The sequence below is a fragment of the Parasutterella secunda genome (assembly GCF_023336895.1).
Lineage (GTDB): Bacteria > Pseudomonadota > Gammaproteobacteria > Burkholderiales > Burkholderiaceae_F > Aphodousia > Aphodousia faecalis.
In genome coordinates this window covers 460,403-516,636 of the sequence record NZ_JAMBLT010000001.1, presented here as the reverse complement: position 1 = coordinate 516,636, position 56,234 = coordinate 460,403, and the positions used below count along the sequence as shown (strand labels likewise).

69 protein-coding genes and 1 tRNA gene (1 of these 70 cut by a window edge) are annotated in these 56,234 nt (G+C 49.2%); 8 read left to right on the top strand and 62 right to left on the bottom strand.

The features are described from left to right. Nucleotides 1–957, top strand: partial view of a 2-aminoethylphosphonate--pyruvate transaminase gene (gene phnW / locus M3080_RS02530; protein WP_249091732.1) — the 3' portion only. It extends 162 nt beyond the left edge of the window; the window shows 957 of its 1,119 coding nt (coding positions 163–1,119); its start codon lies off the left edge, out of view; it ends in the stop codon at nt 955–957. Continuing rightward, complete coding sequence (gene phnX / locus M3080_RS02525; protein WP_249091731.1) at nt 950–1,744, top strand: phosphonoacetaldehyde hydrolase; 795 nt, start codon at nt 950–952, stop codon at nt 1,742–1,744. Before phnW ends, phnX begins: the two co-directional genes overlap by 8 nt. 22 nt (nt 1,745–1,766) lie before the next feature. Here phnX and M3080_RS02520 read toward each other — a convergent pair whose 3' ends face one another. The 23 genes from M3080_RS02520 to M3080_RS02410 form a co-directional block, all read right to left on the bottom strand. Further along, nucleotides 1,767–2,522: an EFR1 family ferrodoxin gene (locus tag M3080_RS02520; protein ID WP_022472655.1), complete on the bottom strand. Its 756-nt coding sequence runs from the start codon at nt 2,520–2,522 to the stop codon at nt 1,767–1,769. A 72-nt stretch (nt 2,523–2,594) separates the two neighbouring features. After that, nucleotides 2,595–3,167 (bottom strand): flavodoxin, encoded by a 573-nt coding sequence (locus M3080_RS02515; protein ID WP_249091729.1) that lies wholly within the window; start codon nt 3,165–3,167, stop codon nt 2,595–2,597. Nucleotides 3,168–3,271: 104 nt separating this feature from the next. After that, entirely contained in the window at nt 3,272–3,703 is a 432-nt protein-coding gene (locus M3080_RS02510) for a DUF805 domain-containing protein (RefSeq protein ID WP_249091727.1), read from the bottom strand. 71 nt (nt 3,704–3,774) lie between these two features. Beyond that, nucleotides 3,775–5,460, bottom strand: coding sequence for a putative transporter (locus M3080_RS02505; RefSeq protein WP_022472652.1), 1,686 nt, complete (start codon nt 5,458–5,460; stop codon nt 3,775–3,777). A 334-nt stretch (nt 5,461–5,794) separates the two neighbouring features. Then, nucleotides 5,795–6,187, bottom strand: a complete 393-nt coding sequence (locus M3080_RS02500) for a GNAT family N-acetyltransferase (protein ID WP_249091726.1) — start codon at nt 6,185–6,187, stop codon at nt 5,795–5,797. Nucleotides 6,188–6,875: 688 nt separating this feature from the next. After that, nucleotides 6,876–7,205, bottom strand: a complete 330-nt coding sequence (locus tag M3080_RS02495) for a DMT family transporter (protein WP_205050099.1) — start codon at nt 7,203–7,205, stop codon at nt 6,876–6,878. A gap of 226 nt (nt 7,206–7,431) precedes the next feature. Continuing rightward, nucleotides 7,432–7,980: a metallophosphoesterase family protein gene (locus tag M3080_RS02490; RefSeq protein ID WP_249091723.1), complete on the bottom strand. Its 549-nt coding sequence runs from the start codon at nt 7,978–7,980 to the stop codon at nt 7,432–7,434. A 71-nt stretch (nt 7,981–8,051) separates the two neighbouring features. Beyond that, nucleotides 8,052–8,127, bottom strand: a tRNA-Thr gene (locus M3080_RS02485). Nucleotides 8,128–8,140: 13 nt separating this feature from the next. Continuing rightward, nucleotides 8,141–8,521: a stringent starvation protein B gene (locus M3080_RS02480; RefSeq protein ID WP_022472195.1), complete on the bottom strand. Its 381-nt coding sequence runs from the start codon at nt 8,519–8,521 to the stop codon at nt 8,141–8,143. A gap of 21 nt (nt 8,522–8,542) precedes the next feature. After that, entirely contained in the window at nt 8,543–9,145 is a 603-nt protein-coding gene (locus M3080_RS02475) for a glutathione S-transferase N-terminal domain-containing protein (RefSeq protein ID WP_022472196.1), read from the bottom strand. 147 nt (nt 9,146–9,292) lie between these two features. Further along, entirely contained in the window at nt 9,293–10,036 is a 744-nt protein-coding gene (locus M3080_RS02470; protein ID WP_249091722.1) for a Nif3-like dinuclear metal center hexameric protein, read from the bottom strand. A 42-nt stretch (nt 10,037–10,078) separates the two neighbouring features. Continuing rightward, nucleotides 10,079–10,858 (bottom strand): twin-arginine translocase subunit TatC, encoded by a 780-nt coding sequence (gene tatC, locus M3080_RS02465; protein ID WP_022472198.1) that lies wholly within the window; start codon nt 10,856–10,858, stop codon nt 10,079–10,081. An 8-nt stretch (nt 10,859–10,866) separates the two neighbouring features. Continuing rightward, nucleotides 10,867–11,475 carry a Sec-independent protein translocase protein TatB gene (gene tatB, locus M3080_RS02460; protein WP_249091719.1) on the bottom strand — a complete coding sequence of 203 codons (609 nt, stop codon included), beginning with the start codon at nt 11,473–11,475 and terminating at the stop codon, nt 10,867–10,869. A 58-nt stretch (nt 11,476–11,533) separates the two neighbouring features. Continuing rightward, complete coding sequence (gene tatA, locus M3080_RS02455; protein WP_022472200.1) at nt 11,534–11,761, bottom strand: Sec-independent protein translocase subunit TatA; 228 nt, start codon at nt 11,759–11,761, stop codon at nt 11,534–11,536. A gap of 3 nt (nt 11,762–11,764) precedes the next feature. Next, nucleotides 11,765–12,106, bottom strand: coding sequence for a histidine triad nucleotide-binding protein (locus M3080_RS02450; RefSeq protein ID WP_022472201.1), 342 nt, complete (start codon nt 12,104–12,106; stop codon nt 11,765–11,767). A gap of 27 nt (nt 12,107–12,133) precedes the next feature. Next, nucleotides 12,134–13,390: a UDP-N-acetylglucosamine 1-carboxyvinyltransferase gene (gene murA / locus M3080_RS02445; RefSeq protein ID WP_022472202.1), complete on the bottom strand. Its 1,257-nt coding sequence runs from the start codon at nt 13,388–13,390 to the stop codon at nt 12,134–12,136. Nucleotides 13,391–13,502: 112 nt separating this feature from the next. Further along, nucleotides 13,503–13,790 carry an STAS domain-containing protein gene (locus M3080_RS02440; protein WP_022472203.1) on the bottom strand — a complete coding sequence of 96 codons (288 nt, stop codon included), beginning with the start codon at nt 13,788–13,790 and terminating at the stop codon, nt 13,503–13,505. 51 nt (nt 13,791–13,841) lie between these two features. After that, on the bottom strand, nt 13,842–14,483 hold the full coding sequence (locus M3080_RS02435) for an MlaC/ttg2D family ABC transporter substrate-binding protein (protein ID WP_022472204.1): 642 nt from the start codon (nt 14,481–14,483) through the stop codon (nt 13,842–13,844). Between the two features lie 13 nt (nt 14,484–14,496). Beyond that, nucleotides 14,497–15,255 (bottom strand): MlaA family lipoprotein, encoded by a 759-nt coding sequence (locus tag M3080_RS02430; RefSeq protein ID WP_022472205.1) that lies wholly within the window; start codon nt 15,253–15,255, stop codon nt 14,497–14,499. Between the two features lie 7 nt (nt 15,256–15,262). Continuing rightward, nucleotides 15,263–15,748 (bottom strand): outer membrane lipid asymmetry maintenance protein MlaD, encoded by a 486-nt coding sequence (gene mlaD / locus M3080_RS02425; RefSeq protein WP_022472206.1) that lies wholly within the window; start codon nt 15,746–15,748, stop codon nt 15,263–15,265. Between the two features lie 13 nt (nt 15,749–15,761). Continuing rightward, nucleotides 15,762–16,538, bottom strand: a complete 777-nt coding sequence (gene mlaE / locus M3080_RS02420) for a lipid asymmetry maintenance ABC transporter permease subunit MlaE (RefSeq protein ID WP_022472207.1) — start codon at nt 16,536–16,538, stop codon at nt 15,762–15,764. Beyond that, nucleotides 16,535–17,335, bottom strand: a complete 801-nt coding sequence (locus M3080_RS02415; protein WP_022472208.1) for an ABC transporter ATP-binding protein — start codon at nt 17,333–17,335, stop codon at nt 16,535–16,537. The genes mlaE and M3080_RS02415 overlap by 4 nt, the downstream gene beginning before the upstream one ends. 89 nt (nt 17,336–17,424) lie before the next feature. Next, nucleotides 17,425–17,892, bottom strand: a complete 468-nt coding sequence (locus M3080_RS02410) for an acyl-CoA thioesterase (protein WP_249091717.1) — start codon at nt 17,890–17,892, stop codon at nt 17,425–17,427. A 243-nt stretch (nt 17,893–18,135) separates the two neighbouring features. On the opposite strand from M3080_RS02410, the gene M3080_RS02405 reads away from it, so the two are divergent. Next, nucleotides 18,136–20,499, top strand: a complete 2,364-nt coding sequence (locus tag M3080_RS02405) for a penicillin-binding protein 1A (protein WP_249091716.1) — start codon at nt 18,136–18,138, stop codon at nt 20,497–20,499. A gap of 12 nt (nt 20,500–20,511) precedes the next feature. Here M3080_RS02405 and cyaY read toward each other — a convergent pair whose 3' ends face one another. Next, nucleotides 20,512–20,829, bottom strand: coding sequence for an iron donor protein CyaY (gene cyaY / locus M3080_RS02400; RefSeq protein ID WP_022472211.1), 318 nt, complete (start codon nt 20,827–20,829; stop codon nt 20,512–20,514). A 25-nt stretch (nt 20,830–20,854) separates the two neighbouring features. On the opposite strand from cyaY, the gene lptM reads away from it, so the two are divergent. The 5 genes from lptM to hemB all read left to right on the top strand — a co-directional run bounded on the left by lptM (nt 20,855) and on the right by hemB (nt 25,873). After that, nucleotides 20,855–21,001, top strand: coding sequence for an LPS translocon maturation chaperone LptM (gene lptM, locus M3080_RS02395; RefSeq protein WP_249091715.1), 147 nt, complete (start codon nt 20,855–20,857; stop codon nt 20,999–21,001). Nucleotides 21,002–21,010: 9 nt separating this feature from the next. After that, nucleotides 21,011–22,285 carry a diaminopimelate decarboxylase gene (lysA, locus tag M3080_RS02390; RefSeq protein ID WP_249091714.1) on the top strand — a complete coding sequence of 425 codons (1,275 nt, stop codon included), beginning with the start codon at nt 21,011–21,013 and terminating at the stop codon, nt 22,283–22,285. A gap of 115 nt (nt 22,286–22,400) precedes the next feature. Beyond that, entirely contained in the window at nt 22,401–24,086 is a 1,686-nt protein-coding gene (locus M3080_RS02385; protein WP_249091713.1) for a putative transporter, read from the top strand. 108 nt (nt 24,087–24,194) lie between these two features. Continuing rightward, nucleotides 24,195–24,830 carry a ribosome biogenesis GTP-binding protein YihA/YsxC gene (gene yihA / locus M3080_RS02380; protein WP_249091712.1) on the top strand — a complete coding sequence of 212 codons (636 nt, stop codon included), beginning with the start codon at nt 24,195–24,197 and terminating at the stop codon, nt 24,828–24,830. A gap of 26 nt (nt 24,831–24,856) precedes the next feature. Then, complete coding sequence (gene hemB / locus M3080_RS02375; RefSeq protein ID WP_249091711.1) at nt 24,857–25,873, top strand: porphobilinogen synthase; 1,017 nt, start codon at nt 24,857–24,859, stop codon at nt 25,871–25,873. Between the two features lie 46 nt (nt 25,874–25,919). Here the strand turns inward: hemB and M3080_RS02370 are convergent, their stop codons facing one another. From M3080_RS02370 to rplJ, 38 genes are all read right to left on the bottom strand, one after another. Further along, nucleotides 25,920–26,312 carry an RNA-binding S4 domain-containing protein gene (locus M3080_RS02370; protein WP_249091710.1) on the bottom strand — a complete coding sequence of 131 codons (393 nt, stop codon included), beginning with the start codon at nt 26,310–26,312 and terminating at the stop codon, nt 25,920–25,922. An 18-nt stretch (nt 26,313–26,330) separates the two neighbouring features. Further along, complete coding sequence (locus M3080_RS02365) at nt 26,331–26,975, bottom strand: YczE/YyaS/YitT family protein (RefSeq protein WP_022472218.1); 645 nt, start codon at nt 26,973–26,975, stop codon at nt 26,331–26,333. A gap of 76 nt (nt 26,976–27,051) precedes the next feature. Beyond that, nucleotides 27,052–27,453 carry a 50S ribosomal protein L17 gene (rplQ, locus tag M3080_RS02360; RefSeq protein WP_022472219.1) on the bottom strand — a complete coding sequence of 134 codons (402 nt, stop codon included), beginning with the start codon at nt 27,451–27,453 and terminating at the stop codon, nt 27,052–27,054. Nucleotides 27,454–27,617: 164 nt separating this feature from the next. Next, nucleotides 27,618–28,622 (bottom strand): DNA-directed RNA polymerase subunit alpha, encoded by a 1,005-nt coding sequence (locus tag M3080_RS02355; protein ID WP_022472408.1) that lies wholly within the window; start codon nt 28,620–28,622, stop codon nt 27,618–27,620. A 173-nt stretch (nt 28,623–28,795) separates the two neighbouring features. Then, on the bottom strand, nt 28,796–29,431 hold the full coding sequence (gene rpsD / locus M3080_RS02350; protein ID WP_022472409.1) for a 30S ribosomal protein S4: 636 nt from the start codon (nt 29,429–29,431) through the stop codon (nt 28,796–28,798). Nucleotides 29,432–29,514: 83 nt separating this feature from the next. Then, complete coding sequence (rpsK, locus tag M3080_RS02345) at nt 29,515–29,928, bottom strand: 30S ribosomal protein S11 (protein WP_022472410.1); 414 nt, start codon at nt 29,926–29,928, stop codon at nt 29,515–29,517. A gap of 16 nt (nt 29,929–29,944) precedes the next feature. Beyond that, the gene (rpsM, locus tag M3080_RS02340; protein ID WP_022472411.1) at nt 29,945–30,310 is read right to left on the bottom strand and encodes a 30S ribosomal protein S13; all 366 of its coding nucleotides are present in this window, start codon (nt 30,308–30,310) and stop codon (nt 29,945–29,947) included. An 11-nt stretch (nt 30,311–30,321) separates the two neighbouring features. Then, complete coding sequence (gene rpmJ, locus M3080_RS02335) at nt 30,322–30,435, bottom strand: 50S ribosomal protein L36 (protein WP_008810441.1); 114 nt, start codon at nt 30,433–30,435, stop codon at nt 30,322–30,324. Between the two features lie 226 nt (nt 30,436–30,661). Then, a complete protein-coding gene (gene secY, locus M3080_RS02330; protein ID WP_022472412.1) occupies nt 30,662–31,990 on the bottom strand; it encodes a preprotein translocase subunit SecY in 1,329 nt (442 codons plus the stop codon). Nucleotides 31,991–32,012: 22 nt separating this feature from the next. Then, nucleotides 32,013–32,447 (bottom strand): 50S ribosomal protein L15, encoded by a 435-nt coding sequence (gene rplO / locus M3080_RS02325; protein WP_022472413.1) that lies wholly within the window; start codon nt 32,445–32,447, stop codon nt 32,013–32,015. A 13-nt stretch (nt 32,448–32,460) separates the two neighbouring features. Next, a complete protein-coding gene (gene rpmD, locus M3080_RS02320; protein WP_022472414.1) occupies nt 32,461–32,640 on the bottom strand; it encodes a 50S ribosomal protein L30 in 180 nt (59 codons plus the stop codon). Nucleotides 32,641–32,660: 20 nt separating this feature from the next. Then, entirely contained in the window at nt 32,661–33,182 is a 522-nt protein-coding gene (gene rpsE, locus M3080_RS02315) for a 30S ribosomal protein S5 (protein ID WP_022472415.1), read from the bottom strand. 9 nt (nt 33,183–33,191) lie between these two features. Next, nucleotides 33,192–33,560: a 50S ribosomal protein L18 gene (gene rplR, locus M3080_RS02310; RefSeq protein WP_022472416.1), complete on the bottom strand. Its 369-nt coding sequence runs from the start codon at nt 33,558–33,560 to the stop codon at nt 33,192–33,194. A 17-nt stretch (nt 33,561–33,577) separates the two neighbouring features. Continuing rightward, nucleotides 33,578–34,111: a 50S ribosomal protein L6 gene (rplF, locus tag M3080_RS02305; protein ID WP_022472417.1), complete on the bottom strand. Its 534-nt coding sequence runs from the start codon at nt 34,109–34,111 to the stop codon at nt 33,578–33,580. Between the two features lie 18 nt (nt 34,112–34,129). Continuing rightward, nucleotides 34,130–34,525, bottom strand: a complete 396-nt coding sequence (gene rpsH, locus M3080_RS02300; protein WP_022472418.1) for a 30S ribosomal protein S8 — start codon at nt 34,523–34,525, stop codon at nt 34,130–34,132. A 14-nt stretch (nt 34,526–34,539) separates the two neighbouring features. Beyond that, entirely contained in the window at nt 34,540–34,845 is a 306-nt protein-coding gene (gene rpsN, locus M3080_RS02295; RefSeq protein WP_022472419.1) for a 30S ribosomal protein S14, read from the bottom strand. 13 nt (nt 34,846–34,858) lie between these two features. After that, nucleotides 34,859–35,398: a 50S ribosomal protein L5 gene (gene rplE / locus M3080_RS02290; protein WP_022472420.1), complete on the bottom strand. Its 540-nt coding sequence runs from the start codon at nt 35,396–35,398 to the stop codon at nt 34,859–34,861. 14 nt (nt 35,399–35,412) lie between these two features. Continuing rightward, nucleotides 35,413–35,733 (bottom strand): 50S ribosomal protein L24, encoded by a 321-nt coding sequence (gene rplX / locus M3080_RS02285; protein ID WP_022472421.1) that lies wholly within the window; start codon nt 35,731–35,733, stop codon nt 35,413–35,415. An 11-nt stretch (nt 35,734–35,744) separates the two neighbouring features. Next, on the bottom strand, nt 35,745–36,113 hold the full coding sequence (gene rplN / locus M3080_RS02280; protein WP_022472422.1) for a 50S ribosomal protein L14: 369 nt from the start codon (nt 36,111–36,113) through the stop codon (nt 35,745–35,747). Nucleotides 36,114–36,331: 218 nt separating this feature from the next. Beyond that, entirely contained in the window at nt 36,332–36,607 is a 276-nt protein-coding gene (rpsQ, locus tag M3080_RS02275; protein ID WP_022472423.1) for a 30S ribosomal protein S17, read from the bottom strand. Beyond that, nucleotides 36,604–36,798, bottom strand: coding sequence for a 50S ribosomal protein L29 (gene rpmC / locus M3080_RS02270; RefSeq protein WP_022472424.1), 195 nt, complete (start codon nt 36,796–36,798; stop codon nt 36,604–36,606). Before rpmC ends, rpsQ begins: the two co-directional genes overlap by 4 nt. 12 nt (nt 36,799–36,810) lie before the next feature. Further along, the gene (gene rplP / locus M3080_RS02265) at nt 36,811–37,227 is read right to left on the bottom strand and encodes a 50S ribosomal protein L16 (RefSeq protein WP_022472425.1); all 417 of its coding nucleotides are present in this window, start codon (nt 37,225–37,227) and stop codon (nt 36,811–36,813) included. A 3-nt stretch (nt 37,228–37,230) separates the two neighbouring features. Further along, nucleotides 37,231–38,061 (bottom strand): 30S ribosomal protein S3, encoded by an 831-nt coding sequence (gene rpsC / locus M3080_RS02260; protein ID WP_022472426.1) that lies wholly within the window; start codon nt 38,059–38,061, stop codon nt 37,231–37,233. A gap of 9 nt (nt 38,062–38,070) precedes the next feature. After that, on the bottom strand, nt 38,071–38,418 hold the full coding sequence (rplV, locus tag M3080_RS02255; protein ID WP_205050165.1) for a 50S ribosomal protein L22: 348 nt from the start codon (nt 38,416–38,418) through the stop codon (nt 38,071–38,073). A gap of 14 nt (nt 38,419–38,432) precedes the next feature. Beyond that, nucleotides 38,433–38,699 carry a 30S ribosomal protein S19 gene (gene rpsS / locus M3080_RS02250; protein ID WP_022472428.1) on the bottom strand — a complete coding sequence of 89 codons (267 nt, stop codon included), beginning with the start codon at nt 38,697–38,699 and terminating at the stop codon, nt 38,433–38,435. A 9-nt stretch (nt 38,700–38,708) separates the two neighbouring features. Next, entirely contained in the window at nt 38,709–39,536 is an 828-nt protein-coding gene (gene rplB, locus M3080_RS02245; RefSeq protein WP_022472429.1) for a 50S ribosomal protein L2, read from the bottom strand. Further along, nucleotides 39,536–39,832 (bottom strand): 50S ribosomal protein L23, encoded by a 297-nt coding sequence (gene rplW / locus M3080_RS02240; RefSeq protein WP_249091784.1) that lies wholly within the window; start codon nt 39,830–39,832, stop codon nt 39,536–39,538. Before rplW ends, rplB begins: the two co-directional genes overlap by 1 nt. Next, the gene (gene rplD, locus M3080_RS02235; protein ID WP_022472431.1) at nt 39,832–40,452 is read right to left on the bottom strand and encodes a 50S ribosomal protein L4; all 621 of its coding nucleotides are present in this window, start codon (nt 40,450–40,452) and stop codon (nt 39,832–39,834) included. Before rplD ends, rplW begins: the two co-directional genes overlap by 1 nt. 10 nt (nt 40,453–40,462) lie before the next feature. Continuing rightward, nucleotides 40,463–41,107: a 50S ribosomal protein L3 gene (gene rplC, locus M3080_RS02230; RefSeq protein WP_022472432.1), complete on the bottom strand. Its 645-nt coding sequence runs from the start codon at nt 41,105–41,107 to the stop codon at nt 40,463–40,465. A 136-nt stretch (nt 41,108–41,243) separates the two neighbouring features. Further along, entirely contained in the window at nt 41,244–41,555 is a 312-nt protein-coding gene (gene rpsJ, locus M3080_RS02225; RefSeq protein ID WP_022472433.1) for a 30S ribosomal protein S10, read from the bottom strand. Between the two features lie 108 nt (nt 41,556–41,663). Continuing rightward, nucleotides 41,664–42,854, bottom strand: a complete 1,191-nt coding sequence (tuf, locus tag M3080_RS02220) for an elongation factor Tu (RefSeq protein WP_249091705.1) — start codon at nt 42,852–42,854, stop codon at nt 41,664–41,666. A gap of 59 nt (nt 42,855–42,913) precedes the next feature. Next, nucleotides 42,914–45,016 carry an elongation factor G gene (gene fusA, locus M3080_RS02215; RefSeq protein ID WP_022472441.1) on the bottom strand — a complete coding sequence of 701 codons (2,103 nt, stop codon included), beginning with the start codon at nt 45,014–45,016 and terminating at the stop codon, nt 42,914–42,916. Between the two features lie 66 nt (nt 45,017–45,082). Then, complete coding sequence (gene rpsG / locus M3080_RS02210; protein ID WP_022472440.1) at nt 45,083–45,553, bottom strand: 30S ribosomal protein S7; 471 nt, start codon at nt 45,551–45,553, stop codon at nt 45,083–45,085. A gap of 128 nt (nt 45,554–45,681) precedes the next feature. After that, entirely contained in the window at nt 45,682–46,059 is a 378-nt protein-coding gene (gene rpsL, locus M3080_RS02205; RefSeq protein ID WP_022472439.1) for a 30S ribosomal protein S12, read from the bottom strand. A gap of 301 nt (nt 46,060–46,360) precedes the next feature. Beyond that, nucleotides 46,361–50,605, bottom strand: coding sequence for a DNA-directed RNA polymerase subunit beta' (gene rpoC, locus M3080_RS02200; RefSeq protein WP_249091709.1), 4,245 nt, complete (start codon nt 50,603–50,605; stop codon nt 46,361–46,363). 13 nt (nt 50,606–50,618) lie between these two features. After that, the gene (rpoB, locus tag M3080_RS02195) at nt 50,619–54,716 is read right to left on the bottom strand and encodes a DNA-directed RNA polymerase subunit beta (RefSeq protein ID WP_249091708.1); all 4,098 of its coding nucleotides are present in this window, start codon (nt 54,714–54,716) and stop codon (nt 50,619–50,621) included. Nucleotides 54,717–55,000: 284 nt separating this feature from the next. Further along, the gene (rplL, locus tag M3080_RS02190; protein WP_022472610.1) at nt 55,001–55,381 is read right to left on the bottom strand and encodes a 50S ribosomal protein L7/L12; all 381 of its coding nucleotides are present in this window, start codon (nt 55,379–55,381) and stop codon (nt 55,001–55,003) included. Nucleotides 55,382–55,423: 42 nt separating this feature from the next. Then, the gene (rplJ, locus tag M3080_RS02185; RefSeq protein WP_022472609.1) at nt 55,424–55,954 is read right to left on the bottom strand and encodes a 50S ribosomal protein L10; all 531 of its coding nucleotides are present in this window, start codon (nt 55,952–55,954) and stop codon (nt 55,424–55,426) included. Nucleotides 55,955–56,234 lie beyond the last annotated feature (280 nt).

The following is a 56,234-nucleotide window of genomic DNA, read 5'->3' as shown; positions in this document are numbered from 1 at the left end:
GCCGATCCTAATGAATATACAACTGTTTTGATGCAAGGCAGCGGCACATTTGGTGTTGAATCCGTGCTCTCGTCCATCCCTGGAGCCGATGATTGTGTTTTGGTCCTTGTCAATGGCGCCTACACCGAACGCATGTGCCAAATCCTTACCTACCACCACATCCATTTCAAACGGTTGGATTTTGCTTGGGACAGTATTCCGGATGCTAAAAAAGTTGACGAATTTCTAGCGAATAATCCTGATGTGACGATGGTTGCCATGGTGCACAGCGAAACCACAACCGGCATTTTAAATGACATCGCTGCCGTGGGTTCAGTTGTAAAGGCGGCCGGTAAAACCTTTGTTGTTGATGCCATGAGTTCCTTTGGCGGCGTGGATATCAACGTGCCCGAAGTCGGCATTGACTTCCTTATTTCTTCGGCCAATAAATGCATTCAAGGCGTCCCTGGTTTCTCGTTTATCATCGCCAATATTGAGAAACTGCAAGCCAGCAAAGGCAATGCCCGCTCTTTGTCTTTGGATCTTTATGATCAATGGCGCGTGATGGAAAAAGACGGCGGTAAATGGCGCTTTACCTCTCCGACTCATGTCGTTGCGGCATTTCATCGAGCTATCGCCGAATTGAAGGCAGAAGGCGGCATCGCCGCTCGTCACGCTCGCTATGCTCAATGCAACAAGATGCTTCGTGATGGAATGAAAGATCTTGGATTTGATGCTTATATTGACGTCGCTCATCAAGGACCGATCATCACAACGTTCTTCTACCCTGAGAACGCTAATTTCACATTTGCCGGTATGTACGACTACCTTAAGTCCCATGGTTACGTCATCTATCCGGGAAAACTTACCGAACGTGACACCTTCCGTTTGGGCAACATCGGTGAAATTTACGAAGAAGACGTTAAACGTGTTTTAGCGATTTTCAAAGCTTATTTAGACGAGGTTAACCATGCCTAACATTCAAGCTGTGATTTTTGACTGGGCCGGTACAACCGTTGATTTCGGCTCAACAAGTCCTGTCAGCGCTTTTATGGAAGCTTTTCGTCGTGCGGGCATTGAAGTCACCGACGAAGAAACTCGCGCCCCAATGGGTCTTTTAAAACGTGACCATATTCGCACGATGTTGCGCATGCCGCGCATTGAAAAAGCCTGGGAAGAACGCTACAAGCGCACTCCCGATTCCGATGACGTTGAAGCCCTTTATGCTGACTTTGAGCCGGCGTTGATGGCCGTGTTGCCTCAGCATTGTGACATTAAGCCTTATGTCTTGGACACTGTTGCCGCTTTGCGTCAAAAGGGCATCAAGATTGGTTCGACCACCGGTTTTACCGCTTCCATGATGGAAGTCGTCGCTCGTGAAGCATCGAAGGCTGGCTATAACCCTGACATGCTTGTAACCGCAGATGACACCGGCGGTTTTGGCCGCCCTTGGCCTTACATGGTATTTGAAAATATGAAGCGCCTCGGGCTTCAAGACGTTCGTCGCATTGTTAAAGTCGGTGATACTGTATCTGACATGCGCGAAGGTAAAAATGCCGGGTTAATTGCCGTTGGCGTCACGGAAGGCAGTTCTATCATTGGCTTAGACAAAGCCTCCTGGGATAAATTGCCCTCTCTGGAACAATTTGCCCTTCGTAAAAAAGCTCGTGAAATGTTCTTTGCCAACGGTGCTGATTTTGTTATTGACACCATGGAAGAACTGCCCAAATTAATTGAAGCCATTGAAAATGGCGAGAAAGCCTAAAAAGCTTAAATTCTGAGCTTTGTTAGAAGAAAAACTCGTTCTCACGCGTTAATTTCGCAACAGGAGCGAGTTTTTTTTCAATGGCCTGTTGTGCGGCAGGCGGTAAACTTCTTGCTCCTTGCGGGCACATTGCTACACACCTCATACACAAAATACATTTAGATGGATCAGTTTTCTTGGGATCAGTAATCCAAATAGCCATTGTCGGACATCGCTGAATACACATGCCACATCGAACACACTTACCACTGACTACGGGAGTAACCGGCATTTTGCTCCAAGCTCGATAGGGACGGTTGCCCGGCACTTCAACCGGAACAGCGTGCATATCATCGTATTTTTGTAGCGCGAAACGAGCAAACACCGAAAGATTTTGGAAATCAATTTCTGTCGGTCGATTGGCTGCCACAGTAGGCACCATCGAATGCTGCGTTACAACGGCGGCACTGGCAATTGGAATGCCGCCTCTGACTAGAATCGTGTCATTTAATTCCAATAAGGCATCTTCATATGCTCTATTGCCATAAGTTACAAGCGTAATCACGCGAGTTGACTCAAATGTTACTTTCCGAAGCCGCTCAACCACAAGCCCCGGTATCCGACCTCCATAAACGGGACAAGCAATAATTACCCGCTCATCTTTTCCGAAGGTGCACTCCTTTAAGAACGGATCGGACAAATCTACCGTCCTATCTACTCCTCCCATCTGCTCAGCAACGTGACGGATAACCTTTAACGTGTGACCAGCCGCACTAAAAAATACAATCGAAAAACGCATGGGGCACCTCATTTTTTCTTTTCATCATAGCGCAAAAAAACGCATCTACAAGTTGCCCCCAACACATAAATATCACGGATTTGCCTCTTTTAGCCAACGAAGGATCTGTTCATCTAAATCACTATCTCCATTTCCGTAAACCGTCAAACTTTGCGTTACTGTCGATTTCGGACACATTTGAACAAAATCATCCCTCGTTTGCATAAGACCACCACCCCCATGGGTATTAAAAGGCATGATGACTTTCCCGGAAAGATCGGTTTGACTTAGCCATGAAGCGACGGGACGAGCGATGTGATGCCACCATGTCGGCGTACCTATGATGAGAACATCGAAATTATTCAAATCAATGGATGGAGCATGAATTGGCGGCAAATAACCTTTTTGCATTTCCTCTCGCACTTGATTTGTTGTCGGGCGATAGGCGTTTGGATAAGGCGTTTGAGGAACAATTTCAAACACTGGAGCCGCTGTCAAAGCAGAAATACGAGATGCCACAGTTCGGGTGTTCCCGCTATGGCTATAGTAAACAATAGCGGTTCGTTTCATCGGAAATTGAGCGGCTTCTTTGGCTAGGCTTGAATGCGTTCCAACGAGTGTTGTGAGTCCAACAACAGCTTTCAAGAATTCTCTTTTTGACAACATGTCTATAACCTCCCACTATTCTGCTTCTAATTTACTGGGAGAAGTAACGTTTTATTGACTCAAAAATGCCGAATTATTGTTTATTTAAAGCAAGTTGCAGAAAACTAAACGCGAAAGCGATTATTTTCTTTCTTAGAAGGCAAAAGCATTACAAAAATACCAAACACAACTAAGGCATTGACAATCCAGGTCTGCACCTCAAGACCTGTCATTAAGGGAGGAAGGAAATAACAGAGACACCACCATCCGCTCACACCGATATCATGCAACCGTCTGACCGTCAGGGCCAGGCCTGGAACAAAGGAGTAAAGAGCAAAAACAAAAACTAAGGAAGTGGTTAAATAAATCGGCCAGGTTATAACTTCATCGGCTGTCACAACAAGCAAATTACAGACCACACCCAAAGCAATAAAAGTGCAATAAGCAATGATCTGAAATAGGATCAGCCCAAGCCATTCCTTTCGATCTGAACAGCTTTTGAAATCAGCATATCGCTCACGTCCATAAGCTTGAGTGAGCCAATGAACAATTGACAATCTGTGTTCCTTTTTTCAGTTTATCCAGGATAAGAATACTCAAACCTCTCCTTCTTATCAGTCACTTTTCTTTAAACCAAAGAAACATACGACCACATCGCGACCAAAATAATTTGACCGGTAACCACACGCAAGAACATCGCCAGAGGATAGACCGTGGAATAGGCCACGGCCGTTGCACTTTTTTCTGAAAGCGAAGCCGCGTAGGCCAATATCGGCGAATTTGTACAGGCACCGATCAACAATCCCAAAATGGTGTGATAGTTCATTTTGAGGAAAAGACGAGAAATAACACCGACCAAAATTTGCGGTACAAACGTAATAATAAAGCCGATGCCTACGTACAAAAGACCGTTACCGGCAACGAGGCTATCGACAAAGGTGCCGCCAGCCGTCAAGCCGACGCTCGCTAAAAAGAGCGAAATACCAATCTCTCTGACGGCCAAATTAGCCGCATTGGTGGTGTACGTTGCCAAGTGAAGTGTTGCTCCGAAGCGCCCCAACAAAATAGAGATAACCAAAGGGCCGCCGGCCAAACCCAATTTAATCGGCGTGGGCATCCCGGGAACCATCAAGGGAATAGAGCCGACCAAAACCCCTAAGGTAATACCCAGGAAAATAGCGGCCAAATTGGGCTGCTCCAACACCTTGGGACGATTACCCACAATACCGGCTAACCGCTTAATGGCATTAATCGGACCGACGCACTGCAAGATATCACCAACTTGCAAATGCATTTTGTCGTATGGGAATAATTCCATACCGGCTCGCCAAACGCGTGTAATGTGCACGCCATCGGTATTACTCAACTCCAAGTCACCAACAGTTCGTCCATTCATTTCATTGCGCGTAACAATGACACGCTGCCGCTCAATCGGAGAGTGCTCTGTTGCCAAATCAATGCGATTGTCTTCCTGACCAAAAGCCGCCACAATATCCATCTTCTGTTCGGGAGTGGCCACTACACGAATCGTATCTCCGTAATGCAATACCGTATCGGCGAATGGACTGGTTATCTCGCCTTTGTGCAAAAGGCGAGAACAAATAAAGGGCCTAGGAATACGACGGCGACATTCTCGAATGGTTAGTCCGTCAAGCATATGGTTTGTGATGTATATGTGGAAAACCACAGGGGCTTGATTAATTTCTTTTTCTTCATCTTCCCATTGGCGATCTTCTTGTTCCAAATCCACCCGGAACATCACACGTAAAAGAATAGCGATACCAATAATCGTCACCAAACCCAACGGATAGGCGCAGGCATAAGCAATAGCGATATCTTCACCATGGTATCCCATATCTGCCAAAGCTTCTTTTGTAGCGCCCAACCCTGGTGTACAAGTAATGGCCCCGTAGTGCACACCCAAAATTTGCGCCAGTGAAACATGGTCGCTGAATATGAAGTACAAAATAACCGTTAAGGCAATACCCGTGAGAACTGTAAAAAGCATCAGCCCATTTAAAACTAAGCCGACACTTTTAAAGGATGAAAAAAATGACGGTCCCACCTGAAGACCGACAAAGAAAATAAAAACAATCAGACCGAAGTCTCTGGTAAATCCCAAAACATCCGGATTAATTTTGACACCGAAGTGCGCGAACAAAAGACCTACGAACAAAACACCAATGACGCCCAGAGAAATTCCCTTGACTTTTATTCGCCCGACCGCCAGCCCAATAGTGATAATAGCCGCATAAATCAGCGCAATATGGGCAATTGAATTTGTATCGGTGAGGAGCGAATGGAACCATTCCATAGTGTTCGTTGCCTTTATCAAAAGACCGTATGAACGGAGAAATAAGCAGAATTACTTACAGGCGTAAGTGTATGCGTTCAAAACAAATTTCTCGATTAATGAATTCCCTTATATGGCAAGCGGATTAGTCAAAAAAACTGCAATCTTTTATCCATTCACTTTAATGTCTTGTTCTTCCGCTCTAGGTACGATTTTCATTAGGAAATGGCTTTGCGGATGTTCTCGGAGTATCTGTCGAAGCAACTTACGCAAAGAACTTTCTCTCACTGAGTCAAGGAGGCCTAATTGGATCAGCCTTGATCACTCATTTTTGCAAAGCCTCCACACTCAGACTTTATGGTTTTCTCATAAACAAAATGGGGAAAGTTCCCCCGTGTTCATCTATCGCCGATCGATCGTAAACTTCAAATCCCATGTGCTCATAAAATCCTATTGCCTGCTGATTTTGCTCGTTAACCACCACATCGGTAATTGGATAAAGGGACATGGTCTCTTGTATCAATTTCTTGCCAAGACCGTGTCCGCGATAGTGAGTAGCAATAAAAAGCATTTCAATCTTTTGACCGGAAATTCCAAGAAAACCGTGTATTGAACCCGTATTTTCTCGCGCGACAAATAAATGTGGAACTGCCTTTATGGCATGGGGAACATAGAGTTTGATTGTTTCAATATCTGCATGTGTTAAGAAAGAATGAGTAGCCCGCACAGAATCTTCCCAAATATCCACTATCTGTTCTTTGGTTGTTTTTTAATTCGCAAATGATCATTCTTCAATTAAAAAAAAATTCCGCATCAGTCTTAACTGTGCGGAAAGTTGCTTGGTGCCCGTTGACCGAGGAATTTATCAATAAAAATCACATAGTTATCGCAATTTTAGGCCAAATTATGTCGATTGCTGTGGTTTGGCTTGATGTTGCAATTTGAAACAAGATTGCTGCTAATTAATCATTCTGCCCGCTGTTCGAATTGCTTTTTTGAATCCATGGACTCGAACAGTGACCAATCGCATTGAAGAACTTCCTGTCAATTGCAAAGCTTCAAACAAGCTCAAACTTTGCCATCTTCATTTACCTACTGCAATAAGAGGCTTGGGCAACTTCCCCTGCACTACCCAATTAGAAAGCGTCTTCGGGTTTCGAACCCACAGATTTTACAGGCTTGGTATTTATCCAGATGATAGAAGTTTTTATACCAATCCTCTGGAACGTGTGCCTGATGTTTTTTTCTAAGATGTGCACCACACGGTACCCATAATTGATTTAATTACAGATACCGTACTATTAACGTGAAGTAAAAATAGTTAACAAACTGTCGCGTAGCAAACTTGCTGAGTTTCAAAAATTAGTTTGAGACGGCGAGTGCTACGCGCCATCTTTTTTTATATTGCTCCTTAGGTGCCTTTAACTTATCAATAATTATCCTTTGGAGCAAAGGTGCAGGCCGACAACACCAACGATACATACTCCAATAAAAAAAATTTGTCCCTTAGTAAGGCTTTCATTGAAGAGTAAAGCACCTGCTACGAGTACACCAACAGCACCAAGCGTTGTCCAAATGGCATATGTGAGTCCTGAAGGCAGAGTCCTCATCACACGCGCTAAAAGATACATGTTCGCACAAGTGAGAGCTATAGGTATAAGTGCAAAAAATCGACTAAGTGAAAAGTAGGATAATGCTTTGAGGCTGCATCCCCAAGCGATTTCAGTCACAACAGCGACCATCAACAGAGCCCAAGTTGAAAGCATCTTGAATTTCCTTTATTTTGGGCTCATGATGAAATATCCCTTCTGTCTGCATGGAAACCCACAGATGCAGGCAGAAGCGAGACGGTTACGAACTCCCATCAGGTGTGCTCATTTTAACAAATCTCTGCTTGAAGTTTGACCGCTTGATCATCACTTCTGTTTTATTCTTAAGTGGTAGTTTGTTAATTATTTTTATTTCGCCCTAATAACTTGCACTTTAATCCGATTACTCGTCTGGATTAATGGTGTTGACAAACGGCCAGGGGCCGCTGAAGTCACTCTGGAAAGGCAGTTGACCGAAATGAGTCACCCAACCATCTTCCAAGAAGGTATGCATCGCATAGCCCGGCGTTTCAAATACAAATTCATCACCACCTTTAGGCGTCAAGTCCAGGAGCATTTGCAGCGAAACGGACGGAGCAGTCACAACGACAGTTCCTGTCTTTGTTAAAGTGGTTACTGGACGGTGTAGGTGCCCCGTGCACATGCGCACATTCTTGTGGCGTTTCAAAATGTCTAGAAGACGCTCAGCGTTACCAAAGGGCTCATCCATGTAACCCATTCCAGGTTTGACCGGTGTGTGATGTGAAAAAACCAACGTCGGTTTGTTTACTTTTTCAAGTTCAGTTTCCAACTTATCTAACACCGCATCGGGCACAGCCCCCCAGTGAATGCCCGGCTGCAACGTATCCAAAAGAAATAGGAAGTAATCACCCAAGTCCACAGAAAAACTTAAATTTTGCTCACTGAAATAACCGGGGCAGAAAGAACTCAACGATTCCCTTTAAAATCAGGGCGTAGAAGTAAAAAAAGCACACAACAAGAATTGTGTGCTTTTGTCGTTGTTGGTGCCCGTTGACTGACTCGAACAGACGACCTACCGCTTACAAGGCGGTTGCTCTACCAACTGAGCTAAACGGGCATCAAAGAAGCGCTTATTTTACACGAGAAAAAACCGGTTTGGGAGGGGGCGGTTTAATTTCTTCATCCTCGGGTTCATCACTATTAGGACTGAACATCATTCCTTTATTCGGTTCTTCTTGCGGGAACATTCCGGCAATGTTGCGATAAGGAACCCGACACCGCAGCGCCTTCTCTCCAAAACGGGCTTCAAAACTAATTTCTCGATCGTCAAATGTTAAGTTATGAGTAGCCTCAGAGGATATGTCGAAAATAATTTGTCCATCTTCAACAAACTCCTGAGGCACTACGCAATTATCATCGACCCGCACGAGAACATAGGGTGTCAGCCCCACGTCCGTGCACCAATTCCAAATGGCTTGAACCAAATAGGACTTAATGGATGGTCTTGACATAATCGAAAAACCTTTCTTTATTTAGCGGCGCATCACTTTTTCTGACGGCGTCATGGAGTCAATAAAAGACTGACGCGAGAAAAGTCGCTCGGCGTACTTATGCAACGGAGCTGCAGACTTGGGCAACTCAATACCGTAAACACCCAAACGCCACAACAACGGAGCCATCACGACATCTAACATCGTGAAGTCTTCACCGAAGATGTATTTATTCTTCGTGAAAATCGGAGCCATCGCCGTCAATTGGTCGCGAATATTTGTACGTGCGATTTCTTTGGCAGCCTCGTCAGCCTGACGGGATTCAAGTGTCTTCACATGAGTGAACAGCTCACGTTCAAAATTGAACATAAACAGACGAACCCGAGCACGCAATACGGGCTCAGCCGGCATCAATTGCGGGTGCGGGAAACGTTCATCCAAATATTCACAGATGATATTGGCTTCGTAGAGGAAAAATTCACGTTCGACCAAAACCGGTACTTCACCGTAAGGATTCATCGTGAGGATATCGGCCGGAATGTTATTAACGTCAACATCACGAACTTCAAAGTCCATTCCCTTTTCATACAAAAGGAAACGGCAACGGTGAGAAAACGGGCACGTCGTACCGGAATACAAAATCATCTCTAACTCCTTGGTGTGCAAAAAACTTAATCACAACAAATCGTTAATCTGTGCTCCAAACACAAAAAAGCACACCGTTTTTTAATTTTAAAAGGTTCAGCGAAAAAACGCCATCGAAAAGCCATTTTTCCCTTAAAAATCATTTAATTAGATTGGATTTTCATCGTCGACAAAAATACACTCCAATCCATGGTTTTCACCAAGCCAATCGCTAAGCGCCTTTATGCCCAAACGTTCAGTGGCATGATGCCCGCAAACCAAAAACGGAACATGCATTTCTCGGGCTAAATGGGTGGTCCGCTCAGTTGCTTCCCCACTTATATAAGCATCAGCCCCCATGGCAATCGCTTCTTCAAAGAAGTCTTCCGCCGCACCAGAGCACCAGGCCAATCGAGAAACGGTCTTGGTTTGATCACCCAACACCAAAGGTGAACGGTTCAAACTTTTTTCTAAATGAGAAGCTAGCGCCTGTACCGTGATCGGCGGCACAAGACCACTCCAAATAAAGTTATTCTCCCCACCCTGGGCTACATCCGTGGCCGCTAACAATTGGGCCATCTGAGCGTTATTGCCCAAAGTGATGTGAGCATCAAGCGGCAAGTGATAGGCTATTAAATTGATATCCCCGCTCATGAGTGTTTTCAGACGACGATACTTCGTTGCGACGACTGCCGGATTTTCACCTCGCCAAAACCAGCCATGGTGCACCAATAAAGCGTCTGCTTTCAAAGCAAGAGCCTGATCCAAAACGTTTTGTGTAGCAGAAACCGCCGTCACAATACGTGATATCTCGCCTTTTCCCTCAACCTGCAAACCATTGGGCGCGTAATCCTTAAAAAGTTCAGGGTGCAAAAGATCGTTGAGAATTTCAATCAGATGTTGTCTTTGCATAGGACTTCTCCGCTTATCATTTGGAGAAAAAACAAGCTGTGGCTAAGACTCGCCGGAGTCTTCCTTCTTACCGAAAAGTTTTACGCACCACAAGCCTACTTGATAGAGTACAACCAAGGGAACAGCCAATAAACACTGACTCATCACATCAGGAGGAGTCACGATTGCCGCTACCACAAAGGCGCCCACAATAACGTAAGGACGTATTTTGCACATACGCTCGTAACTGGCCACACCCATTCGATTTAGGACCATCACGACGATAGGCACTTCAAAGGTAATCCCAAAAGCCACAAACATGGTGATGACGAAACTGAAATAGGCATCAATGTCAGGGGCAAAATTGACGCTTTCCGGACTAAAGCCTGCGATAAACATAAAGACCATCCGGAAAACAATGAAGTAACAGTAAAGCATCCCCAAGGCAAACATTACAATGCTTGAGGCAAGAATCGGGAAAATTAAACGTTTTTCTCGCTTGTAAAGCCCCGGCGCAATAAAAGCCCAAACCTGATACAACACATAGGGCAACGCGATCAAAAAAGCCAAAAACAGAGTGACTTTCAACGGGACAAAAAAGGGAGCGACGACGCCTGTTGACAACATTTTGACACCTTGAGGCAAAGCCGCCATCAGCGGCTGACTCAAAAGGTCAAAAATGTGCTTCATGAATGGAGAAAGCACGGCAAAAACAACAAGCACACTCACCGCAGCCCGCACCAGTCGGCTTCTGAGCTCCAGCAAATGCGACATTAGAGGTTGTTCACGATCAACCTCTTCGTCTTCCGGGCTTTCATAGGTTAACTTTTTGTTGTCAGCCATCTGTTTTCTCATCGGTAAATACGCGGACGGTTGACTCGGGCTCTCGGCGCATAACGCCTGTTATAGCCTCCGAGAGTCTTACGCGGTAACGCCATTTCACGGCGAAGCTCTTCCAATTCCGCAATCACATCATCAAGTGAGGGACTGGGTTTGTAACGGCGAGGGACATATTGCGAGCGATAAGCATCGGAGCTGCTCGGGTCAGCTTCCCAACTGAAAGGACTTGGCGATTCGTTGCGGGAGGCTTCTAGAGTTGCCTCTGCTTGATTAAATTGCGTGTAGGGATCCGCTGACTCAGACGCTTGAACTGAAGAAGTACCGGAAACCTCGTCAAGAGCGTGATTGACGTCTTTTGCTTGTTCGGTCAACGCCGTTTGCACATCGCTGACTGACTGCCTCAACCCTGCTGCAGAAGAGGCGATATCATCCCGAAGCTTCTTAATTTCAGCTAACTGAGATTCTCTCTCGAACTCCCCTTTTACCTGTGAAATATAGCTCTGAGCTTTGGCAAAAAAACGCCCTGCAGCCCTAGCTACCTCAGGCATTTTTTCAGGCCCAAGAACAACCAGAGCAACCACTCCGATAACAAGAATTTCCGTAAAACCGAGATCAAACATATCAAACAAAAAGCGGGCGAAGAACCTTCAGATCCCCGCCCAGAGCTTTCCGTTAAATCTATTTTTTAGCTTCGGTCTTTTCCTTAGCGGTCACATCAACCGTATTAGCGTTGGCATCATTGGCGACTTTCTTCGGCTCTTCTTCCTGACCTTCCTTGAGGCCTTCTTTAAAGCCCTTAATGCCGCCACCTAAGTCACGTCCCAAGTTTTTCAACTTGCTCGTACCAAAAACCAACACGACGATCACTAAAACGATCAACCAATGCCAAATGGAAAAACTTCCCATCTTTTAACTCCTACGCGGCCACGGTTGCGGGCCACCCATGACATGAATATGCAAATGGCCGACTTCCTGACCGCCATCACGACCCGTATTGATCACGACACGGAAACCATTCTGGCAGCCCTGCTCCTTGGCCAACTGAGGTACCAAAGCAAGCATTTTACCCAAAAGGGGCGTGTCTTCGGGTTGAGCTTCAGCCAAAGACACCAAATGTTTTTTCGGAATCAACAAAAAATGAATCGGCGCAGAAGGATTAATATCATGAAACGCCAACACGTCCTCATCTTCATAAACCTTCTTGCAAGGGATCTCTCCCTTGATGATTTTGCAAAAGATGCAGTCTTGCATAGTGTTTTCCTTTTTTAAATCCTTGCATCAGGCAATACGCTCAATCTGAGCACCCAATGCTGCCAATTTTACTTCCATATGGTCGTATCCACGATCCAAATGATAGATACGATCGACTATTGTTTCGCCCTTGGCGACAAGACCGGCAATGACAAGCGAGGCGGAAGCGCGCAAATCCGTAGCCATTACATTAGCCCCTGACAACGCTTCTACACCCGTTACCACAGCCGTATGACCATCGACCGTAATATTGGCTCCAAGTCGCTGAAGCTCTGGGACATGCATGAAACGATTTTCAAAAATGGTTTCAGTAATTCGACCGGTACCTTCGGCGATGGTATCAAGAGCCATAAATTGCGCTTGCATGTCTGTCGGGAATCCCGGGTGAGGAACTGTTCGTACGCTCACAGCCTTGGGGCGCTTATCAATACTTACTCGGATCCAATCATCACCAGTTTGAACAGTCGCGCCCGCTTCTCTTAATTTTTCCAACACAATGTCAAGCGTGTGGGGAGCGGCATGTGTTACCGTCACATCGCCTCTGGTCATCAACGCAGCCACCAAAAAACTTCCCGTCTCAATACGGTCCGGTAAAACAGAATGAGTTGCGCCGTGCAGCTCTGAGACGCCTTCCACTTCAATAACCGGCGTTCCGGCTCCTCGGATTTTCGCGCCCATGGCAATCAGGCAGTTGGCCAAATCAACCACTTCCGGTTCACGGGCGGCATTTTCAATAACCGTTGTCCCTTCCGCAAGCGTGGCGGCCATCAAAAGATTTTCTGTACCGGTTACTGTCACCATGTCGGTAACAATATGAGCACCTTTCAATCGTTTGGCTTTCGCAACCACATAACCGTGATCAATAACGACTTCAGCTCCTAAGGTTTGCAGGCCTTTAATATGCTGATCGACCGGTCTGGCACCAATAGCGCAGCCGCCTGGCAGCGACACTCTTGCCTCACCGAAACGGGCAAGCATCGGTCCTAAAGTAACGATGGAAGCTCGCATCGTTTTCACAAGTTCATAGGGAGCCGTCAGTGTCGTCAAACTCTTCGCATTAAGTCTCACCGTTTCTGTATCTGACGGACGTTCAACGGTCATTCCTAAGCCGCTTAGCAATTTGCCCATTGTCCGAATATCCGACAGATGCGGCACGTTATGCAAGACCAAATCATCGGCCGTTAAAAGAGAAGCCGCCAAAATCGGCAAAGCCGCATTTTTTGCTCCCGATGCCTTTACTTCACCTTTGAGGCGGCAGCCGCCTGTAACTTTCAGTTTTTCCATAGCTTTTCGATTTATCTCAGAGCCGCCAACGACGTACCTGTTCAATCATAATAAAAAATGATTTTTTATCTGCCTTCCAACGGATAATTTTGTTGCCAAAATTTTCAATTGATTAGATCTGGGCAGTGGAAGTCTTTTCACAATACGGGCGAATCAGTTCTCGAACACCGTAAAGCTTAGCCAAACTCCACATGCCTTCAGGCAAATTGACAATTTTTGCTTGTAACTTCTGCTGTTGAGCTTGTTGAAGCCACTTCAGGATCAAGGCCAAAAGAGCACTGTCGGCATTTCGGACCCCGGAACAATCAAACACTGCATCCGATTGCCCCAGAGCTCGCTTGGCCAGCTCTTCCCAATGTCCAATATCCTCAAACGTTACCGTTTCTTGATCAATTTTCATATTAAATTTCATCACCCGAGGTTTCACCCTCGGGCAACTTCCACATTTTTCTTACTTTTTGGCCGTTTCAGGGTGATCTACACGGTCCTGCATTCGACGAATCAACCCTTCAATGCCTTCCTGTGCAGCGATATTGCCGTACTGGTTACGGTAATTGCTGACAAGCCACACGCCTTCGACATTAACATCAATAACCTTCCAGCCCTGATCTTTGATATTGCGAAGACGGTAAACCATCTGCACTTCCGGTTTACCGGGATCAGAAATAGAACTCATCCCCGTTCTGACAATGGCTTCGGTTCCATCATTTTGTCCGCGAGGCAAAATACGAACTTTTTGATCTTTAGCCATGCTCAGCCCGCCGGAATAAACCTGGATGAGCGTTTCGCGGAATAAATGCTGCAATTGTTCACGCTGCTCAGGCGTTGCTTGGCGCCATTTCGGACCAACGGCCATACGAGTCATTCTCAGGAAATCGACAGCAGGCATCATTTTTTCATCAACCAAGGCTTCCACAGCCTTTTTTTCGCCTTGCTGCAGTTTAGGATCTTTCTTAATTGCATCCAAAATTTCGTTGGAAACCTTAAGAACGAACTCTTCGGGAGATTGTGTACTCGGAGCTGAGGCTGCAGGCAATGCAGCACAAGTCAGCGCCAAACACCCGACAAACGCCATAAAAACACGACGCAACATAGGATTTTCTCCTTTAATCTTCGTAATCCTCGTCTTCGAACTCGTCTTCAATCAACACCAACGGAGGGTTGCCGTCCCAGACGAGATTCTCACGATTTTGCAGATAGGCTTCACGCACTGCAACATAGGGATCCAATGCTGTTTGTAGCATTGCATCCGTAGCCAACAATTTTGCTCGAGTATCAATGACCTTCAGAGCACCCAAGCCCACAGCATACGGATAGCGTTCACTTCTATCCCAGAAAATATATGTCGTCGGATCCGTAGCCCAATCCACAGGAATAGAGGCGGTATCTCGAGCAGTACTCGGTCCCAAGAATGGCCAAACAATGTAGGGACCTGGTCCCACTCCCCATGTGCCCAACGTTTCACCGAAATCTTCCGGGGCGTATTCCAAGTTCATGTGAGAGGCCACATCAAAAAGCCCGGCAATACCGACCGTTGAATTGATCAGGAAACGCGCAAAGCTCACCGCGCCTTCTTTAAATTTCCCTTGCAGGAAATTGTTGAGCATATTGCCTGGTTCACCCAAATTGGAGAAAAAGTTACTGACACCGTCTTGAACAGGAGTCGGTACATAATCCGCGTAACTTTGGGCAATAGGATGAAGCACATACTCGTCCATCGTCATGTTGAAAGCATGAGTCTGACGATTAAATGTTTCCCAAGGATCGTTGGGATTTTCACCAGAATTCGGCGGCACCACCGCACAGGAGGCCAGGGCCGAACTCAGCGCGATAGCTATAAGAGAGCGTTTGAGCGTAGTCTTCATAGCCGGATTATTCCTTATCTTTATTTTCTACAAAACTGTACATGAATTTGCTGATCATCTGCTCAAGCACCATAGCCGACTGCGTACGACGAATCTTGCCGCCCGTTTCCAAAACTTCTTCATCGGCACCGGCAACAAATCCGATGTATTGTTCGCCCAGAAGACCGGAAGTTAAAATTTGTGCTTCCGTATCCGTTGGGAACTGATATTGCGAGTCAATTGTCATTGTCACGCGAGCTTGGAAGAGTTCGTTATCAAAATTCACGCTCTCAACGCGGCCGATGACAACACCAGCGCTTTTTACCGGCGCTCTGGGTTTCAGACCACCGATATTGTCAAACATTGCCTCCACCGTATAGGTTTTCTGAGACCATGAAAAACTTCCCAAATTGGCGGCCTGAAGTGCCGTAAAAAGCAACGCGGCAAAGCCGGCAACAACAAAAAGCCCCACCATGAGCTCAACTCCGCGTTTGCGATCTGCTTTTCGTTCCATCGAAAACCCCTTTCTAAACCGAGAACATCAGGGCTGTCATAATGAAGTCGAGCCCTAAAACCATCAACGAAGAAATGACCACCGTACGAGTCGTCGCACGTGAGACGCCCTCCGGAGTCGGCCTTGCGTTGTAGCCTTGATAAAGAGAAATTAATCCTACTGCAACAGCGAAAACCACAGATTTGATAACACTATTGCCTACGTCTGAAAACACATCCACGCCGGCTTGCATCTGTGACCAGAATGCACCGCCATCGACCCCAATCATCACAACACCGACGATCCAAGCGCCGAAAATACCGACAGCGGTAAAAATACAAGCCAATAGCGGCAATGAAATCAGTACCCCCCAGAAACGAGGCGCCAACACACGACGAACGGGATCCACACCCATCATTTCCATGGCGGCCACCTGTTCTCCGGCTCGCATCAAACCGATTTCTGCAGTAAGCGACGTACCGGCCCGTCCGGCAAAAAGCAATGCCGCCACAACCGGGCCCAATTCACGAGCCAATGACAAAGCAACCATGACACCCAAGGCTTGCTCACTGCCGTAACTGACCAAAATGTAGTAACCCTGAAGCGCCAAGACAAATCCGACAAACAACCCTGAAACAGCAATAATCAGCAGGGAGTAGTTACCGATGAAGTGAATTTGTTGAACCACAAGCCAAAAACGGGCCAAAGAGGCGGGCAACTCTTTAAAAAGCTGCAGCGCAAAAATGGCCATTCGTCCGACATGGCGGACTTGTTCCAGAGTCCAGGCGCCTAAATCAATCAATGCATTCATGGTGCGTGTACTCCAAATTCTTCTGCAATCGGCTCGGCCGGATAATGGAAAGCCACCGGACCGTCCGGAGCACCATCAATAAATTGACGAACGTAAGGATCAGTCGAAGCGGATAACTCCTGCGGAGTTCCTTCTGCAGCGATCCGTCCTGACGAAATCATGTAGACATAATCGGCGATAGCAAAAGTCTCCGGTACATCGTGCGTGACAATGATGCTCGTCGCATTGAGAGCATCATTTAAATCACGGATCAGCCGAGCAGTCACCCCCATAGAAATCGGATCCAACCCGGCAAACGGTTCGTCATACATGATAAGTTCTGGATCCAGGGCCGTTGCACGAGCCAGTGCCACACGACGCGACATCCCGCCAGAAATTTCGCTGGGCATCAAATCAGCCGCACCACGAAGGCCGACGGCATTTAATTTCATCAACGCCATACGAATAATCAATTCTTCACTGAGCTTTGTCTGCTCGCGCAACGGAAAGGCAACGTTATCCAAAACGGACATATCGGTAAAGAGTGCTCCAAATTGAAAGAGCATCCCCATGCGGCGACGTTGCGCGTAAAGTTTTTCCTTATCTGACGTATCCAGCGGTTCGCCATCGATTAAAATTGTGCCTTTATCTGGGGTTTCAATTCCGCCAATTAACTTTAAAAGCGTTGTTTTCCCCATGCCAGAGCCGCCCATAATGGCAACAACCTGCCCACGGCCGAAATGCAGCGTCACATCATCGAGAATGACACGGCGACCGTATCCAAAAGTTACGTCTTGAACTGTTACAAAATCACTCACTCGTGATTCCTTTTTCGGCAATCAATATCAATAGACTGAATAAGCATTCAGAATTTTTCAATTATACGCTGAGATCAGCCCTATCCCACTTAATAATGCGGTTCAAATCGAACACTGCGGGCAATCCCTAAATCCGTCAACCGTTGGTCATCGTTAGCGATGATTTTGAAGTGTTCGGCGACATCATCGGGCACATCCATAACATGACCGGTTTTATAGTTGATATAAACCCATTCCGTTGCGCCGAGGCTAACCACGCGGGAGCCGCGTTTAATCGCGTAACGGCGAAGCGATCGAGGACCGGAAAGGTTTTCAACCCAAGAATAAATTGTCAATTCATCGCCTTCATAGCACGGTCTCAAATACTCGATCCAATGTTCTCTGGCGACCCAGACTTCGCCACGCTCCAAACATTCCTTCGCTCCGCACCCTAAAGAAGCGGCGTGAGCCATCGCTGCTTTTTCCATCCAACGAAGGTATTCCCGATTATTGACATGTTTCAAAATATCAATGGATTCCGGACCAACCTTAAAACTGTGTTGATAAATATCGATCATTTTTCTGTACTAATCTTGAAAAGAAAGTTGAAAGCATAGCGAATTTTGGCAAAAAGGCGCTCGCTTCGTCGACATTTTTTCATATCTCCTTAAATTTGTTACGGTATTTTTTCGTTAAGTGCTCGCAAAATACCCCCTAAAACGGTAGTATTCTGTCCGTTCGGTTGCTGGTTCAAGATCGGTTTATTTATTCCCCCTTTTCATTTTTTCTCCTTGGCCCAACTGTCCCGAATTCTGACTGATATGAAGACAAATAAAACTCAAAAATCTTGGTTCAAAAAAGCGTTGAAGTGGCTGGCCATCTCCGGTTTCTGCGGTGCAGGAGCGGCTATTGGCATGGGACTTGTTGTCTTTTCTGTTGTCTACTATCAACTGCCGCCCATTGACGCATTAACACAGTATCGTCCCAAAGTGCCCCTGCGCATTTACACCGCCGACGGTGATCTAATCGGCGAATTTGGTGAAGAACGCCGTGATTACGTCCCGTTTGACGAAATTCCCCGGCACGTCAAGTTGGCAATCCTTGCTGCTGAAGATAATGGTTTTTATGAGCACTCCGGCATTGAATTCATGGGAATTGCACGCGCCGCGCTCGCCAACCTCATCACTGGCCGTCGCGGACAAGGTGGCAGCACCATCACGATGCAGGTAGCAAGAAACTTTTTCTTGAGTTCTGAAAGAAGCTACACCCGCAAGCTTTACGAAGTAGCCTTAGCTTTCAAAATTGAACAAAATCTCTCCAAAGACAAGATTTTTGAGGTCTATGCCAACCAGATCTTCTTAGGTCACCGCTCCTACGGGTTCGGCAGTGCCGCAAAAACCTACTTTGGAAAAGATCTCCGGGATCTTTCCATTTCGGAAGCCGCCGTCTTGGCCGGTCTGCCCGTTGCGCCGAGTGCTTATAACCCGTTGGTGAATATGCGCCGTGCTACGATGCGCCGCAACTATGTTTTGGGACGAATGTTCAATCTGGGCTACATTGATGAGATCACCTATGCTTCGGCCATAGCTCAGCCGATTGAAGTTCGTCAAAGCACCGCCGAACAGCAAAAAACGCAACTGCAAACTCAGGAGCTGCACGCCGGCTACATTGCTGAACTTGCGCGCATGCTGATGCTACCTTATTTCAAGGACACCATTTATGATCAAGGCATCAATGTCTACACGACCATCAGAAGCCGCGATCAATTAATTGCCAGCAACACCGTTCGACAGAACATGATTGAGTACGATCGTCGCTACGGTTATCGCGGTGTGGAAGGCTATGCCGATATTTCCCATGAAGACACGCGTGAAGCTAATATCCGAATGGCCTTATCAAAGGTGATATCCAGCTCCAACCTTTTGCCGGGGGTAGTCACGCAATTAACACCAAAATTGATGACTGTTCAACTCTATAACGGTGAAACGGTCTCTTTGGATGCTAAGGGCTTTGCCTTTGCCCAACGCTTTATCGCTCAAAAGGGTAAAACGCTTAAAGGCCGCTACAAGGAAAAAGAATTGCGAGTCGGAGCCGTGGTGCGTGTCACTCAGGACAACAAAGGCAAATGGTCTTTGGGACAAATTCCTGCTGTAGAAAGCGCCTTTATTTCGGCTAACTTTAATACCGGTGCCATTTATTCACTGGTGGGTGGATTTGACTTTAAGATCAATCAATTCAATCACGTCACTCAAGCTTGGCGTCAACCGGGTTCGAGTTTCAAACCCTTTATCTATTCTGCGGCTCTCGATAAGGGCTTTACTCCAGCCACGATCATCAATGATGCTCCGCTTTCCATTGATCCGCGTTTAACCGGCGGCAAACTGTGGGAACCAAGAAATGATGATCGTAAATACGACGGTCCGATGACACTGGCCGATGCAATCGCCCGTTCCAAGAACTTGGTCTCGATTAGAATCGTCCAGGCCATTGATCCTTATTACGCCCAGCAATACATTTCTCGGTTTGGCTTTGACCCGAAGAACCATCCGCCGCTTCTGACCTTGGCTTTGGGGGTTGGCTCCGTTACGCCCTGGGAAATGGTAGCCGGCTACTCCGTTTTCGCCAACGGTGGTTATTTAGTGCAACCCTACTTGATTGAAAAAGTAACCGACTCCGAAGGCAACGTACTCATGCAGGCGCACAATGCCAAGGTTGGTGACGGTGCACCGCGCACCATTGATGCTAGAAACGCTTACGTGATGAATTCTTTGTTGCACGGTGTGGCCGTTCGCGGAACGGGTCGCCGTGCCGGAAACGCCTTAAAGCGTGAAGACATGGGGGTTAAAACCGGTACGACCAACGATGCTCTTGACGCGTGGTTCGCGGGCTACGCCGGTGAAATCACCGCGGTGGGTTGGATGGGTTACGACCAACCGAAATCGCTTGGCGCCAATGCTTACGGTGCTGGACTTGTCTTGCCTGTGTGGGTCAATTACATGAAGGCCGTTTTAAAGAATGCGCCAGAATACTACCGACCTCAACCGGCTGACGTCGCCGAAATCAACGGTCAGCCCTTCTATGCGGATCAGGTTGGCGATACAGTCCAAACCCTAGGACTTGGAGAAACAAGCACTCCGGGCGAAGTCGATCCGATCACAGAAACCATCCGTGATCAGATTTTCTAACGTATAACCGTCTTACGCGATAAGCTCGACCGCTCGGCCGAGCTTTTGCGTCAATAGCGAGGACAGATCTTTAAAAATGCTTCGTCTGGTGCAAGTGTCAAGCCACTCTCCGGCATTTCGTTCGTAGTGATGGCCACCTTTTACGCTTGCAAGCCACAACTGTTGAGTCGGTGTCTGACTATTGATGACAATTTGAAAGCCGTCATCAAATTCTATGGTCAAAACATTACCCTGACGATCAACGTCTAAATCGTCATCGACCGCTTCGACAGCCGATTGGATTCGTTGTAAAGTTGACTCTGCGAGTTCGATAAACTCCGTTTCCGTCATTTTTAACCGTTAATACATGCAAAACATGAGACAGATTTTAGCGATTTTGGCTGCCGCCGTTCTTTTGACGGCCTGCGGCATTAAAGGTGATCTTTATTTACCCGACCGCGGACAGGCTCCGCAGGAATCGGTTTCGGATATCGAAGCCGATCCCCTCAACGTACCTGAATAGTCAAGTACCATGGGTTCTCTGCCGTCCGCTCATTTTTCCTACCGCGCCTCGTCACTATACTGTGAGGAGGTGGCGCTCTGTGACTTGGCTAGCCAATACGGCACGCCTTTGTACGTCTACTCACGTCAAACCATTGAAGAGGCTACGCAAAAGTATGAGACGGCTTTCTGCAATATAGCCCACAAGTTGTGTTACGCCGTCAAGGCGAATTCCAACCTGGCCATTCTGAAAATTCTTCAAAAGAGAGGATGGGGATTTGACATTGTCTCTCTGGGAGAATTGGCTAGAGTTCTGCAGATCGGAGCTGATCCTAAAAAAATCGTTTTTAGCGGAGTGGGAAAAACTGAGGAAGAAATTCGAGTGGCGTTGTCCGCTGGGGTTGGGGTTTTCAACATTGAAAGTGAACCGGAATTTGAACGCCTGGCAAAAATTGCCGCTCAGATGCATTGCAGACCTCGGGTTTATTTCCGAGTTAACCCGGATGTTGACGCGCACACTCACCCCTATATTTCCACGGGATTAAAGACCAATAAGTTTGGCGTTGATTTTTACAGTGCCTTCGGCTTATTGAAACGAGCCGCTGTTTGTGAATCTGTTGAACTTGCCGGAATAGACTGTCATATCGGCTCTCAACTGACCTCTTTTGAGCCGTATTTTGATGCCTGCGACAGGCTATTGGATTTACTAAAGAAGCTTCGTGCCGCCGGAATTGAACTAAAAGACATTGATTTCGGGGGCGGCGTCGGCGTCTGTTATCGGGATGAAACAGTCGAACCCATTGAAAATCTTGTTCTCGGTTTAAAAAGCCGATTGACCCAAAGCGGTTTTGATCACTTGAGAATCGTCATGGAGCCGGGCCGTTCCATTGTCGCGGCTGCCGGTCTTCTTTTGTGTTCTGTGCAATATGTCAAGACAACGCCGGTTAAACACTTTCTGATTACCGATGCCGGCATGAACGATCTGATTCGTCCGGCTCTTTATGCCGCTTGGATGCCGGTGTTGCCCATCCGCCAGAGTGATTGTCCCGAAGTACTCTTTGATGTTGTAGGACCGGTTTGTGAATCCAGCGACTGGCTCGCCAGAGACCGCGTCCTGCCCGCTCAAGCCGGAGAACTTTTAGCCGTAACAATGGCAGGCGCCTATGGCATGAGTATGGCTTCGCGTTATAACTCCAGAAGACTGCCCGCTGAAGTCCTGGTTAGTGGCAAAACATCGCAATTAATTCGCAGACGGGATTCCTTGGAAGATCTTTGGACAAACGAAATCGTCCCTGCCGATATCTAATCTGCCTTAAGTCTTTTAACTTATTGAGAAATTAGGGATTTTTTCTATATACGAGCTAGTTCATCAGTGGTAAATTGCTTTGCAGCTTTTTTGTATTAATAGCTGATTTACCACCATGGATTGGCTTATTGCATTATTTTCCACCCCGAATTCGATCGCTCATATTTTGCTAGCCTATTCCATCGTTATTGCGTTGGGAATGGCGCTGGGCAAAATAAAAATTTTCGGGGTCTCTCTCGGTGTTACCTTTGTTTTATTTACAGGCCTTTTGCTCAACTATCTCGGCATGAAGGTCGATCCCACTGTTCTGGGTTTTATTCGTGACTTCGGACTCATTCTCTTTGTCTTTTTTATCGGTTTGCAAGTGGGGCCGTCTTTCTTTTCATCCTTTAAAAGTGGAGGAATCGTTTTAAACGGACTGATGGTGCTCGCAGTCGTTTTAAGCGTCATCGTTACGATTGTCCTTTACTTTTGCTTCTCTGACACGCTTTCCCTGGCTCAGATGCTCGGAGTTCATTACGGTGCCGTCACAAACACGCCGGGTTTGGGTGCCACCCAAGAGGCCCTTGCTCAACTCAATTACCAAGGTGAAGACATTGCGGTGGCTTATGCGTGTGCCTACCCGCTTGGTGTGGTGAGTATCATCGGTACCGCCATTGCCCTCCGTTTTATCTTCAAAATTGACATGAAGGAAGAAGACCAGCATTGGGAAGCGGAAGAAAAAGCCTCCAACCACGTTTCTATTTTCTTTCACGTGTGCGTCACAAACCGGGCGCTAGAAGGTCGAAGCATTGGAGACATCCGCGCCTTTATTGCTCGTCCGTTTATCTGTTCACGCATTTTGCATGACGGAGTTATTTCCAGCCCCAGTTCTGAATCTCTGGTTCATGTGGGCGACGTTGTGCGCATCGTCTCCGGGGAAGAAAATAAGGACGCCATTGTGGCGTTTTTCGGCGAAGAAGATAAAAAGGCAGATCTGGCAACGGAGCACTCCCCCATCACCAGCAAACGCCTATCGGTTACTCGTACGGAAATAAACGGACTGACCGTTGCCGATTTGCATTTAAGTCATTCTGACGGAGTCAATATCACCCGCGTTTATCGAGCAGGTATGCAGCTTTTCCCGTATCAAAATCTGCATATTCAAATGGGCGATGAACTGTATTGCGTAGGCCCAGTCAATTCCATCAAACGATTGGAAGATCGTTTAGGCAATAAGATCAAGCGATTGGAACACCCCAATCTGATTGCTATCTTCATTGGCATTGCCGTGGGCATTCTCTTTGGCTCTCTTCCAATTGTCATCCCCGGTATGCCCGTTCCGTTAAAACTTGGCTTAGCGGGCGGTCCGCTTATTATTGCGATTTTGTTTGGGCGGTTCGGTTCTTTATTCCGTCTGGTCACTTATACGACTTCTTCGGCCAACCTAATGCTACGCGAATTAGGCATTTCTCTTTTCCTTGCCAGCGTGGGACTGGCTGCCGGTGAAAATTTTGTGGACGCGCTTTTAGTTGGTAACGGCCCTCTTTATGTTGTTTTAGGTCTGTTGGTGACAATCATTCCGCTTTTAACAGTGGGCTGTATTGCCAGACACTTTTTTCACATCAACTACCATAGCATTGTGGGTTTAATGGCAGGTGCAACGACTGATCCGCCCACCCTTGCCTACGCAGCCACATTGTCAGAGAAAAACTCTTCTGCTGTTGCCTACTCAACGGTTTACCCCTTGGCTATGTTTTTGAGAATTTTGACCGGACAGCTCGTCTTACTGATCATGTGGTCCTTTGTCAGCGTTGCCTGAGTCTAAAACCCGAAGTTTAGCTTCGGGTTTTATTTGCCCAAAACTTAAACTACGCATAAGATTGGCGATCTAATATGTCAACCCAATAAAAATTACGAGGAACACGTTTTGAGTTTATTCGATAGCGCCCGATTTCGCCTTTCTGTCTCTCAGCTTCAAGGCTTGCCCGTCGGAGACGTTCCGGAGATTGCCTTTGCCGGACGCTCTAATGCGGGGAAATCGACCACCATTAACGTTCTGACACGTCAGGGACGTCTGGCTTTTGCCTCAAAGACTCCAGGACGCACACAACTGATCAATTTTTTTGATCTCAGTAAAAAAGACGAACACGGTCACCGACAACGCGTTGCCTCGCTTGTGGACCTACCCGGCTACGGCTTTGCCAAAGCCGCCGAAGGTACACGAAAGACCTGGTCGGAATTAATTGGCGGTTATTTAGCCTCTCGGGATACGCTCACTGGTATCGTGGTTGTCATGGATGCCCGACGTCCTTTTATGCCCACCGATGAATGGGTTATTGATTTTTTAAATACCCGCCCGGTTAGGATGCACTTTTTACTCAATAAAAGTGATCAGCTCAACAACCAGGCAAAAAAAGAAACACTATACAAAGTAAGAGCCCGCGCAGCAGAAATCGGACCCCATGTTTCTGTTCAGCTTTTTTCAGGTTTGAAACGGGAAGGTGTTGACGAATTGCGCGAAACACTTTTGCGTTGGATTCGTCGCGAAGAACTTTCCGCCTGACGTTATTTTTAATAGGACACTGATAAATGCACGTCTTAGGTCATTATCCTCAAAAGCGTATGCGTCGCATGCGTCATGATGAATTCTCTCGCCGCTTAATGCGCGAAAACACGCTGACGGCTTCAGATTTGATTTTGCCGGTTTTTGTCATGGAAGGTGAAGGCCGTCGCCAAGCCGTTCCGACCATGCCGGGAGTCGAACGAATGACGCCTGATGAACTTTGCAAAGTGGCTCAGGAAATGGTTGATCTGGGCATTCCTATGATCGCTCTTTTCCCGGCAATCGAAGATCATCTGAAAACACCCGATGGCCGCGAAGCCGCCAATCCTGACGGTTTGATTCCAAGAGTCGTTCGTATGCTCAAGGAAAAATTCCCGCAATTGGGAGTTATGTGTGACGTAGCACTTGACCCCTACACAACCCACGGCCAAGACGGTTTAATTGACGAAACGGGCTATATTCTCAATGACGAAACCATTGAAATGCTCGTTCAGCAATCGCTTGCTCAAGCCCGAGCAGGCGCTGACGTAGTAGCTCCTAGTGACATGATGGACGGTCGCATCGGCGTTATCCGCGAAGCTTTGGATAAAGAGGGTTTCATCCATACCCGTATCATGGCTTATTCGGCTAAATATGCCAGTGCTTTCTATGGCCCCTTCCGTGATGCCGTAGGCTCTGCTGCCAACCTTGGTAAGAGCAATAAAGCGGTCTACCAAATGGATCCTGCCAACAGCGATGAAGCTCTCTGGGAAGTGGGTTTAGATTTGGAAGAGGGTGCCGACATGGTTATGGTCAAACCGGGCCTACCCTACTTAGATGTTCTGCGTCGTGTCAAGGATGAATTCCAAGCGCCGACTTTTGCCTATCACGTCAGCGGCGAATATGCCCTTTTGAAAGCCGCAGCCGCTGCAGGCTATATCGATGAAAAGAAGTTCACGCTTGAAACCATGATGTGCTTTAAGCGCGCCGGCGCCGACGGTATCCTCACGTATTGTGCATTGGATGTCGCTCGTTGGCTCAAAGACACACCGGTTAGTCTCTAAAACGACCTTTTAACAATGCCGCCTGAAATTTCCAGGCGGCATTATTTTAATAGCCTCTCAAGCGTCTTAATTCGCGCCCCTCGCGCTTCGTAGGTCGTCCTTTGGAGGTTCTGTCCAAAGCGGGTTCAACAGCCAATTTACGAAGCGCCGCTCGCTCCTCACGTCGACGCTGTCCTTCTTCGGTCTCCATATAAAGCTCTCGGGCAACTGAAGCCGGTCCTCTTTGTAGACTGAAACCGGCCACCAACACCTCGAAAACATCCTCTCCGCGATGAATTTCCAACTTATCTGACAGTTTGACTTCTTTAGCGGGTTTAATGCGTTCACCATTGAGCTTTACCCGCCCTAGCTCGACGGCTTCCTGCGCCAAACTTCTCGTTTTGAAAAATCGTGCGGCCCACAGCCATTTGTCAATTCTTTCACTTGTGAGTTCTGTCATATCCATGTCTAAACAAAATTATTTTATGGGCCAAATCCGATCAAGGAATTTAGAAATAAATTTCACGAGGATACCAACCAAAAAAGCCGATATCACAGTACCTTCGCGAATTCCATAAATTTCATTAAGGAAGAACCATCCAAGAATCGCGGCTAAAACGACCATCGTGACATCATTGCCGATTTTAATGCGGTAAAAAGGCTGACGACTGACCACTGATACTGCAATCACGAGACCCTCACCCGGCAGAGGAATACTTTTTGACCGAATTTCAAAAGCAACGCCCAAAGCCAAAAATGCATTACCGACAAGCGACAACAAGAGTAACAACCAATAGCTATCGGAATGGATACCGGACAAAAACCACATCCAAAAGTCAGTACATAAGCTAAACAGAAAAACCAATGGAATTTGTAAAAAATTCAGTTTCGAAAATTCTTTACGCAGCAAAAGAATTTGGATGCACAGAAAAACAATATTGCATAAAAAGGTAGTCGTTCCAAATGTTAAGCCGCTGATTTTAGAGAGTGCCCAAGGCAGACTGCTAATTGGCGTTGTACCAAGGTGTACGGCTGAAATTAAACAGATTCCAAACGACATGAAAACAATACCGAGCAGAAGTTGCCCAACATTGCCTAAAGCAGGAGGTAAATTCAGTTTCATTTGAGAGGTGAGAACGAAAAAAGGGAAGTTCTACAGCGAACTCCCCTTCCATTAACCTGAACGTTTAGCGTTCAAATTATTCAGCTTTCTTAGCTTCTTCGGTGGCTTCTACAACCGGGGCGGTCTTTTCAACCAATTCCATGTAAGCCATCGGGGCGTTATCGCCAACGCGGAAACCCATCTTCAAGATGCGGGTATAACCGCCGTTGCGAGCTGCAAAGCGCGGGCCGAGAACGGTAAAGAGCTTCGTAACCATTTCGCGATCGCGCAAACGAGCGAAAGCCAAACGGCGGTTAGCAACCGTGTCAACCTTAGCGAGCGTGATCATCGGTTCAACGACGCGACGCAATTCTTTAGCCTTGGGCAACGTGGTCTTGATGGCTTCGTGACGCAACAAAGAATTCATCATGTTGCGGAGCATAGCCAAACGGTGGGCGCTGGTACGATTCAGCTTACGTAAACCATGACGGTGACGCATTTTTATTTTTTCCTATAAAAGTTAGTCTTTCAGCTCCATTGACGGAGCTCTTTCCCATCTTCTTCTATCCGAGACATCTCGGCGGGCGGGTATATACGGATCAAAGAAGACCCGAAGGACGAGATTTTATTCTCTCGTCCTTCATTTGGCAAGTGATGCCAAAATTAGTGTTGGTCAAGACCGGCGGGAGGCCAGTTTTCCAACTTCATGCCCAAGGTCAAACCGTGAGCAGCCAACACTTCCTTGATTTCATTCAAGGACTTGCGGCCAAGATTCGGCGTCTTGAGCAATTCGTTTTCAGTGCGTTGAATCAAGTCACCAATATAGAAGACTTGTTCACCCTTCAAGCAGTTGGCAGAACGAACCGTCAACTCGAGGTCATCAACCGGACGCATGAGAATCGGATCAAGCGGCGGCGGGTTGTTAACATCTTCTTCCTGAGCGACCTTACCGGCTTGTTCGCTCTTGATGGAACCGAAGACCGTCAATTGGTCTTGCAAGATGTAAACGGCTTCGCGCAAAGCTTCTTCCGGTTCAATAGCACCGTTGGTTTCGATCGTCATGACGAGTTTATCAAGGTCAGTGCGTTGAGCCACACGAGCTGCGCTCACTTCATAGGCGACACGGCGGATCGGGCTAAAGGAGGCATCCATGATGATACGACCGATTGTGGTCTTGGAATAGTCATCACGGAAGGCACGCATATCACCAGGTTGGTAACCGCGACCCTTTTCCACCTTCACTTGCATATCCAACTTACCATTGGCAGCCAAGTGAGCAATAACATGATCCGGATTGATAACGGTCACGTCATGGGGCAAATCAAAATCAGCAGCCGTCACAACACCTTCGGTGCTCTTGCGAAGCGTCAAGGTCACTTCGTCGCGACCTTCAAGCTTGAAAACCACTCCCTTTAAGTTCAAGAGGATATCAACGACATCTTCGAGAACGCCATCAATTTGGGAGTATTCATGAACAACACCCGCAATTTGAGCTTCCGTGGGAGCATAGCCGACCATGCTAGCGAGCAAAATACGGCGAAGTGCATTACCCAACGTATGACCGTAGCCACGTTCAAAAGGTTCAAGGGTGATAACTGCAAGATTAGGATTGTTTTCGTCAACCACAGCTTCAATGGTGGTCGGCTTCAACAAAGTAGTATTGGCCATTTTGTAGACTGTCCTTTTCAATACCCTCGGCTCGTTACACCGATAAGGCTGATGGATGGTCTGGGGCTATGTAGATGAAATGCGATCGGCGCCCCAACAGGACCGATCGCACGAATTTTAGCAGGATCGACACATTCGCGCGCACTACACCGAATGTGCCGTCCGACTGACTATTAACGAGAATAGAATTCGACGACCAAGGATTCGTCAACGTCTTGACAAATTTCGTCGCGGGCCGGAAGGGCCTTAAACGTGCCTTCGAACTTCTTCGCGTCAACAGAAACCCAAGACGGGAAACCGACTTGAGCAGCCAGTTCCAAAGCTTCCGTAATACGGGCTTGCTTTTGGGACTTTTCGCGAATAGAGATAACATCACCGGGTTTGACACGGTAAGAAGGAATATTCACCTTGTTACCATTGACCAAAACGGCGCAGTGGCTCACCAATTGGCGAGCTTCAGCACGGGTAGAACCGAAACCCATGCGATAAACAACGTTGTCCAAACGGCTTTCGAGCAAGTCGAGAAGCACTTCACCGGTATGGCCCTGTTCACGTTGGGCTTCGGCGAAGTAACGACGGAATTGGCGTTCGAGAACACCATACATGCGACGCACCTTTTGCTTTTCACGCAATTGGGCGGCGTAACCCGATTGACGAGCACCGGAAGTTTTACCGTGCTGGCCCGGTTTGGTGATCGTATCGGTACCCTTGCCGACTTTGCTCGACAAGGAACGGCGCGCGCTCTTCAAATTAAGGTCACAACCCTCGCGGCGCGCGAGCTTGAGTTTGGGACCGGTATATCGTGCCATTTAAAATGCCTCTCTTATCCTGTGATCACAGTCACATTCAGTCTGTCTATCCTCATAAACAGACGCGGGATTAGAAAAAGTAGTTAGACGCGACGACGCTTGGACGGACGCACACCATTGTGAGGAATGGGGGTCACGTCTTGAATCGACGTCACACGAATGCCAAGCGCATTGAGCGCACGCACGCTGGATTCACGGCCGGGGCCAGGACCCATGATGCGAACTTCGACATTCTTCAAACCATATTCAAGAGCAATACGACCAGCATGTTCGGCTGCAACTTGTGCGGCGAACGGAGTGGATTTACGAGAGCCCTTAAAACCTTGTGCGCCAGAAGACGACGCGGCAATCGCGTTGCCTTGGCGGTCGGTGATCGTGATGATCGTGTTGTTGAAGGAAGCGTGAACGTGCGCGATCCCTTCCGTAACGACCTTCTTCACCTTCTTGCGAGCACGTTGCTGAGCAACTTGCTGACTGCTAGGAGTTTTGCCAGCCATTGTTATCCTTTAATGTTTACTTCTTAAGCGCGACGCCAACCTTCTTCGGGCCCTTACGCGTACGAGCATTCGTACGAGTACGTTGGCCACGCACGGGCAGGCCGCGACGATGACGCATACCACGATAAGTGCCTAAGTCGATGAGGCGCTTAATCGAGAGTTGAACTTCACGACGCAAGTCACCTTCAATGGTGTACTGACTGATCGCATCACGGATGCGTTCGAGTTCAGCGTCGTCGAGATCCTTGATTTTCTTGGTGTATTCCACGCCAACTTTAGACAAAATGTCGCGAGCGCGAGAACGGCCGATACCATAAATGGCAGTCAAACCGATTTCGGCATGTTGGTTCGGCGGAATGTTAATACCGGCAATACGAGCCATCTTTTACCTCTTTAGCCTTGACGCTGTTTGTGACGCGGATCAGAGCAGATCACACGGACAACGCCTTTGCGCTTAATGATCTTGCACTTGCGGCACATTTTTTTGACCGAAGCGTTAACCTTCATTGTTATCTCCAACCGTGTTTTACACGGATCATTGCTGTCCACACGACAGGAAGTTCGAGAGGATACTCTCTTTTTCCCGACTCTTCAAGTTTTACCCTGACGTAGTGCACCAGAGTTCACTTTTCTGAGACAGAATCGGGAGAAGATCGCTCTCCTCCTCATTCTGCGTGCCCTCAAGGCGTGAAGTATGGCCTTGAGCGGACTCATTCATTTGTCCAACCGGAAATTACATTCCGGCAGAACCAAAGCCCTTGAAGTTAGTCTTCTTGAGCAAATTCTCATACTGTTGCGACATCATGTATGCCTGAACCTGGCTCATGAAGTCCATCGTCACGACCACAACGATCAACAACGATGTACCGCCGAAGTAGAACGGAACGTTGAAACGCATGTTCAAGAATTCCGGCACCAAGCAGACAAACACCAAGTAAATCGCACCGCCAAGCGTCAAACGCAACAACACTTTATCGATGTAGCGAGACGTTTGTTCACCGGGGCGAATACCAGGGACGAACGCACCACTCTTTTTCAAATTCTCTGCCGTTTCACGCGGATTGAAAACCAAAGCCGTGTAGAAATAGGCAAAGAAAACAATCATTGCAGCGTAAAGCAATGTGTACAGCGGTTGACCAGGTGACAAGGCCGCAGCCAAGTCACGAATCCAACGGGTAGAGTCTCCGCTTGTAAACCAACCAGCCAAAGTCGCCGGGAACAAAATCAATGAAGAAGCAAAAATCGGAGGAATAACACCCGACATATTCATCTTCAAAGGCAAGTAGGACGTTTGACCGCCATAGAGACGATTGCCGACCTGACGCTTAGCATAGTTCACCGTGATACGACGTTGACCGCGTTCGATGAAGACCACAAAAGCCGTCACCAACGCAACAATGGCGATCACAAAAATCGAAGACAAGGGACTGATAGCACCCGTGCTCACCAACTGGAACAAACCGGAGATTGCAGAGGGCAATCCGGCAACGATACCAGCGAAGATGATGATGGAGATACCGTTCCCCAAACCGCGTTCGGTGATTTGTTCACCGAGCCACATCAAAAACATCGTACCCGTCACCAAGGAAACGATACATGTGAATCTGAACATAAAGCCCGGATCCAACACGAGGCCTGCTTGGCTTTCGAGTGCGACAGCGATACCAAACGCTTGGAATACACCCAACAACAACGTGCCATAGCGCGTGTATTGAGTGATCTTACGGCGTCCAGATTCGCCTTCTTTACGCAAACTTTCAAGCGAGGGGAGCACATAGGACAGCATCTGCATAATAATGGATGCAGAGATGTACGGCATGATCCCCAAGGCAAACACTGAGAAGCGCGATAAAGCGCCACCAGAGAACATGTTGAACAGCCCGAGAATGCCTCCCTGTTGTTCCTGGAACAAACGGGAAAGCATGTCGGGATCGATACCCGGCACCGGCACGTGAGCGCCGATGCGGTAAACGACTAGAGCAAGCAGCAGGAAGATGATACGGCGCTTCAAATCGCCGTACTTCGGGCCGCTTGCTTGATTGGAACTAGGGCTGGTCGCCACGTTGTTCTTCCTAAAAAGCGAGTTACTCTTCCACAGAGCCGCCGGCAGCTTCAATAGCAGCCTTGGCACCCTTTGTGGCGCTCAAGCCGCGCAACACGACCTTACGGGAAATTTCCCCGGATTGGATCACGCGAGCGGACAAAGCGCGAGCAGAAACGATGTTGGCAGCCTTCAAGACAGCCAAATCAATTTCTTCCACAGACAAACCTTGGAGTTCGTTCAAGCGAACTTCTTCGCAGAAACGACGCGTCAAAGACGTGAAACCACGCTTCGGCAAGCGACGATGCAGCGGCATTTGACCGCCTTCGAAGCCCACCTTGTGGAAGCCACCGGCGCGGGACTTTTGACCCTTGTGGCCACGACCGGCCGTCTTGCCCCAACCGGAACCCACACCACGACCAACGCGGTGACGAGCGCTCTTAGAACCCACAGCGGGTTGCAAAGTATTTAATTGCATCATCTACCCCTAATTACTCGGCACGAACCAAGTAGGCAACCTTCGTGATCATACCGCGCACGGCAGGCGTGTCTTCGAGTTCACGTGTTTGGTTCATCTTAGACAAGCCCAAGCCACGCAACGTAGCACGGTGATCGGCCTTCGTGCCGATCGGGCTCTTGATCAACGTAACTTTAATGGTCTTCTTAGCCATTTCGAATCTCTCCTAAGCGATTAAGCCAAAATTTCTTCGACTGTCTTACCGCGCTTGGCAGCAATTTCAGACGGAGAACGAAGAGCTTCGAGCGCCTTCAACGTTGCACGAACCATGTTGTACGGATTCGTGGAGCCGTGAGCCTTGGCAACAATATTGCGAACGCCCATAGCATCAAACACAGCGCGCATCGGGCCACCGGCGATGATACCGGTACCTTCAGTGGCGGGAAGCAACATAACGCGGGCAGCACCATGATGAGCTTCCACAGCGTGGTAAATCGTACCGTTGTTCAACGGAATACGAACCATGTTGTGGCGAGCGTGTTCCATAGCCTTTTGAACGGCAGCCGGAACTTCACGGCTCTTACCCGTACCCATACCAATACGGCCGTCGCCATCACCAACAACAGTGAGAGCGGCAAAAGCCATAATGCGGCCACCCTTCACAACCTTGGTAACGCGGTTGACCGCAATCATATTTTCACGCATGCCGTCGTCGATAGCGTCGACAGCCGCATTCTTTCCTTGAGCCTTAGCCATAAGTCCCTCTTAGAACTTCAAGCCAGCTTCACGCGCGGCTTGAGCCAGCGCAGCGATGCGGCCATGAAAACGGTAACCAGAACGGTCGAAAGCGCACGTTTCGATGCCGGCGGCTTTTGCCTTCTCGGCCAAACGTGTACCAATCAACTTAGCAGCCTTGACGTTGCCGCCACGGCCTTGTTCATTTGCCAACTGAGCGCGAACTTCAGGTTCGAGCGTGGAGGCAGACACCAACACGCGACCACCATCAGCGCTGATGATGCTGGCGTAAATGTGCAAGTTGGTACGATGAACCGTCAAACGATCCACCTTTTGCAACTTGATGCGGGCACGTGTGGCACGTGCACGACGTAGACGATTTGCTTTTTTATCGATCATTTTTGTCTCCGCCCCGCTTACTTCTTCTTAGTTTCCTTGATCACAACGACTTCGTCGGCATAACGAACGCCCTTGCCCTTATAGGGTTCCGGCGGACGATAGCCACGGATAACAGCAGCGGTTTGACCGACTTTCTGCTTATCAGCGCCCTTGATCACAATTTCCGTTTGACTCGGGGTTTCAGCCTTCACACCAGCGGGCAACTTGTGCACCACAGGGTGACTAAAGCCGAGCGATAAATTCAACGTGTCACCGCTGGCTTGAGCACGGAAGCCCACACCAACCAACGTCAACTTCTTTTCGAAACCGACGCTGACACCCTTGTTCATGTCGTTGACCAATGCACGGATCGTACCGGAAGCAGCGTTGGCTTCACGGCTGCTGTCAACAGCTTCAAAGTGCAAATGATCACCGTCTTGCTTAATGGTCACCAGAGGGTTGAGCTTCAAGCTCAATTCACCCTTCGGGCCCTTCATAGAGATCACACCATTGTCGATCTTGCAATCAACGCCCTTGGTGATGATCACGGCTTCTTTAGCGATTCGCGACATTCTTATCCTCCTCGCCTATTAAGCCACGTAGCAAATGACTTCGCCACCGATGCCGGCTGCGCGGGCCTTACGATCGGTCATCACACCCTTCGGCGTGGAAACAATCGCGATACCCAAACCGTTCATCACTTGCGGAATCGTTTGGTGGTTCTTGTACACACGCAAACCCGGACGAGAAACGCGTTCTAAGCGTTCAATCACGGGACGACCGGCGTAGTACTTCAAACCGACGTGTAATTCAGCCTTACCGTTGTTATCAACAACGCTAAAACCATCAATGTATCCTTCATCCTTCAAGACTTGAGCGATAGCCACCTTCAACTTCGAGGAGGGCATCACCACTTCCGTCTTGTCGACAGTTTGACCATTGCGGATGCGGGTCAACATATCGGCGATCGGATCACTCATGCTCATGATAATCTCCTCGCTTACCAGCTAGCCTTGACAAGGCCGGGAATATCGCCGCGCATAGCGGCTTCACGAATCTTGGTACGAGCCAAGCCGAACTTGCGGAACGTACCACGGGGACGACCCGTCAAACCGCAACGATTGCGCAAGCGGCACGGATTGGCGTCGCGAGGCAACAATTGCAATTGTTGACGAGCTTCCATACGTTCTTCGATAGAACGGGTGGCGTCATTAATAACCGCTTTCAAAGCGGCGCGCTTTTCCGCGAACTTAGCGACCGTACGGGCGCGCTTCAAGTCACGGTTAATCAGTGCGAGTTTAGCCAATTCACCACCTCGATTAATTGCGGAACGGAAAGCGGAAAGCGGCGAGTAGAGCCTTAGCTTCTTCGTCGGTTTTCGCAGTCGTCGTAATAGAAATATTCATCCCACGAATCTTGTCGATCTTGTCGTACTCGATTTCAGGGAAAATGATTTGTTCTTTAAGACCGATGTTGTAGTTGCCGCGGCCGTCAAAAGAGCGACCAGAGACACCACGGAAGTCACGAACACGCGGGAAAGCGATCGTGATCAAACGGTCCAAGAAATCGTACATGCGTTCGCCACGCAAAGTCACCATGCAACCGATCGGCATATTTTCACGGATCTTAAAGTTAGCAATGGCCTTACGGGTCTTGGTAACAACCGGCTTTTGACCGGCAATCTTGGTGAGATCGGCAACAGCGTTGTCGATCAACTTTTTATCGTTAACCGCTTCGCCGACACCCATGTTCAACGTGATCTTCGTGATACGAGGAACTTGCATCGTGGTCTTGTAGCCGAACTTCTTGATCAATTCGGGCACAATGGCTTCACGGTAGAGAGTTTGGAAACGAGACATCGATTTACCCTCTATTAAGCCTTAGCGCCGACAATGCTGCCGTCGCTCTTAAACACGCGAACCTTCTTGCCGTCGACTTCTTTGAAGCCAACACGTTCGCCCTTACCTGTGGCCGGATTCACGAGCATGACGTTCGATTGATCGATCGGCATAACTTTGTTGACGATACCGCCGGTAGCACCCGTCATCGGGTTCGGGCGAGTATGCTTCTTGACAACATTGATGCCTTCGACCGTCACGTGACGATCGTCGACTCGGGAGAGCACGGTACCGCGCTTGCCCTTGTCTCGGCCGGTGATAACGATAACTTCGTCACCTTTACGGATGCGTTGCATCGCGCGTCTCCTTACAAAACTTCCGGAGCCAAGGAAACAATCTTCATGAATTGTTCCGTACGCAATTCGCGCGTAACCGGTCCGAAGATACGAGTTCCGATGGGCTCTAACTTAGAATTAAGCAACACAGCGGCATTGCCGTCAAAAGAGATGGAAGAACCGTCAGCACGGCGCACGCCCTTGGCGGTGCGAACCACAACAGCGTTGTAGACTTCGCCCTTCTTGACGCGACCACGCGGAGCGGCTTCTTTAACCGTCACCTTGATGACATCACCGATGTTAGCGTAGCGGCGCTTGGAGCCGCCTAACACCTTGATACACATCACTGAACGAGCGCCCGTGTTATCGGCCACGTCCAGTTTGCTTTGCATCTGAATCATGATTACCTATTTCCCAACTTATTCCGCTATGCGGATAGTATTGGTCCCGTTATTGGGAGGAAGAACGTTCATCTTATTTCGCAGATCGCCTGCTATCTGCAGGTTGCTAGACAAGACAATCGCCCTTGACGAATACGGTTGAGGCTGACACGAGGTCAACCTCAACCACGAAGCCGCAAGTATATCTAAGAATTAGAAAACTTGCAAGGCCAATTTTATTAGATGATTTCGGCCTTCTTGATAACCTTCGTCACCGTCCAAGCCTTCGTCTTGGAGATGGGACGGGTTTCAGAGATTTCAACCGTATCACCTTCGGTCAAATCGTTGGACTCGCAGTGAGCGTGATACTTCTTAGAGACCAACACAAACTTGCCGTACAACGGATGCTTAACCTTACGTTCAACGAGAACGGTCACGGTCTTTTGCATCTTGTTGCTGACAACTTTGCCGACCAACGTACGTGTTAACGTAGTCTTTTGAGTTTCTTGTGTCATTTCGAGGCCGCCTTTTGAGCGAGAATCGTGCGAACGCGCGCGATATCACGACGCGTCGTGCGCAACTGATTCGGGTTTTGAAGTTGTTGAGTGCCGTGTTGCATGCGCAGTTTAAAGTGCGCTTGCATCAAGTCAGCCAGTTCCTTCTTCAGCGCAGCCTCATCCATGGCGCGCAATTCTTTTGCGTTCATTGCCGTCTCTCCTTACATGCCGATTTGGCGGACAACAAACGTGGTTTTGACAGGCAACTTGGCAGCTGCGAGAGCGAAAGCTTCGCGAGCCAATTGTTCGTCAACCCCGTCCATTTCATAAAGCACACGGCCCGGTTGCACTAAGGCCACCCAGTATTCCGGATTACCCTTACCGTTACCCATACGGACTTCGGCAGGTTTTTCAGAAATGGGCTTGTCCGGGAACACGCGAATCCACACGCGGCCACCACGCTTAATATGGCGGGTGATGGCACGACGAGCAGCTTCGATTTGACGAGCCGTCAGACGACCGCGTTCGAGCGTCTTCAGACCAAATTGACCGAAGGACACATTGGCGCCACGGGTGGCGAGACCATAGTTACGGCCCTTTTGGTCCTTGCGGTATTTGCGTCGATTAGGTTGCAACATCGCTTATTCTCCGTCTTTAGCAGCAGCAACAGCCTTCTTTGCGCGACGAGCGGGCTTCTTTTCAGCCTTTTCGCCGTCAGCTGCTGCGGCTTCCGTCTTCTCTGCAGTCTTGCGAGCACGACGAGCAGGCTTAGCTGCACGTTCGCCGGCGGGACGACGAGAACGACGATCTTCACGTTCAGTCTTTTCTTGAGCCTGGGCTTCTTCACCGAAGTTATCGCCCTTGTAGACCCAAACCTTCACACCAATCACACCATAAGTCGTATTGGCTTCAGAGAAACCGTAATCGATATTGGCGCGCAACGTGTGAAGAGGCACACGGCCTTCACGGTACCATTCCGTACGAGCAATTTCAGCACCGTTTAAACGACCGGCAGACATGATCTTGATACCTTGAGCGCCCAAACGCATGGCGTTTTGCATAGCACGCTTCATGGCACGACGGAACATCACACGCTTTTCCAATTGTTGCGTGATGCTGTCAGCGATCAATTGAGCATCGAGTTCAGGACGACGAACTTCTTCGATGTTGACATGCACGGGCACGCCCATCATCTTTTGAACTTCGTTCTTCAAGACTTCGATGTCTTGGCCTTGCTTGCCGATCACCACACCCGGACGAGCGGAGTAGATCGTGATGCGAGCGTTCTTAGCAGGACGTTCGATCAAAATACGGCTCACAGAGGCGTTGCGCAACTTCTTTTGCAAGAAGGAGCGAACCTTCAAATCTTCACCCAAGGTGCGGGCAAAGTTGCGGCCTTCCGCATACCAACGCGAGGTCCAGTCACGCGTCACGGGGAGACGGAAGCCGGTGGGATTAATTTTCTGTCCCATATTTCACCTTTACTTCTTAGCGTTAGCGTCACCAACGGACACGTAGATGTGGCACGTTTGCTTGTTGATGCGAGTACCACGACCCTTGGCGCGGGCACCGAAACGGCGCAGCGTCTTGGCCTTTTCCACATGGATCTTCGTCACGCGCAATTCGTCAATGTCAGCGCCGTCATTGTGTTCAGCGTTGGCAATAGCGCTTTCGAGAGCCTTCTTGATAATCACAGCGGCTTTCTTTTGCGTGAACGTAAGAATATTCAAAGCCTTATCCACGGGCTTGCCGCGGACGAGGTCGGCGACTAAACGGCCCTTTTGAGCCGAAAGACGAACGCCACGAACAATAGCAGAGGTTTCCATTATCTAACTCCTACTAGTTATTTCTTGTCGGACGCGTGACCCTTGAACGTACGGGTCATAGCGAATTCGCCCAACTTGTGGCCGACCATATTTTCATTAATGTACACCGGGACGTGTTGACGACCGTTGTGGACGGCAATCGTCAAACCGATGAACTCAGGAAGAATCGTCGAACGACGAGACCAGGTCTTCAACGGACGCTTGTCACGGCTGGCTTGAGCAGCTTCGACTTTCTTCATCAAGTGCCCATCAACAAACGGGCCTTTCTTTAACGAACGAGACATTTGGCCCCCTTATTTACGGTTCCGGCGCTGCACGATCATAGCATCGGTGCGCTTGTTATTACGTGTACGATAACCCTTGGTTAATTGACCCCAAGGCGTCACAGGAGCGCGACCCGTACCCGTACGACCTTCACCACCACCGTGCGGGTGATCCACCGGGTTCATGGCAACGCCACGGACCGTCGGGCGAATACCGCGCCAACGCTTGGCACCGGCCTTACCGAGTTCACGCAGACTGTTTTCTTCATTGCCAACCATACCGATCGTGGCACGGCATTCAACGTGAATATAACGAACTTCACCAGAACGCAAACGCACTTGAGCGTATTCGCCTTCACGAGCGATCAATTGAGCAAAGGAACCGGCAGAACGCACCAATTGGGCACCCTTACCCGGCTTCATTTCGATACAGTGAATCGTAGAACCGATCGGGATGTTACGCAACGGAAGTGCGTTACCCACTTTGATCGGAGCTTCTTGACCATTCATCAATTCGGCGCCAACCGTCAAGCCCTTCGGAGCAATGATGTAGCGACGTTCGCCATCGGCGTAAAGCACGAGAGCGATATGAGCAGAACGGTTCGGATCGTATTCAAGACGTTCAACACGGGCGGGCACACCATCCTTGTTACGCTTGAAATCGATAATACGATATGCCTTCTTATGTCCACCACCCTTATGACGGCAGGTGATGTGACCGTTGTTGTTGCGACCGGCGATACGGTTCTTCTTTTCGAGAAGAGCGGCAAAAGGCTTACCCTTGTGCAACTCGGGGCTCACAACCTTAACAGCGTGACGACGACCGGCCGACGTCGGTTTCAATTTGACGAGAGCCATTACTTCACCTCTGCAAAGTTAATTTCTTGACCAGACTTCAAGGTCACATAAGCCTTACGCACATCACTGTGCTTACCGGCGAAACGGCCAAAGTGAGCCGTCTTACCCTTGACGTTGACCATTTGAACGCTTTCGACCTGCACCTTAAAGAGCAATTCGATCGCGGCCTTGACTTCTTGCTTCGTGGCATCAGGAACAACACGGAAAACAACTTGACCGTGCTTTTCACCAACCATCGTGCTCTTTTCGGAGACTACCGGAGCAAGGAGCACCTTCATTAAACGATCTTGGCTCATCATCCCCACATCTCCTCAAGCTGAGCGATCGCATCTTTGGTCACCACAACCTTCTTGTAGAAGATCAAAGAGAGCGGATCAGCATAACGCGGTTCCACTACGAACACATTCTTCAAGTTGCGAGAAGCCAAATAGAGGTTTTCGTCAACTTCTTTGGTGATAATCATGACGGATTCAAGACCCATTGCCTTCAACTTTTGAGCAAAGGCCTTTGTCTTCGGGCTATCGGCTCCGATGGAGTCAACAACCACGAGGCGGCCATCGGCAACAAGCTTGGAGAAGATCACGGCCATGGCGGCACGGAACATCTTCTTGTTAACCTTATGACCGAAGTTTTCATTCGGGGTATTCGGGAAAGCACGTCCGCCTCCACGCCACACCGGAGAACTCGTCATACCGCTGCGGGCACGGCCCGTACCCTTTTGACGCCAGGGTTTCTTGGTCGAATGATGCACGTCAGCGCGCGTCAATTGAGCGCGGGTACCTTGACGGGCGTTAGCTTGGTAAGCCACCACGATTTGGTGAACCAAAGCTTCATTGTATTCACGACCAAACACGGCGTCGGAAGCTGCCAACTTGGCAGTTTCATTACCTTGTTCGTTCAGGACATTCAGTTCCATTGATCGCTCCTTAGGCCTTCACAGCCGGACGGACAATAACCTTGCCGCCCTTAGCACCGGGGACAGCGCCGCGAACGAGCAACAATTGACGTTCGACATCAACGCGAGCCACCACGAGGTTTTGCGTTGTGCGTTGCACATCGCCCAAGTGACCAGCCATACGCTTACCGGGGAACACACGGCCCGGATCTTGGCGGTTACCGATAGAACCCGGTGCACGGGTCGTAACGGAGTTACCGTGAGAAGCGCGGTTGGATGAGAAGTGGTGACGCTTGATAGCGCCGGCAAAACCCTTACCGATCGTGATACCGGTCACGTCAACCTTTTGGCCAACCGTGAACATTTCCACGGACAACGTGGTACCCACCTTCAAATCGGCGAGCTTATCAGCATCGATATGGAACTCTTTGAGCATTTCGCCAGCTTCGACACCGGCCTTAGCATAGTGACCGGAGAGCGGCTTGCTCACGCGAGACGGCTTCTTAGAGCCGAATGCAACTTGAATGGCATTGTATCCGTCGGTTTCTTCCGTCTTCACTTGCGTGACACGGTTGCCAGCCACTTCGAGCACCGTCACGGGAATGGATTCACCATCCTCGGTAAAGATGCGCGTCATGCCGACCTTACGACCGACTAAGCCGAGTTTTTCACTCATTGTTATCTCCACCCCGGCTACGATTGGCCGGGACCATTTTTAAGAAAAATCGTGTCAAAAAATTAAAATATTTTTTCCACGAGAAAGGCGCGATTGTACCTTGCAAATAAAAAGCTTGCAAGTCAATAGCAAAAAATTATTGAACCTTGATTTCGACGTCCACGCCGGCAGCCAAATCCAACTTCATCAAAGCGTCAACCGTCTTATCGGTCGGATCGATGATGTCCATCAAACGTTGATGCGTGCGGATTTCGAATTGGTCACGGCTCGTCTTGTTGACGTGCGGGGAACGCAAAATATCGAAACGTTGGATGCGGGTGGGAAGAGGAACAGGACCGCGAACCACAGCGCCAGTGCGCTTGGCCGTGTCAACGATTTCTTGAGCAGATTGATCAATCAGCTTGTAATCGAACGCCTTAAGGCGAATGCGAATGCGTTGAGATTGCATTTCGTTTTTCCTTTAAAAAAGAACACTAAAGAACAACAGAGGATGCGGAGTTTACCTCCGCATCCTCTGTTTGTCAAATACTTTCAGTTACTAAGTAAGTTTCTGAAATTATTCGATGATCTTGGCCACCACACCGGCGCCAACCGTACGACCACCTTCACGAACAGCGAAACGCAAGCCTTCGTTCATGGCGATCGGGCTGATCAATTGAACCGTCATCGTGATGTTATCGCCAGGCATCACCATTTCGACGCCTTCCGGCAATTCAATCGTACCCGTCACGTCCGTCGTGCGGAAGTAGAATTGCGGACGATAGCCCTTGAAGAACGGCGTGTGACGACCACCTTCGTCCTTGCTCAAAACGTACACTTCAGCCGTGAACTTCGTGTGCGGCGTGATCGTGCCCGGCTTGGCCAACACTTGACCACGTTCCACTTCTTCACGCTTCGTACCACGCAACAACACACCAATGTTGTCACCGGCTTGACCTTGGTCGAGCAACTTACGGAACATTTCAACGCCCGTGCAGGTCGTCTTTTGCGTCGGACGGATACCAACGATTTCAATTTCGTCGCCAACCTTCAACACACCGCGTTCCACACGACCCGTCACCACCGTGCCACGACCGGAGATCGAGAACACGTCTTCAACAGGCATCAAGAACGGATGGTCAACGTCACGCACCGGCGTCGGGATGTAGCTATCCATCGTTTCAGCCAACTTCAAGATGGAGGGAACACCAATTTCAGATTGGTCGCCTTCCAAAGCCAACTTGGCAGAACCCTTCACGATCGGAATTTCGTCGCCAGGGAAGTTGTAGTTGCTCAACAAGTCGCGGACTTCCATTTCCACGAGTTCGAGCAATTCAGCGTCGTCCACCATGTCGCACTTGTTCAAGTACACAATGATGTACGGAACGCCCACTTGGCGAGCCAACAAAATATGTTCACGCGTTTGCGGCATCGGACCGTCAGCAGCAGAAACCACCAAGATTGCACCGTCCATCTGAGCAGCACCCGTGATCATGTTCTTCACATAGTCAGCGTGCCCCGGGCAGTCAACGTGTGCATAGTGACGGTGTTCCGTTTCGTATTCAACGTGGGCCGTGTTAATCGTAATACCACGGGCCTTTTCTTCCGGAGCCGCGTCAATTTGGTCATATGCACGGGCTTCGCCACCGAACTTGGCGGCCAATACCGTCGTGATTGCTGCCGTCAACGTCGTCTTACCATGGTCGACGTGACCGATCGTGCCCACGTTCACGTGGGGCTTGGTGCGTTCAAATTTACCTTTTGCCATTTCTATGGATCCTTTAATTGGTAATTTGTTAAATTGGAAATAACTTTTAAAGTCTACTCTTATTTGGTCTTTTCAGCGATAACTGCTTCAGCAACATTGCGCGGAGCTTCAGCGTAGTGCTTAAATTCCATCGTGTAGGTGGCGCGACCTTGCGTCAAAGAACGCAACGTTGTAGCGTAGCCGAACATTTCAGCCAACGGAACTTCAGCGCGAATAGCCTTACCGCCGCCGGCGATATCATCCATACCTTGGATCACACCGCGACGAGAAGACAAGTCACCCATCACGTCGCCCATCTTTTCTTCAGGCGTTTCAACTTCAACAGCCATAATCGGTTCGAGCAGAACCGGGTTGGCGCGACGCATACCTTCCTTGAAGGCCATGGAGGCAGCCATCTTAAAGGCGTTTTCGTTGGAGTCCACTTCGTGGTAGGAACCGAAGTGCAACGTCACCTTAACGTCCACCACCGGATAACCAGCCAACACACCGGCCTTCAACGTATCTTCCACACCCTTTTGAACGGCAGGAATGTATTCACGGGGAACCACACCGCCCTTAATGGCGTCAACGAATTCAAAGCCCTTGCCAGGTTCTTGCGGTTCAAGCTTGAGCACAACGTGACCGTATTGACCACGACCGCCAGACTGCTTAACGAACTTGAATTCAGCGTTTTCAACCGTAGAACGAATCGTTTCACGGTAAGCCACTTGGGGTTTACCAACCGTAGCTTCAACGTTGAATTCACGACGCATACGGTCAACCAAAATTTCCAAGTGCAATTCACCCATACCGGAAATAATCGTTTGACCAGATTCTTCGTCCGTGCGAACACGGAAGGACGGGTCTTCTTGAGCCAAGCGGTTCAAGGCGATACCCATCTTTTCTTGGTCAGCCTTGGTCTTCGGTTCGACAGCCTGAGAAATCACAGGTTCCGGGAATTCCATGCGTTCAAGAATGATCGGGTTAGCAATATCGCAGAGCGTATCGCCGGAAGTTACTTCCTTCAAGCCCACGGCAGCGGCGATATCGCCGGCTTCGGCTTCTTTGATTTCCTTACGTTCGTTAGCGTGCATTTGCAACAAACGACCGATACGTTCTTTCTTGTTCTTCACGGAGTTCAAAACCGTTTCACCGGAAACGAGCACGCCGGAATAGACACGTAAGAAGGTCAACTGACCAACATACGGGTCGGTCATGATCTTAAAGGCCAACGCAGAGAACGGAGCGTTGTCATCGGCTTCACGCGTAACTTCCTTATCATCCAAATCCACACCCTTGACCGGCGGAATATCAACTGGAGAAGGCAAGAATTGAATCACGGCATCCAACATACGTTGAACACCCTTGTTCTTAAAGGCCGTACCGCAGAGCATCGGTTGAATTTCGCAAGCGATCGTGCGCATACGCAAGCCCTGAACGATTTCTTCTTCGCTCAATTCGCCATTTTCCAAGTACTTGTTCATCAAGTCTTCATTGGCTTCGGCAGCGGCTTCGATCATGTTCTCACGCCACTTTTCGGCGTCAGCTTGAAGTTCGGCCGGAATGTCACCATAGGTGAACTTCATACCTTGGCTGGCTTCGTCCCAAATGATGGAACGCATCTTCAAAAGATCAACAACACCTTCGAAGGAATCCTCAGCACCGATAGGAATCACGATAGGCACAGGATTGGCCTTCAAACGTACGCGCATTTGATCGTACACTTTGAAGAAGTTGGCACCAGTACGGTCCATCTTATTCACGAAAGCCAAGCGAGGCACGTGATACTTGTTGGCTTGACGCCAAACAGTTTCAGATTGCGGCTGAACACCACCCACGGCACAGTAAACCATGCAGGCGCCGTCCAAGACGCGCATGGAACGTTCCACTTCAACGGTGAAGTCAACGTGCCCCGGGGTATCAATGATGTTCAAACGATGTTCCGGGTACTTACCGTCCATGCCACGCCAGAAAGTGGTCGTAGCGGCAGACGTAATCGTAATCCCCTTTTCTTGTTCCTGTTCCATCCAGTCCATGGTGGCGGCGCCATCATGCACTTCACCGAGCTTATGGGTAACGCCCGTATAGAACAGAATACGTTCAGTGGTCGTGGTCTTACCCGCGTCAATGTGGGCAGAAATCCCGATGTTGCGATAACGCGAGATCGGAGTAGTACGAGCCATTATGTTTCCCCTAGTTGGAGACGATGCGTTTTCTCGTTGATTGGAAAACGCATCTGGTTAATCAAATTAGAAACGGAAGTGAGAGAAAGCCTTGTTGGCTTCAGCCATGCGGTGAACTTCGTCACGCTTCTTCATGGCGCCGCCACGGCCTTCGGCCGCATCCAACAACTCACCAGCTAAGCGTTGGGGCATCGACTTTTCAGCGCGCTTCTTAGCCGCTTCGCGCAACCAGCGCATGGCCAAAGCCATACGGCGGACAGGGCGAACTTCAACCGGGACTTGGTAGTTGGCACCACCAACACGACGGCTCTTGACTTCCACGAGCGGGCGGACATTGTCAAGGGCGGTCTTGAACACTTCCATAGCGTCCTTGCCGGTCTTGGCTTCAATTTCACTCAAAGCGCCATAAACGATGCGTTCAGCGACGGCCTTCTTGCCATCGAGCATGATCACGTTCACAAATTTGGCGATTTCAACACTGCCGAACTTCGGATCCGGCAAAATTTCACGTTTCGGTACTTCGCGACGACGGGGCATTTTTTCCTCTTTTCGTAGTCTTCAGTCTTAAACAATGCGATCACTCAATTAGGATCGCGACTTACTCGGTCCTTTCATCACACTAAAACGGATGATGCAGACCGTTCACGGCTACAACGCGCCGCGAATTAAGCTGCCTTCGGGCGCTTGGCGCCGTACTTGGAGCGAGCTTGCTTACGATCCTTAACACCTTGGGTGTCCAAAGAACCGCGGATGATGTGGTAACGCACACCAGGCAAGTCCTTAACACGACCGCCGCGGATCAACACGACGCTGTGTTCTTGCAGGTTGTGGCCTTCACCACCGATGTAAGAAATGACCTCAAAGCCGTTGGTCAAACGCACCTTGGCAACCTTACGCAAAGCGGAGTTCGGCTTCTTAGGGGTTGTGGTGTACACGCGCGTGCAAACGCCACGCTTTTGCGGGCAGTTCTTGAGCGCGGGGCTCTTGCTTTTATCATGCGTGAGCACACGGGGCTTACGCACTAATTGGTTAATGGTAGGCATAAAAGTCCGTATTAAAAATTCTCCAACCAGGCTCTCGCATGGAAGGCAGAATTGCTGGTTTTTAAAACGTCCGAAACTAACGCACAAAACCCCCTTCATCAACGCATAAAATCACGCCAATGATCGGAGGTCCGAAAGTTTTAAGCTTCGGGAGGCTGAGATTTTCGTATTTTTTTCTCTTATTGTCAAGACCTTAAGAGAAAATGCACGAAAGACCCGTGGGCGAGAAATCTCTAAAAACGCCCCTCGGGTCCTCGTTCAGGAGTGCCTCTCGACACTCCCGGCAGATGCTATAAGCACCTTATTCTTCCTTCGTCACCGTTTCAGTTACGATGGCTTCGTCAACAGGTTCCTGCGACGCAAAAGTGGAGCTAAAGCCGGAGGCTTCTTCAGCCTCTGCCGCTTCATTAGCCTTCACAGTCTTGTGATAGGCCAAGCCTGTACCGGCAGGAATTAAGCGACCCACAATAACGTTTTCCTTCAAGCCGCGCAATTCATCCTTCTTGCCCATGATGGCAGCTTCGGTAAGAACACGCGTGGTTTCCTGGAAGGAAGCCGCGGAAATGAAGGAATCTGTCGACAAACTAGCCTTCGTAATACCCAAGAGGACGTTTTCGTACAATGCCGGACGCTTACCAGCCGCAATAGCCTTGTCGTTTTCATCCAACATTTCGGAGCGTTCCACCTGTTCATCACGAATGAACTTCGTATCACCCGGATCCGTAATCTTCACACGGCGCAACATCTGACGAACAATCACTTCAATGTGCTTGTCGTTAATGGCCACGCCCTGCAGACGGTACACATCCTGAACTTCATCGACAATGTAGCGAGCTAATGCTTCGATACCGAGCAAGCGAAGGATATCGTGCGGATCAGCAGGACCTTCAACGATTTCTTCACCCTTTTGAACCACTTGACCATCGTGAACCAGGATGCTCTTATCCTTGCTGATCAAGAATTCGTGATCGGTACCTTCATTGTCGGTAATCACCAGACGTTGTTTGCCCTTAGTTTCCTTACCGAAAGTTACCGTACCCGTCACTTCAGCGAGCACACCGGCATCCTTCGGCGAACGAGCTTCAAACAACTCGGCAACACGCGGCAAACCACCCGTAATATCACGGGTCTTTTGCGATTCAACCGGAATACGAGCCAAGACTTCACCGCGGCCAATCTTTTGACCGTCGCGGACCACAATCAAAGCACCGACCGGCAACTGAATCGTCACACGGTGATCCGTTCCCGGAATCTTCACTTCGTTGCCATTTTCATCGAGCAAACGAACAGCGGGACGCAACGTTTGCGTGCTACCCTTCTTACCCTTGGCACCACCGGCCGTAGAACGTTTCGGGTCAATTACCACGAGGCTGGACAAACCAGTCACTTCGTCGGTCTGACTCATCACGGTTACGTTGTCAACGATGCCTTCAAACTGAACCGTACCACCGTATTCGGAAATAATCGGACGGGTCATCGGATCCCAGGTTGCCAACTGCGCGCCAGCCTTGATTTGTTGATCGGGCTTCGCGAGCAACGTTGCACCGTAGGGCACTTTATGACGTTCACGTTCACGACCGTTATCGCTGATGATGATTTCACCGGAACGAGAAATCACAACGAGATCGCCCTTGGCGCTCGTCACATAACGCATCGCCGAGGAGTAGCTCACTTGACCGTTAACCTTGGCTTCCACAGAGCTTGCCACCGCAGCGCGGCTAGCGGCACCACCGATGTGGAACGTACGCATCGTCAACTGTGTACCCGGTTCACCAATGGACTGAGCTGCGATCACGCCCACAGCCTCACCGACATTGACCAAGGAGCCACGGCCCAAATCGCGACCATAGCACTTGGCGCACAAACCGTAACGGGTTTGGCAGGTGAGCGGCGTGCGAACCATCACTTCGTCAATACCGAGTTTTTCAATTTCGTCGCATTCATCTTCGGTCAAGAGCGTACCGGCCGCAATAACGACTTCTCCCGTTTCAGGATTGACGATATCGGCGCTTGTCACACGACCCAACACACGGTCACGCAACGATTGAATAACGTCACCACCTTCAACCAAGGCCTTCATGCTAACGCCTTGAGTGGTGTGGCAGTCTTCTTCAGTGACGACCAAGTCTTGCGTCACGTCAACGAGACGACGAGTTAAGTAACCGGAGTTAGCCGTCTTCAAAGCCGTATCAGCCAAACCCTTACGAGCACCGTGGGTTGAAATAAAGTACTGCAGTACGTTCAAGCCTTCACGGAAGTTAGCCGTAATCGGGGTTTCAATAATGGAGCCGTCAGGCTTAGCCATCAAACCACGCATACCGGCCAACTGACGAATCTGAGCAGCAGAACCACGGGCGCCGGAGTCAGCCATCATGTAGATGGAATTGAAAGATTCTTGCTTGGTGAGCTTGCCATGACGGTCAACAACCGGTTCCGTGGAAAGCTCTTCCATCATCACCTTACCGACTTGATCGGCCGTACGACCCCAAATATCCACCACCTTGTTGTAGCGTTCGCCTTGCGTTACCAAACCGGAGGCGTACTGAGCTTCAATTTCCTTGACTTCTTTTTCAGCAGCTGCAATCAATTCTGCCTTTTGAGCAGGAACCGTCATATCGCCGATGCAGATGGACAAGCCGCCAATGGTGGACAGAGCATAGCCACGGTCCTTCAAACGGTCAGCAAAAAGTACCGTCGCACGCAAACCGCACTTGCGGAAGCAGGTGTTGATTAAGCGGGCGATTTCCTTCTTCTTCAGCGTACGGTTCAATTCCGCAAAACTCATGCCTTCGGGCAGAATTTCGGACAACAAAGCACGGCCGGCTGTTGTTTCATAACGGACAATCTTTTCGGTCTTCTCGCCCGTCTTCTTATTGACTTCGTATTCTTTGATACGAACCGTACAACGGGTTTGAAGTTCAATCTTCTTGTTGTCCAATGCACGACGCACTTCTGCGACATCGGCAAAGAACATCCCCTCACCCATGGCATTGATACGTTCACGGGTGGAGTAGTACAAACCAAGCACCATGTCCTGGGACGGAACGATGGACGGGTTGCCGTTAGCCGGGAAGAGCACGTTGTTGGAAGCAAGCATCAACGTACGGGCTTCCAATTGGGCTTCCAAAGAAAGCGGCACGTGAACAGCCATTTGGTCACCGTCGAAGTCAGCGTTAAAGGCTGCGCAAACGAGCGGGTGCAATTGAATGGCCTTACCTTCAATCAACTTCGGTTCAAAAGCTTGAATACCCAAACGGTGCAACGTCGGAGCACGGTTGAGCATCACCGGGTGTTCGTAAATCACCTCTTCAAGGATATCCCAAACAACCGGCTCTTGATTGTCAACCATCTTCTTGGCGGCTTTGATCGTCATGGCCAAACCACGACGTTCCAACTTATTGAAGATGAAGGGCTTGAATAATTCCAAAGCCATCAACTTCGGCAAACCGCATTGGTGCAGACGCAGGTACGGACCCACCGTAATCACGGAACGACCCGAGTAGTCCACACGCTTACCCAACAGATTTTGACGGAAGCGACCGCTCTTACCCTTGATCATGTCGGCCAAGGACTTCAAAGGACGCTTGGAAGGACCGGTCATGGCCTTGCCGCGACGGCCGTTATCCAACAAGCTGTCAACGGCTTCTTGCAACATACGCTTTTCATTGCGAATGATGATGTCCGGAGCCTTCAGTTCGAGCAAACGTTTCAGACGGTTATTACGATTGATGACTCGACGATACAAATCGTTCAAATCGGACGTAGCAAAGCGTCCGCCATCCAACGGCACCAACGGACGAAGATCCGGCGGTAACACCGGCAAAACTTCCATCACCATCCATTCCGGCTTAACGCCAGAGCGTTGGAAACCTTCCAAAACTTTCAAGCGCTTGGAGAACTTCTTGATCTTGGCATCAGAAGAAGTATCTTCGAGTTCTTTGCGCAGCGTTTCGACTTCGTGGTCAACGTCAATCGTGCGAAGCATTTCACGAATAGCTTCAGCACCCATCATGGCCTTGAAGTCAGATCCGAACTGCTCAACCTTTTCGAGGTATTCGTCTTCGGTGAGCAACTGACCGCGCTTCAAATCCGTCATGCCCGGATCCACCACGCAGTAGGCTTCAAAATAAAGCACACGTTCAATGTCACGCAAGGGGATGTCCAAAACCATACCCATGCGGGACGGCAAGCTCTTTAAGAACCAGATGTGGGCAACAGGGCTTGCCAATTCAATATGACCCATGCGTTCACGACGCACCTTGGACAACGTGACTTCAACACCGCATTTTTCGCAAACAACACCGCGGTGCTTCAGGCGCTTATATTTACCGCACAAGCACTCATAGTCCTTGACCGGGCCAAAGATCTTGGCACAGAACAGACCGTCGCGCTCCGGCTTAAAGGTACGGTAGTTGATGGTCTCCGGTTTCTTCACTTCACCGTAAGACCAGGAACGAATCTTCTCCGGCGATGCAAGACCAATCTTGATCGCGTCGAAGTGATCGTCCTGATTAAATTGCTTAAACAGATCGATAAGCGGATTCATATCTGTTCTGTCCTTAATTACGTTCGAGGTCGATGTCAATACCCAACGACCGGATTTCCTTCACCAACACGTTGAACGATTCCGGCATACCGGCTTCGAGAACGTGTTCGCCCTTAACGATGTTTTCGTAAACCTTCGTACGGCCGTTCACATCGTCAGACTTCACCGTCAGCATTTCTTGCAACACGTAAGAGGCACCGTAAGCTTCCAGAGCCCACACTTCCATTTCACCGAAGCGTTGACCACCGAATTGAGCCTTACCACCCAACGGTTGCTGCGTAACCAACGAATACGGACCCGTAGAACGAGCGTGCATCTTGTCATCAACCAAGTGGTGCAACTTCAAGTAGTGCATGTAACCGACTGTGACGGGACGATCAAATGCTTCGCCGGTACGGCCATCATAGAGCGTGCATTGCGTCTTAGACGGCGTCAATTGCAGGCGCTTAGCAACATCTTCAGGGAAGGCCAAATCGAGCATCTTGCCGATTTGTTCTTCACTGGCGCCATCGAACACTGGCGTAGCAAACGGCACACCGTTTTGGAGATTTTCGGCCAAACGCATGATTTCTTCATCCGTCAAGCTATTCAAATCTTCCTTCTTGCCCGTTTCGTTGTAGATCTTTTCCAAGAAGGCACGCATTTGAGCCACTTGGCAGCTCTTGATCATTTCACCGATGCGCCAGCCCAAGCCCTTGGCAGCCCAGCCTAAGTGCACTTCGAGCACCTGACCAATATTCATACGAGAGGGCACGCCCAACGGATTAAGAGCGACGTCGGCAGGACGACCGTCAGCCATGTACGGCATATCTTCCACCGGGCAAATCTTAGAGACCACACCCTTGTTACCGTGACGACCTGCCATCTTGTCACCCGGTTGCAGGCGACGTTTTTCAGCGATGTAGACCTTCACCATCTTGAGCACGCCCGGGGGCAACTCATCGCCTTGGGTCAGCTTCTTGCGCTTGATTTCAAACGCACGATCAAATTCGTGGCGTTTGTCATCGAGTTGAGCACGCATATCTTCGAGCAACTTCTGATCAGCTTCATCGACCATACGCAGATCAAAGATTTCAAAGCCCTTCAAGCTTTCCAAATATTCCTTGGTGAGGACACCCTTCTTGAGACCCTTCGGACCGCCTTCGGCCTTCTTGCCTTCAAGTTGGCGAGCCAAACGGGCAAAACCGTCACCTTCTACAATGCGCAGTTTTTCATCCAAATCCTGACGATAGCGCTTGAGCGATTCGTCAATAATGGAGTTAGCACGAGCGTCGCGTTCAACGCCTTCACGCGTAAAGACTTGAACGTCAATTACCGTTCCGGTCATACCGGACGGAACACGCAAAGACGTATCCTTAACGTCACTGGCCTTTTCACCGAAGATCACTCGCAAGAGTTTTTCTTCAGGCGTCAATTGCGTTTCGCCCTTCGGCGTCACCTTACCGACGAGTACGTCACCGGCCTTAACTTCAGCGCCGATTTGCACAATGCCGCATTCGTCCAAACGGGCTAATTGGTTTTCGGACAAGTTAGAAATGTCGCGCGTAATTTCTTCGGCGCCCAACTTCGTATCACGAGCCACCACGGAGAGCTCTTCAATGTGAATAGAGGTATAGCGGTCATCGGCCACCACCTTTTCACTGATCAAAACAGAGTCTTCGTAGTTGTAACCGTTCCAAGGCATGAAGGCCACCAACAGATTTTGACCCAATGCCAATTCACCCATGTCGGTGGAAGCACCGTCGGCCAAAACGTCACCGCGAGCCACAACGTCTCCGCGAGAGACAATCGGACGTTGGTTAATGTTCGTGCTTTGGTTGGAACGCGTGAACTTCTGCAGGTTATAAATGTCAACACCCACTTCGCCCGGGATATTTTCATCGTCATTGACGCGAATCACCACACGGTTGGCATCAACATAGTCAACGATACCGCCACGCTTGGCTTGGACAGCCGTCTTGGAGTCCACAGCCACCGTACGTTCCACACCCGTACCGACAACCGGTTTTTCCGGACGCAAACACGGAACGCCTTGACGTTGCATGTTAGAACCCATCAAAGCACGGTTAGCGTCATCGTGTTCCAAGAACGGAATCAAGGAAGCAGCGGCAGAAACGACCTGCAACGGAGAGACGTCCATGTATTGAACGCGTTCCGGGCTAACCATCACGGTTTCACCGTTTTCACGGGCGCTCACCAATTCTTGAGTCAAGCGACCTTCATCATCCAACTCGGAGTTGGCCTGACAAATGACGTACTTACCTTCTTCAATGGCGGAGAGGTAATCAATCTGATCGGTCACCTTGCAGTCAATCACCTTACGATACGGCGTTTCCAAGAAGCCGTATTCATTCAAGCGAGCATACAAAGCTAACGAGTTAATCAAACCGATGTTCGGACCTTCAGGCGTTTCAATCGGGCACAAACGACCATAGTGAGTCGGGTGCACGTCGCGGACTTCGAAGCCGGCGCGTTCACGAGTCAAACCACCAGGACCTAAAGCGGAAATACGACGCTTGTGGGTAATTTCAGACAACGGGTTGGTTTGATCCATGAACTGGCTCAATTGGCTTGAGCCAAAGAATTCACGAATGGCAGCAGAAATCGGCTTGCTGTTGATCAAATCTTGCGGCGTTAAATTGTCAGACTCAGCTTGAGCCAAACGTTCACGCACAGCGCGTTCCACACGCACCAAACCGGAGCGGAATTGATTTTCAGCCAATTCACCAACACAACGCACACGACGGTTGCCCAAGTGGTCGATATCGTCGACTTCTCCGCGACCGTTGCGCAATTCGACCAATACTTTGACCGTATCGACAATGTCTTCGTGCGTGAGCGTACCCGGACCTTCTGCTGTCGGACGAGCCAAACGAGCATTGACCTTCATACGGCCAACGCGGGACAAATCGTACGTTTCTTCAGAGAAGAACAAACGATTCATCAACATTTCAACCGCTTCCTCTGTGGGCGGTTCACCCGGACGCATCATGCGGTAAATGGCCACGCGGGCAGACATTTGATCCGGCGTTTCATCAATACGCAACGTATCGGAGATAAAGCTACCTTGATCCAATTCGTTGGTATAAATCGTTTGGAAGCCCTTGATCTTGGCTTCACGCAATTTGGCCAACAATTCTTCGGTGATTTCATCGTTAGCGGCTGCCAACACTTCACCGGTTTCGCCATCAATGATGTCTTTGGCCAACACACGGCCAATCAAGAAATCATCGTTGACAGAAACTGTCTTCATATCAGCCATTTGACGGATATGACGAGCCGTGATGCGCTTGTCCTTAGCGACAATCACTTCACCGTCACGGCCTACGATATCGAAACGAGCCACTTCACCCTTCAGGCGTTCCGGCACAAGCGTCATAGAGGCACTGCGAGCGCCGAGCTTAAAGGTATCGAATTCGAAGAACGTTTCAAGAATCTGTTCCGCATTCATGCCCAAAGCCTTGAGCAAAATCGTCACCGGCATCTTACGACGACGGTCAACACGGAAGTAGACGAGATCCTTTGCGTCAAATTCAAAATCAAGCCAAGAACCGCGGTACGGAATCATACGAGCGGAGAAAAGCAACTTGCCAGAGCTGTGCGTCTTGCCCTTGTCATGTTCAAAGAACAAACCAGGCGAACGGTGCAACTGGCTGACAATCACACGCTCAGAACCGTTGATGATGAAGGAGGCTTTTTCCGTCATTAACGGAATTTCACCCATATAGACATCATTTTCACGGATTTCTTTGATCCGGCTCTTGGCAGGATCGTCACGATCGATAATTTCCAAACGAATGCGAGCACGCAAACGGCTTGAATAAGTCAAACCGCGCAATTGGCATTCGGCCACATCAAAAACGGGCTCGTCGAGCGAATAGCTCTCAAAAACCAAACGAGCTAAACCGTTGTGACTGGAGATCGGGAAAATAGACGTAAAAGCAGATTGCAAACCAAAATTCGGATTGCGGTCTGCGGAAGCAACATCGGCTTGCAAAAATTCGGAATAAGACCGAAGTTGCATTTCCAACAAGGAAGGCACTGCGAGAACACTCGGACGAGTCGCAAAACTCTTTCGAATGCGCTTCTTTTCAGTGAACGAGTACGACATGGACACTCCGTTCGACGTGAGATTGATGAAAAAAAAACGATTTCAGCCTAAGTAAGAAAACAAAAAAGAAAGACGCCAAAAGCCGCCCCAGGTATCTATTCAATACCCGAGCGGCGTTTCGGATGGTAAATTTTCAGTCAATCGAATTTTTGCTGCTCACTCAGAAGACTTAGAACTGAATTCTTATCAACTAAAAGAAACTCAGTTCAAAGTCCTCCAACAGAAGGACTTTTTCGGGCAACATCTTTTCAAATATTGCCCGAATTTCGGCAGAACAGCAAGAATTACTTGAGTTCGACCTTGGCGCCAGCGGCTTCCAACTTCTTCTTGGCTTCTTCAGCATCAGCCTTCGGCAAGCCTTCCTTAACAGCCTTCGGAGCGCCTTCAACCATGTCCTTGGCTTCCTTCAAGCCCAAGCCGGTCAATTCGCGAACAGCCTTAATAACGGCGATCTTGTTAGAACCAACTTCAGCGAGAACGACGTCGAATTCCGTCTTTTCTTCAGCAGCGGCGGCAGCACCACCAGCAGCAGGAGCAGCAACTGCAACAGCAGCAGCGGCAGCGGAAACACCGAACTTTTCTTCCATCATCTTGATGAGTTCGGAAACTTCGAGAACGGTCATGGACGCAATTGCGTCGAGGATTTCTTCTTTCGTAAGGGCCATTTTATGACTCCAATAAATTTCGTTTGTTAATTAAAAATTAGGTTAGGCAGCAGCCTTTTCCTTAGCATCGCGAACAGCGGCAACTGTGCGCACCATGCGCGCAGGCACTTCATTGAGCGTGCGAACGAACTTAGCGATCGGTTCGTTCATCGTAGCCATCAACTTAGCCAACAATTCTTCGCGGCTCGGCATCGTGGCGAGTTGTTCAACACCAGCAACGTCCAAGACGTTGTTCGGCATCGCACCGCCCTTGACAATGAGCTTGTCGTTTTTCTTGGCAAAGGAGACTAACACCTTAGCAGCGGCGACCGGATCAGCGGAAAAACCGTAAACGAGGGGACCGACGAATTGGTCGGACAAACCTTCGAACGGAGTACCGGCAACGGCACGACGCACAAGAGTGTTTTTAAGCACGCGCAGTTGGACACCTTCCTTGCGGGCGTTAGCACGCAATTGAGTGACCGCTTGAACGCTCAGCCCACGGTATTCGGCAATAACGATCGAACCAGCGTTGGCAACAATGCCACTCACTTCTTCGATAACTGCCGCTTTATCTTGACGATTAAGACCCACGGTCTGGCTCCACTCAGAGGTACCGAAATTACTTTCGGCACCGGTTTACAAATAACCGGCAACTCTCCGAGAGTCTCGCCTGCCATGCCAAGCGGCACGATCAAACGAAATTTTCTCTCTTCGGTAGCCGTCTGCGCTGGACATCTTGTCAGTCAGTCGGTTTTTGACGTTCACCGACTCTTTCACAAGACAATTAAAACAATTGTTTCGAGGTTCTAACTTTTTCAGCCGTCCAAACACCGAAAGTTTTGTTTCCAGCGGTCTTTGACAGCGGGAAGTA

Bases quoted from the DNA above. Each gene is read 5' to 3' on its own strand.
- phnX (WP_249091731.1), top strand. From the start codon at position 950: ATGCCTAACATTCAAGCTGTGATTTTTGACTGGGCCGGTACAACCGTT.
- M3080_RS02520 (WP_022472655.1), bottom strand. From the start codon at position 2,522: ATGCGTTTTTCGATTGTATTTTTTAGTGCGGCTGGTCACACGTTAAAG.
- M3080_RS02515 (WP_249091729.1), bottom strand. From the start codon at position 3,167: ATGTTGTCAAAAAGAGAATTCTTGAAAGCTGTTGTTGGACTCACAACA.
- M3080_RS02505 (WP_022472652.1), bottom strand. From the start codon at position 5,460: ATGGAATGGTTCCATTCGCTCCTCACCGATACAAATTCAATTGCCCAT.
- M3080_RS02495 (WP_205050099.1), bottom strand. From the start codon at position 7,205: ATGCTTTCAACTTGGGCTCTGTTGATGGTCGCTGTTGTGACTGAAATC.
- M3080_RS02480 (WP_022472195.1), bottom strand. From the start codon at position 8,521: ATGTCAAGACCATCCATTAAGTCCTATTTGGTTCAAGCCATTTGGAAT.
- M3080_RS02475 (WP_022472196.1), bottom strand. From the start codon at position 9,145: ATGATTTTGTATTCCGGTACGACGTGCCCGTTTTCTCACCGTTGCCGT.
- M3080_RS02470 (WP_249091722.1), bottom strand. From the start codon at position 10,036: ATGCAAAGACAACATCTGATTGAAATTCTCAACGATCTTTTGCACCCT.
- tatC (WP_022472198.1), bottom strand. From the start codon at position 10,858: ATGGCTGACAACAAAAAGTTAACCTATGAAAGCCCGGAAGACGAAGAG.
- tatB (WP_249091719.1), bottom strand. From the start codon at position 11,475: ATGTTTGATCTCGGTTTTACGGAAATTCTTGTTATCGGAGTGGTTGCT.
- tatA (WP_022472200.1), bottom strand. From the start codon at position 11,761: ATGGGAAGTTTTTCCATTTGGCATTGGTTGATCGTTTTAGTGATCGTC.
- M3080_RS02450 (WP_022472201.1), bottom strand. From the start codon at position 12,106: ATGCAAGACTGCATCTTTTGCAAAATCATCAAGGGAGAGATCCCTTGC.
- murA (WP_022472202.1), bottom strand. From the start codon at position 13,390: ATGGAAAAACTGAAAGTTACAGGCGGCTGCCGCCTCAAAGGTGAAGTA.
- M3080_RS02440 (WP_022472203.1), bottom strand. From the start codon at position 13,790: ATGAAAATTGATCAAGAAACGGTAACGTTTGAGGATATTGGACATTGG.
- M3080_RS02435 (WP_022472204.1), bottom strand. From the start codon at position 14,483: ATGTTGCGTCGTGTTTTTATGGCGTTTGTCGGGTGTTTGGCGCTGACT.
- M3080_RS02430 (WP_022472205.1), bottom strand. From the start codon at position 15,255: ATGAAGACTACGCTCAAACGCTCTCTTATAGCTATCGCGCTGAGTTCG.
- mlaD (WP_022472206.1), bottom strand. From the start codon at position 15,748: ATGGAACGAAAAGCAGATCGCAAACGCGGAGTTGAGCTCATGGTGGGG.
- mlaE (WP_022472207.1), bottom strand. From the start codon at position 16,538: ATGAATGCATTGATTGATTTAGGCGCCTGGACTCTGGAACAAGTCCGC.
- M3080_RS02410 (WP_249091717.1), bottom strand. From the start codon at position 17,892: ATGATCGATATTTATCAACACAGTTTTAAGGTTGGTCCGGAATCCATT.
- M3080_RS02405 (WP_249091716.1), top strand. From the start codon at position 18,136: ATGAAGACAAATAAAACTCAAAAATCTTGGTTCAAAAAAGCGTTGAAG.
- cyaY (WP_022472211.1), bottom strand. From the start codon at position 20,829: ATGACGGAAACGGAGTTTATCGAACTCGCAGAGTCAACTTTACAACGA.
- lptM (WP_249091715.1), top strand. From the start codon at position 20,855: ATGAGACAGATTTTAGCGATTTTGGCTGCCGCCGTTCTTTTGACGGCC.
- lysA (WP_249091714.1), top strand. From the start codon at position 21,011: ATGGGTTCTCTGCCGTCCGCTCATTTTTCCTACCGCGCCTCGTCACTA.
- M3080_RS02385 (WP_249091713.1), top strand. From the start codon at position 22,401: ATGGATTGGCTTATTGCATTATTTTCCACCCCGAATTCGATCGCTCAT.
- hemB (WP_249091711.1), top strand. From the start codon at position 24,857: ATGCACGTCTTAGGTCATTATCCTCAAAAGCGTATGCGTCGCATGCGT.
- M3080_RS02370 (WP_249091710.1), bottom strand. From the start codon at position 26,312: ATGACAGAACTCACAAGTGAAAGAATTGACAAATGGCTGTGGGCCGCA.
- M3080_RS02365 (WP_022472218.1), bottom strand. From the start codon at position 26,975: ATGAAACTGAATTTACCTCCTGCTTTAGGCAATGTTGGGCAACTTCTG.
- rplQ (WP_022472219.1), bottom strand. From the start codon at position 27,453: ATGCGTCACCGTCATGGTTTACGTAAGCTGAATCGTACCAGCGCCCAC.
- M3080_RS02355 (WP_022472408.1), bottom strand. From the start codon at position 28,622: ATGGCCAATACTACTTTGTTGAAGCCGACCACCATTGAAGCTGTGGTT.
- rpsD (WP_022472409.1), bottom strand. From the start codon at position 29,431: ATGGCACGATATACCGGTCCCAAACTCAAGCTCGCGCGCCGCGAGGGT.
- rpsK (WP_022472410.1), bottom strand. From the start codon at position 29,928: ATGGCTGGCAAAACTCCTAGCAGTCAGCAAGTTGCTCAGCAACGTGCT.
- rpsM (WP_022472411.1), bottom strand. From the start codon at position 30,310: ATGGCTCGTATTGCCGGTATTAACATTCCGCCGAACCAACATGCCGAA.
- rpmJ (WP_008810441.1), bottom strand. From the start codon at position 30,435: ATGAAGGTTAACGCTTCGGTCAAAAAAATGTGCCGCAAGTGCAAGATC.
- rplO (WP_022472413.1), bottom strand. From the start codon at position 32,447: ATGCAATTAAATACTTTGCAACCCGCTGTGGGTTCTAAGAGCGCTCGT.
- rpmD (WP_022472414.1), bottom strand. From the start codon at position 32,640: ATGGCTAAGAAGACCATTAAAGTTACGTTGATCAAGAGCCCGATCGGC.
- rpsE (WP_022472415.1), bottom strand. From the start codon at position 33,182: ATGGCTAAGGCTCAAGGAAAGAATGCGGCTGTCGACGCTATCGACGAC.
- rplR (WP_022472416.1), bottom strand. From the start codon at position 33,560: ATGATCGATAAAAAAGCAAATCGTCTACGTCGTGCACGTGCCACACGT.
- rplF (WP_022472417.1), bottom strand. From the start codon at position 34,111: ATGTCGCGAATCGCTAAAGAAGCCGTGATCATCACCAAGGGCGTTGAT.
- rpsH (WP_022472418.1), bottom strand. From the start codon at position 34,525: ATGAGCATGAGTGATCCGATCGCCGATATGTTGACCCGCATCCGCAAT.
- rplE (WP_022472420.1), bottom strand. From the start codon at position 35,398: ATGTCTCGTTTCCAAACTCTCTACCGTGAAGCCATTGTGCCCGAATTG.
- rplX (WP_022472421.1), bottom strand. From the start codon at position 35,733: ATGCAACGCATCCGTAAAGGTGACGAAGTTATCGTTATCACCGGCCGA.
- rplN (WP_022472422.1), bottom strand. From the start codon at position 36,113: ATGATTCAGATGCAAAGCAAACTGGACGTGGCCGATAACACGGGCGCT.
- rpsQ (WP_022472423.1), bottom strand. From the start codon at position 36,607: ATGACACAAGAAACTCAAAAGACTACGTTAACACGTACGTTGGTCGGC.
- rpmC (WP_022472424.1), bottom strand. From the start codon at position 36,798: ATGAACGCAAAAGAATTGCGCGCCATGGATGAGGCTGCGCTGAAGAAG.
- rplP (WP_022472425.1), bottom strand. From the start codon at position 37,227: ATGTTGCAACCTAATCGACGCAAATACCGCAAGGACCAAAAGGGCCGT.
- rpsC (WP_022472426.1), bottom strand. From the start codon at position 38,061: ATGGGACAGAAAATTAATCCCACCGGCTTCCGTCTCCCCGTGACGCGT.
- rpsS (WP_022472428.1), bottom strand. From the start codon at position 38,699: ATGTCTCGTTCGTTAAAGAAAGGCCCGTTTGTTGATGGGCACTTGATG.
- rplB (WP_022472429.1), bottom strand. From the start codon at position 39,536: ATGGCTCTCGTCAAATTGAAACCGACGTCGGCCGGTCGTCGTCACGCT.
- rplW (WP_249091784.1), bottom strand. From the start codon at position 39,832: ATGAGCCAAGATCGTTTAATGAAGGTGCTCCTTGCTCCGGTAGTCTCC.
- rplD (WP_022472431.1), bottom strand. From the start codon at position 40,452: ATGGAACTGAATGTCCTGAACGAACAAGGTAATGAAACTGCCAAGTTG.
- rplC (WP_022472432.1), bottom strand. From the start codon at position 41,107: ATGAGTGAAAAACTCGGCTTAGTCGGTCGTAAGGTCGGCATGACGCGC.
- rpsJ (WP_022472433.1), bottom strand. From the start codon at position 41,555: ATGCAATCTCAACGCATTCGCATTCGCCTTAAGGCGTTCGATTACAAG.
- tuf (WP_249091705.1), bottom strand. From the start codon at position 42,854: ATGGCAAAAGGTAAATTTGAACGCACCAAGCCCCACGTGAACGTGGGC.
- fusA (WP_022472441.1), bottom strand. From the start codon at position 45,016: ATGGCTCGTACTACTCCGATCTCGCGTTATCGCAACATCGGGATTTCT.
- rpsG (WP_022472440.1), bottom strand. From the start codon at position 45,553: ATGCCCCGTCGTCGCGAAGTACCGAAACGTGAAATTTTGCCGGATCCG.
- rpsL (WP_022472439.1), bottom strand. From the start codon at position 46,059: ATGCCTACCATTAACCAATTAGTGCGTAAGCCCCGTGTGCTCACGCAT.
- rpoC (WP_249091709.1), bottom strand. From the start codon at position 50,605: ATGAATCCGCTTATCGATCTGTTTAAGCAATTTAATCAGGACGATCAC.
- rpoB (WP_249091708.1), bottom strand. From the start codon at position 54,716: ATGTCGTACTCGTTCACTGAAAAGAAGCGCATTCGAAAGAGTTTTGCG.
- rplL (WP_022472610.1), bottom strand. From the start codon at position 55,381: ATGGCCCTTACGAAAGAAGAAATCCTCGACGCAATTGCGTCCATGACC.